This window comes from Modestobacter lacusdianchii, from assembly GCF_054177765.1.
Map to the genome: position 1 here is coordinate 1 of NZ_JBJJTJ010000008.1, position 53,877 is coordinate 53,877.

Here is a 53,877-nt window from a genome sequence, read left to right on the forward strand (position 1 = left end):
CCCCCCCCCCCCCCCCCGCCCCCCCCCCCCCCCCCCCCCCCCCCCCCCCCCCCCCCCCCCCCCCCCCCCCCCCCCCCCCCCCCCCCCCCCCCCCCCCCGGCCCTGGCCGCGGGTGGCCCGCAGGCTGGCCGCGACCGACACCCCGATGATGGTGGCGATGACGGCCAGCGAGACCGTCGTCGGCACGTAGAACAGGTCGACCTTCAGCACCATCTTGACCCCGACCCAGACGAGCACCAGCGCCAGCCCGGTCTTCAGGTACACGAACCGGGGCACCAGGTCGGCGAGCAGGAAGTACATCGCCCGCAGCCCCAGGACGGCGAAGGCGTTGGCGGTGAACACCAGGAACGGCTCGTCGGTGACCGCGAAGATCGCCGGGATGGAGTCGACGGCGAACACCACGTCGGTGACCTCGATGACCACCAGCACCGCCAGCAGCGGGGTCGCGACCAGCCGGCCGGCGACCCGGACGACCAGCCGCTGCCCGTGGTAGGCGTTGGTCATCGGCACGAACCGCCGGAACACCCGCAGCGCCTGGGACCGCTCCGGGTCCAGGTGCTCCTCGCGCTGCCGGATCATCTTCACCCCGGTGAACAGCAGGAACGCGGCGAAGAGGTAGAGCACCCAGCTGAAGCTGGCGATCAGCACCGACCCGGCGGCGATGAACACGCCGCGGAACACCAGGGCGCCCAGGACGCCGAGGAAGAGCACCCGGTGCTGCAGCTCCCGGGGGACGGCGAAGTACGTGAGCACGATCGCCCAGACGAACACGTTGTCCACGGCCAGGGACTTCTCGATCAGGTAGCCGGCGAAGTACTGCTGGCCGAAGTCGGCGCCGGCCTGCCACCAGACGAGCACGCCGAACCCGACGCCCAGGGCGACCCACACCGCCGACCAGGCGGCGGCCTCGCGCACGCCGATCACGTGCGCGCGGCGGTGGGCGAACAGGTCCAGGGCGAGCATGGCCAGGATGACCGCCAGCACGGCGAGCCAGATCCAGAGGGGGACGTTCACGGGGCACCTCCCGGTCAGCTGACGACCGGAGGTCTCCCCCGCTCCCGGTGCCCCGGGAGCCCACCACGCCGGGCCGGAGGGCCGTACTGACGACGAGGTGGTGTGGGGTACTCCCCTCCACGACGGATCGAGTGAAGCGCACTTCATGTGTTAGCCGCAAGTGCACGCTCGTCGTCGCCGGGCCGGTAGCGTGCCGCAGGTGCCGGCGACGGGGGTCCAGCGGAACCCCGCACGCCGCCAGCTGGACGCCCTGACCCTGGGCCTGTTCACCGTGGCCCTGGGCACCAACGTGCCCACGCCGCTGCTGCTGGTCTACCGGCGCACCCTGGGGCTGTCCGACGCCGACATCACCGCGGTCTTCGGCTGCTACGCCGTCGGCCTGATCGCCGCGCTCACCGTCTCCGGCGCGGCGTCGGACCGGTTCGGCCGGCGGGCGGTGGTGCTGCCCTTCGCCGTCCTGGCCGGGCTGGTCTCGCTGCTGTTCCTGCCCGCCGCCGACCACCTGCCACTGCTCTACCTGGGCCGGCTGCTGCAGGGGGCGGTCTCCGGCGTGGTCTTCTCGGTGGCCAACGCCTGGCTGCAGGACCTCGCGGGCCCGGACGGTCAGCGGTCGGCGGCCACCCGCGGGGCGGTCTCCACCTCGCTCGGCTTCGCGATCGCACCGGCGATGAGCGGGCTGCTCGCCCAGTACGGCCCGGCGCCCACCACGCTCCCCTACCTGGTGCACGTCGCTGCCCTGCTCGTCGGGCTCGCGGCGCTGGCCACCGTGCCGGAGACGGTGCAGGGCCGCCGCCCGGGTCAGGTGCTCACCCTGGGTCTGCCCGCCGAGGCGCGGCGGTCGTTCTGGGCGGTGCTGGCGCCCACCGCGTTCGGCGTCTTCGCCTTCCCCACCGTCGCGGCGACCCTGCTGCCCCTGCTCGTCGTCCCGCAGGGGGTGGGCGTCGCCTACGCCGGCCTGATCGCCGGGCTCGCCCTGGGGGCCAGCGCGGTCGCCGCGCGGCTGGGCCGGCAGGCCGAGCGGGGTGCGGGGCCGCTCGGCATGGTGCTGGCCGTGGCCGGTCACGGGATCGGAGTGGGCGCGGTCGTGGCCGGATCGGAGGCGCTGCTGCTGCCCGCGGCCGCCCTGCTCGGCGCCGCGGGCGGGCTGTGCCTGACCGCCGGGCTCACCCTCACCGCCCGGCTCGCGCCGCCGCACACCCGCGGGGCGATGAACAGCGCGTTCTACGCCTTCGCCTACGCCGGTTTCGGCACCCCGCTGCTGCTGGCCTCCCTCGGCTCCACGCTGGGCACCGTCCCGGTGCTGACCGGGTTCCTCGTGGTCCCGCTCGCCCTGGCCGGCTGGCTGGCCCAGGAGCTGCGCCGCCGCGGCTGAGCCCGGCCGGTCAGCGGTTCTCGGTCCAGACGTCCCAGCCCAGCCGCCCGATCAACACGGTGACCACGACCAGGAAGACGACCCGGATGAAGCGGCTCCCCCGGCTGGTCGCCGTCCGGGCGCCCAGGTAGGCGCCGACCGTGTTGGCGGCGCCGAGCATCAGCCCCAGCCCCCAGAACACCGACCCGTGCGGCACGAAGAACAGCAGCGCGCCCAGGTTGGTGGCGCAGTTGACGATCTTGGCCTTCGCACTGGCGGCGAGGAAGTCGTAGCCCAGCAGCGAGACCAGCGCGAAGACCAGGAACGAGCCGGTGCCCGGCCCGAGGATGCCGTCGTAGAAGCCGATGACCACCCCGACGACGGCGGCGATGCCGTGGTGCCGCCGGCCAACGTGCCGCAGCGCGGTCACCTCCCCCAGCGCCGGGCGCAGCACGGTGAACAGCCCGATGCCCACGAGCGCCACCACGATCACCGGCTTGAAGACGTCGGCCGGCAGCAGCGCCGCGATCGAGGCGCCGGCGAAGCTGCTCACCAGCGCCACCCCGGCCATCGGCAGCGCCGTGCGCAGGTCGGGGCGCACCCGGCGGTAGAAGGTGACGGCACTGGTGGTCGTGCCGAGGATGGAGCCGAGCTTGTTGGTGGCCAGCGCCTGCACCGGGCTCATGCCGGGCACCAGCAGCAGGGCGGGCAGCTGCACCAGACCGCCGCCGCCGACGACGGCGTCGATGAAGCCCGCCGTGAGCGCGGCCAGCAGGACCAGCACCAGCACGGTCGGGGTGAGCCCCTCGGGGAGCAGGTCGAGCGCGAGGACGTCGGTCATCCGGCAGAGCGGGCGGTCGACGCCGGACGGGGGCGGGAAGGCACCGGCACACGGTAGGAGGCCACCCCCCGGACCCGACGGGCGGTCAGCCGGGTGTCGGGAACGACCGGTCGCCGAAGAGCACCCGACGGGCGGCGGCCCGCCCGAGCGGCGTCCGCAGCAGCGCGTGGCCGGCGGCCGCCATCGCCGGCGTGCGCACCTGGGACAGGCCCGTGCGCATCAGCAGCCGGCCGCGGAAGGCCGCACGGAGGACGGCGCCGTCGTAGTGGTCCAGCGGATCGGGCCGCCCGGCGTCGAGCGCGTCGGAGAGGACGTCGGCGGCGTGCTCGGACAGCCGCAGGCACGGGTCCAGGCCCCCGGCGGTGAGCGGGGAGACCGCACCCGCGGCGTCACCGACCAGCAGCCCCTCCGCACAGCCGATCCTCCGCAGCAGCCCGCCGACCGGGATCGGGCCACCGCGCCGCTCCACGTCACCGACCCGGTCGACCCGGTCGAGGCCGGGGGCAGCGGCCCGGAACCTGGCCAGCGCGGCGCGCATGCCCTCGGGGAAGCGGTCCGGGTAGCCGGCCACCCCCACATGGGCGTGCTCACCGTCGTCCACCACCCAGGCCAGGTAACCGGGGGCCAGCGTGGGGTCGAGCACGCAGTGGAACGCCGGCGGCCCCGCGCCCGGCGGCACCGGGAAGACCTCCTCGGCCCCGACCAGCAGCGGCCGGTTGCGGTCCAGGCCCAGGTCGCGGGCGACGCGGGACCGGGCGCCGTCGGCGCCCACGAGGAACCGGGCCCGCACCAGCACCGGCCCGTCCGGTCCGGCCAGCCGGACGCCGTCACCGGTGCGCCCGAGGTAGCGGGTGCCCAGCGCCAGCCGCACGCCGGCGTCGGCCGCCGACCGGGCCGCGGCGAGGTAGAGCCCTGCCATGTCGCCGACCCGGTACTCGTCGCGCGCGCTGTCCAGGGTCACCGGGCTCCGCAGCGAGGGCGGGTAGAGCACCACCCGGCGGATCGGCGGCCCGAGGCAGTGCTCGGGGAGCGGGAAGTCGTCGAGGGTCTTGCGGACGAAGATCCCGGTGGTGCGGATCGCGCCGGTGAGCGTGGTGCGCCGCTCCACCACCAGCACGTCGCGGCCACGGTCGGCCAGCAGCGTGGCGGCGTGCAGGCCGGCGAGGCCGGCGCCGACCACCAGCACGTCGACGGCGTCGGGACCGGTCACTCGTCCCCCGCCGCGGCGCCGACCGCGACCTGCTGGTCACCGGCGTCGGCCACCCACTCCAGCAGGTCGCCGGGCTGGCAGTCGAGCACCCGGCACATCGCCTCCAGGGTGCTGAACCGCACCGCCTTCGCCCGGCCGTTCTTGAGCACCGCCACGTTGGCCGGGGTCAGCCCGACCCGCTCGGCGAACTCGCCCACGCTCATCTTGCGCCGGGCCAGCTGGACGTCGATCCGCACGACGATCGGCATCAGATGACGGCTTCCATGTCGGTGCGCAGCGTCGTGGCCTGCCGCAGCAGCGCCCGCAGCACGACCATCAGCAGCCCGAGCACGGTGACGCCGGACCAGGTGAGCACCAGCAGGATCGGCACCGCGGGGTCGTCGGCGCGGAGACCGGACCACAGCGTGACGCCGCTCAGCACGACCCAGGCGGCGGCGACCGCGCGCACGATCGCGTCGACCCAGGTCGAGGACGCGTCGCTGAAGATGCGGTCGTCCTCGACCAGGGTGAGCAGCTTCCAGGTCGCCACGATCACCACCTGCACGCAGAGCACCAGGAAGACGGCGACCGCGGTCAGCGGCCAGCGCAGGTGCGCGTCCTGCGGCGACTCCGCGGCCAGCTGGGCGAACTCGCCGGGAAGCGACACCGCCTGCAGCGCGACCAGCATCGCGAAGAGCACCCCGAGGAAGACCCGGAGCGGGGCCACTGCCCGTTGTTCGATCGCCATGCATCGAATGTCGTTGACTGTCTATCGAAAGTCAATCGATGCTCGCGCGTGTCGCCCGATCGGCGGACGAGCCGATCAGGCCTCGTCGGGCTCTGTGGTCGTGGGGGCGAGGGCGGCAGCGCAGGCCGCGAGGTCGGCCAGGAGCCGGGACTGCGCCGCCGGCGGCAGGGCGGTGAGCATCTGCCGCTCGACCGCCCGAACGGCGGCGCTCGCCGCCTGCAGCTGCCGGCGACCGGGGGTGGTCAGCTCGGTTGCGCCGTCGTCTTCGACACCCGGCCGGTGACCTTCGCCGTCCGGGAGCCACTGCCCGGCGTCGACCTCGACGCGGTCGCCCCCCGTCCGAGGGCCGGCGTCGCGCTGTGGCTGCACGCCGACGACGCGCAGGCGCTGCACGACAGCCTGGCCGAGGCGGGGGTGCCGCTGCCGGCGGCGCCGGTCGACGGCCCGTTCGGCCGGACGTTCACCTTCCTGGACCCGGACGGCTACGCGGTCACCGTGCACGACCGGGCCTGACCGGCCGCCGGGGTCAGCGGTAGTTGACGTGCACGTGGTCGAAGTGGTTCGCCGTCACACCGCCCCGGTCCTCCATCGGCTTCCAGGAGCCACCGGGCGAGCTGAGCATCCGCTGCTCCCAGATCACGTACGCGACGCCGAGCTCGGCCCAGTGGTCGATGTGGTACTGCGCGATGGCGTCGCCGAGGGCGGCATCGGACATGACCATGTAGTCCAGGGCCAGGCCGGACGGGTGCCCGCCGGGGTCGGCCGCGCTGGCCCGGGTGCCACCGAGCGTGATCCCTGCGGCGCCGGGCACGTTGGACACGACCTGGTCGGCGGCCCGCTGGACCTGCGGCTTGACGCTGCCGGCCGTGTTGGTGATCCGGGCGACGGCCCCGGCGATCGCGGCCGAGACGGAGCCGGCCGACGGCTTGGCGGCGGACGGGCGGCTGGCTGCCTCGGCGGCCCGCTGCTCGGCAGCCGCCTGCTCCTTCGCGGCGGCCTCGGCGGCGGCCTGGGCCGCCGCTGCGGCAGCTGCCTCCTCGGCGGCCCGGGCGGCGGCCTCGGCCTCGAGCCGCTGGCGCTCGAGCTCGGCCTGGTCGGCGGCCGCCTGGGCCTGCTGTGCGGCGGTCTGGGCGGCCTCACGCGTGCTCCGGCTGGCGGCCAGCTGCTCCAGCGGCGCCAGGTCCCGCGCCGGGTCGACCGGCGCGGACAGCGCGCTCAGGCCGAGCTCCTCGGCCACGCTCACCGGCTCGGAGACGCCGACCGCCTGCGCCGCCGGTTCGGCCCCGACCAGGACGTTGACCAGGACGGCGCCGGCCGCGGCGGCGCCCAGGAAGACCCCGGGTCGGCGGGCGGCGGCGAGCGTGCCGCGGCGCGGCTGACTGCTCCGGCGACGCGGGCCGGACAGGGTGGCGCGGGGGTGCATGAGTCGTGGTGCTCCGAGGGGTGCGAGCGCAGCTCCGACGACCCGGCGGGTGTGGGCTACGGCGGGTGTACGGGCTCCCCTGCGGGGGCGGGACGACCGACCGGACCGGGTCACGCTAACCGTCGTTGCAGTTCCGTGACAATGCGCCGGAGCCGATTACTCCGGTGACGATCGCGGCGCGCCTCCGGTCCTGCGCCGGTAGGTCGCGGGCCGCACCGACCGACACCCGGCGTGACCAGGGACTCCGCCGCCGGCCGACCCGGGCGCACGGCCACGAGGGTGCGACGAGGAGCACACCTCCCCGCCTTCCGCACCGCCGGTCGGGCCCGGTCGACCAGCCGCAGCACCGCCGGCGACCGCGTCCGGCCGGTCGGCCGGGGGGGGCGAGGTGACTGGCGTCGTCGTCCCGGGTGAGCTGCCCGGTGCGCGCACCCGCGCCGCCGGCGGCATGATCGACAGCCGGCCCGAGCCCGCGGCCCCGTGCGATCCGCCCCGGAGGAACGACCGGATGGACCAGCTCCACCTCGCCTACGCCCTGGTCGGCAGCCTCGCCGTCGCGTTGGCCGCACTGTCCAGCCGGATCCGCGACCTGCCGTTCAGCGAGCCGCTGCTGGCGATGCTGCTCGGCGTGCTCGTCGGCCCGCAGCTGCTCGGCCTGATCGAGGTGTCCGAGTCGACCCGCCCGACCCTGCTCAGCGAGATGGGCCGGGTGCTGCTGGCCGTCTCGCTGATGGGGGTGGCGCTGCGCTACCCGGTCCGCCGCCTGCGGCCGATCGTCACCCCCACCGCGGTGCTGGTGACGGTCGGCATGGTGAGCATGGCGGCGTTGTCGGCCGGGTTGGCCTGGCTGGTGCTGGGCGTGCCCCTGGCCCTGGCCCTGCTCCTCGGCGCCTGCGTCGCGCCGACCGACCCGGTGCTGGCCTCGAGCGTGGTCACCGGGAAGCCGGCCGAGGAGCACCTCCCGGCCCGCACCCGGCAGCTGCTGTCGGCCGAGTCGGGCGCCAACGACGGGCTGGCGCTGCCGCTGGTGCTGCTGGGCATCGCCCTGGTGGTCGGTGAGTCGGTCGGGCACGCCGCGCTCGACGGGCTGTACCAGGTGGCGGTGGGTGCCGCGATCGGCGCCGCCGCCGGGTTCGTCGCCGGGCGGGCCGTGACGTTCGCGCTGCGCCGGTCCGACGTCTCCGAGGGCGCCTCGCTGATCTTCACCCTGGTGCTGGCCGTCGCCGTGCTGGGGCTGGCCCGGGTGGCTGACACCGACGGCGTGCTGGCCGTCTTCGTGGCGGGGCTGGCCTACAACGCGGGGGTGGCGAACGACGAGGTCGGGCCGCAGAACACCATCGACGAGGGGGTCAACCGCTACGTCGTCCTGCCGCTGTTCCTGCTGCTGGGCATCGAGCTGCCCTGGTCGGCGTGGGCCGACCTGGGCTGGGCGGCGGTGGTGTTCCCGGTCGCGGTGCTGCTGCTGCGCCGGCTGCCGGTGCTGCTGGCCCTGACCCGGCCGCTGGGGCTGCGGCTGCGCGACGGCGTCTTCCTCGGCTGGTTCGGCCCGATCGGGGTGAGCGCGGTCTTCTACCTGACGTTCAGCGTCGAGGAGGGCGTCACCGACCCCCGGCTGTGGGCGGCCGGCACCCTGGTCGTCGCGGCGAGCACCCTGGCGCACGGGGTGAGCTCGGCCCCGGGCCGCCGGCTCTACCGGCGGGTCGCCGGCGACTGAGCCCAGGTGTTGCGGTCGCCTTGCAGCCGCGTGGCGTTCCCGCGACGTCGCGGCTGCGGCGCCGGCTGGTGGGCACCGCTCCGGTCCGGGCCACCTGACGCCCGGCGCGAGCGGCCTCCCGCGGCCAGCAGCAGCCACGCCGGGCAGCCGGCCGGACCGTGACGAGTGCGAGGAGGACGGTGCCCGAGCGATGAGCGCCGTCGACCTGGTCCCCGAGCTCGCCGTCCGCCGCACGGACCCACTGACCGTCCCTGCCGTCTGGCGGGTCGTCCGGCACGAGGGGCTGGGGGCGCTGACCGGCCCGGTCGTTCGTCCGGCTGCGGCACGGGGACGGCTTCTCCCACGCCCGGGCGACCGGGTTCCAGGTCTCCCTGGCCGTGGTGCCGCTGGTCATCGCCGAGCTGGAGCTGGCCGCCGGCGCCTCCCCCACGTCCCGCCCGCCACCCCACCAGGAGCACCGATGACCGACCTCGTCTCGTTCGACGGCACCCGACTGGCGGTGACCAGCTGGGGTGCCGAGGACGCACCGCTGGTCGTGCTCGTGCACGGGCTGGGCATGTCGACCAGCTCGTGGGGCGAGGTGCCCGACCGGCTGGCCGGCACCTGCCGGGTCGTCGCCTACGACCTGCGCGGGCACGCCCGGAGCGGGCCGGCGGGCACCGGCCGGTACCGGCTGGCCAGCCACGCCGCCGACCTGGCCGCGGTGCTCGCCCACGTCCGCCGGGACGGCGAGCAGGTGACGCTGGTCGGCCACAGCCTGGGCGGCGCGATCCTGCTGCAGCACGTGGCCGGGGCCGGCACCGAGCACGTCTCCGGCGTCGTCTTCGCCGGCTCGGGCGGCTCGGCGGTCACCGTGCCCGGCCTGCCGGCCCGCGACCTGCCCGGGCCGGTCGGCGCCGTCGTCCGCACCGCCTGGCTGGGCCTGTTGCTGCTGGGCGTGCGCCTCGGGCGCCGGCTGCGCGGCTGGGACGCCGTCACCGACCGGGTGTCGCGGCGGTGGGCGTTCGCCGGGCACGAGCCGGCCGAGCTGGTCTCCCGCGCCCGCGCCGACTTCCTGGCCACCCGGCCACGGGCGCTGGCCGGCACCGTGCTGGCCAGCATCAGCCACGACGGGCAGCAGCTCGCCCCGGCACTGCCGGTGCCGGCGGTGGTGGTGCACGGCGGCCAGGACAGCGAGGTGCCCGACGAGGACGCCCGACGGCTGCTCGACGCCCTGCCCGACGGTCAGCTGGTGCGCCTGCCGCACGCCGGGCACATGCTGCCGCTCACCGCGCCGCAGGTGGTGGCCGACCAGGTCGCCGGGCTGGTCCGGCGGACGTCGGCAGGGCAGTCCGGCTGAGCGGCCCAGGGGCCGGCGGCACCGGGGGACGTGCAGGTGGTGACCGGCGCGGCCGATGGGCAGACTGACCGGCGTGTCACGGTCCGTGCTGGTCATCGAGGACGACCCCCGCATCCGCCGCATCGTGCAGCTGACCCTGGAGCGCGAGGGCCTGCAGGTCACCGAGGCCGAGAGCGGGGAGGCCGGGCTGCAGCGGCTGGCCGAGCGCGACTTCGACGTCATCCTGCTGGACCTGATGCTGCCCGGGCAGGACGGCTTCGAGGTCTGCCGGGCGATCCGGCGGACCTCCAACACCCCGGTGATCATGGTGACCGCCCGCTCGGACAGCCACGACGTGGTCGCCGGCCTGGAGGCCGGCGCGGACGACTACGTCTCCAAGCCGTTCGTGCCGAAGGAGCTGTCCGCCCGGATCCGCGCGCTGGCCCGGCGCACCCGGGTGCCCGAGCCGCGCCGCGAGGTGGTCATCGGCGACCTGGTGCTGACCCCGTCCGACGGCACGGTCACCCGGGACGGCGACCCGCTGGACCTGACCCGCACGGAGTTCAAGCTGCTGTGCGAGCTCGCCGCCGAGCCCGGCCGGGTGCTCACCCGCGAGGAGCTGCTCGAGCGGGTGTGGGGCTACGACTACTTCGGCGACTCCCGGCTGGTGGACGTGCACGTCCGCCGGCTGCGCAAGAAGGTGGAGCGGGACCCGAGCTCCCCGGCCGTCGTGCTGACGGTGCGCGGGATGGGCTACCGCGTGCCTGCATGAGCACTGCCGCCGAGCCGGCGCCCGCTCGCCGGCGGACCCGGACGGTGCCGGTCGCGGTGCCGCGCACGCTGCGCGGCCGGGCGACGCTGGCCTTCACCGCCATCACGCTGGTGCTGTCGACGGCGCTGGCGCTCACGGTCTGGGGAGCGGTGTCGCAGTACCTGCTGCTGCAGCGGGAGCGCGCGACCCTGGCCCAGGCCAGCGCCAACGCCGCGCAGCTGCAGCGCGGCGCCTCCGCGGCGGGGCTGACCCTCCCCCAGCTGCTGGCCCAGCTGCCCCGGCAGACCGGGTCGACGTCGCTCCACGTCGACAGCGGTGAGTGGACGACGACGTCGCTGCTGGTCGGCCGGGACGACCTGCCGCGCGGCCTGCGGGACACCGTGGTCGGGGGCACCCCGGCCCGGCAGCGGATCACCGTGCAGGGCGAGACCGTGCTCGCCGTGGGCATCCCGCTGGCCGGCCTGGACGACGCCTACTTCGAGGTCTTCCCGCTCGACGAGCTCGACCGGACCTACCGGGTGCTGGGCACGGTGCTGCTCCTGGCGGTGCTGACCTCGGTCCCGGTCGCGCTGGTCGTGGGCTGGTGGAGCACCCGGCCGACCCTGCGCCCGCTGGAGCGGATCTCCACGGTGGCCGGGGCGATCGCCGGCGGCTACCTGGGGGCCCGCCTCGACCCGCAGGGCGACCCGTCGCTGGCCCCGCTGGCGGCCTCGTTCAACCAGACCGTGGCCGCGCTGGAGGAACGGGTGCGCAGCGACGCCCGCTTCGCCGCCGACGTCAGCCACGAGCTCCGGACGCCGCTGACGGCGATGCTGGGCGCGATGTCGCTGGTCGAGGAGCACGTCGAGCGGCTGCCCCCCGACGGGCAGGAGGGACTGGCGCTGCTGCGAGCCGAGGTGCAGGGGTTCGAGCGGCTGGTCGCCGACCTGCTGGAGATCTCCCGCTCCGACGCCGGCAGCACCGACGTGGCGCTGGAGGACGTCCGGGTGGCCGACCTGCTGCGGGCGGTGCTCGCCCGCCGCGCGCTGGCCGGCCGGCCGCCGGTGCCGGTCGACGCCCCGGCCGACGCCGCGGAGCTCGTCGTCCGGGCGGACAAGCGCCGGCTGGAACGGGTGCTGGGCAACCTGATGGACAACGCGGACACCCACGGCCAGGGGCTGCGCGCCGTCGTCCTGGAGCGGGCCGGGGACGGGCGGACGGTCCGGCTGCACGTGGACGACGGCGGCCCCGGGGTGCCGGCCGGGGACCGGGCCCGGGTGTTCGAGCGCTTCGCCCGCGGCGCGGGCAGCACCCGGACCCGGACCCCGGGTGCCGGGCTGGGACTGGCGCTGGTCACCCGGCACGTGCACGCCGTGCACGGCACCGTGACGGTCGGCGAGAGCCCGCAGGGCGGTGCCCGGTTCACCGTCGAGCTGCCGCTGGGGAGCACCCGGTGAGGCGGCCGTTCGCCGTCCTCGCCGCGTTCCTGGTGCTGGTCGCCGGCTGCGGGATCGGCACCCAGGACCGCCCGGAGCGGCTCACCCTGACCGAGGCACCGACCTCCCGGGCGACCGGCCCCGGCCCGGGGGCGGTCGAGCTCGAGGTGTTCTTCGTCCGCGGCGCCGAGCTGGAGCCGGTGACCCGCTCCGCACCGGCCCAGGACCCGACCACCCTGCTGGAGGTGCTCGTCGCCGGGCCGACCCGCGCGGAGGTGCTCTCCGGGCTCCGCACCGCGATCGCCCCGCAGACCGAGACCGTGCCGACCGGGCTGGTCGAGCGGCGGCTCCAGGTCGACCTGCCGGTCGAGCTGACCGACGTCAGCGGTGGCAACCAGCTGCTCACCTTCGCGCAGCTGGTCTGGACCCTCACCACGCTGCCGACCGTCGGCGAGGTGCGGTTCACCTCCGGCGGCGTGCCGGTCGAGGTGCCCACCGACGAGGGGCTCACCGGTGCGCCGGTGGACCGGGACGACTACCGCTCGGTGGCGCCGCCGGGCAGCAGCTCGCCCGCCGCACCGACCGGCTGACCGGCCGGTTGCCACGAGACCGTCATCGGGGAGCGCCGCTGCATGACGGTTAGCGGTCGAGCCCGGCGCCTCCGCCGCGGCGCCTCCTCGCGGCACCCAACCTGGGGGTGAGCAGACCACCGACACCCCGGAGCCGCCCCGCCATGGCCACCCCGCCGTCCGGACCCGGGCCCCGGGCCCGATGAGGCGCTGGGCGCTGCGGGCACTGCTCGGCCTCACGGCCGTGGTCGGCCTGCTGGTGGGCTGGGGGGTGCTGGTCGAGCCGCGCCTGGTCCTGGACGAGGAGCGGCTGGACGTCCCCCTGCCCGGGCTCAGCGGCGAGTGGACGGGCACCGAGATCGCCGTCCTCTCCGACCTGCAGGTGGGGGCCCGGTGGGCCAACACGGGGACGGTCGAGCGTGCGGTCGCCGCCGTCGTCGACGCCGAGCCGGACGCCGTGCTGCTGGCCGGCGACCTGGTGCACGGCGCCCACCGCGACGAGGTCGTGCACCGGCAGGTGGACCAGGTGCTGGAGCTGCTCGCGCCGCTGCTCGAGGCACGACTGACCGTCTACGCGGTGCTCGGCGACCACGACCACGCCGCCGGGGCGTCCGACGAGCTGACCCGCGCCCTCGGGGAGGCCGGTGCCGAGGTGCTCCGCGACGGAGCCCGGCGGCTCCCCCCGCCCACCGGGGAGTCGCCGGAGACCGACCTGTGGGTCGTGGGACTCGACGGTGCGGGCGGCCGGCGGCCCGGCCCGGCGGTCGCCTTCGCCGGCGTCCCGGACGACGCCCCGCGGGTGGTCCTGGTGCACGACCCGACCGCGTTCCCGTCCCTGCCGGCCGGCAGCGCGCCGCTGACCCTGGCCGGGCACACGCGGTGCGGCCAGATCGGGGTGCCCGGTCTGCCGCGCTGGTCGCGGCTGGGGCTCAGCGCCGAGGAGGAGCAGGTGGCCGACGGCTGGTCACCGGCCGGGTACGGGGCGCCCGGCAACCGGCTGTTCGTGACCTGCGGGCTCGGCTTCGGCGCCGTCCCGATCCGGCTGTCCGCCCCGCCGCAGGTCGTGTTCGTGAGGCTCACGCCGGCCGGCGCGGGCTGACCGGCCGCACCGGACGACGGTGCCGGGACGCGCTCACGGGGCGCGGCGAGCAGGCCTGCCGCACCCTGCTCAGCTCGCGGCCGATCCCACCGCCGGCGGGGACCGGACGGGAGGGTCAGGAGCGCGCCGCCCACCGGTGGCCGCACGCGCGGCAGCGCATCCGGGCCCACCAGCTCCGGTCCTCCGCCGCGGGGGTGGTGTCCACCAGGTCCCGGGACGAGCAGCCCGGGCAGCGCAGCAGCACCGCGAGAGCCCCGCTGCGAGCGGTGACCGGCCGGGCGACACCGCCCCGGACGGCGCCCGGACGGACGGGCGGACGGACGGCGGGCGGGGGCAGCAGGCTGGTCACGGCCGGCTCACGCGTCCGCGAACGAGGGCGACGGCGACGGCGCGACGGCGCTCGGCTGGGGCACCCCGGCGGCCGTGGCCGCAGCCGCAGCGGTGGCCGCCGTCGGCGGCGCGACCTCCCACACCTCGGCGGTGCGCGGCCGCCCCTGCGCCTCGCGGTGGGCGTACAGCTGCTCGCGCGGCGGCAGCGGGTGGCCGACCGGGCAGCGCAGGGTGCCCACCTCGCCGACGTGCACCGGGCTGCGCCGACCGGGCACGACGCACCGGCCGGCCCGCTCGATCAGCCGGCTGTCGCACTCTGGGCAGTGGAGGTTGTGCACGGACAGGATCCACACGGAGACCATGCGCACACCCTGCGTGACGGAACGGCGACGGATCCAGGGGTGGGCGGCCGTGTCCGCCGACCTTCACACGATCGCAAAGCTCACCCGCGCCGTCCGGCGGGGTCGTCGTCGGCCCCGCTGCCGCGGCTCACCCCGGCGACCCCCGCCAGCGCCGACCAGTCACCGATCGTGCTCCGCGGGACGACGCTGAGCGTCCCGTCGCTCTCCAGCACCACCGCGGCGATCTCGCCCAGGTCACCCTGACCCGACGCCCGCACCGCCTGCCGCACCTCGTCCAGCGCCACGCGCTGCCGGGTCAGCGTCTCGCTGATCGGCCGGCCGTCGCGCCACAGCAGCGTCGGCCGCGAGGTCACCACCCCGCGCGCCGCCGGCCGGTGCACGGTGACCCAGGCGACCAGCGCCTGCAGCGCCGCCAGCAGCACCAGCGCGGTCACGCCCTCGGCCCAGGAGACGTCGGAGTTCAGCAGGATGGTGGCCAGCGTCGAGCCCAGGGCCACGGTGACCACCAGGTCGAAGGCGTTGAGCTTGGCCAGCGTCCGCTTGCCCGACAGCCGCAGCACGACCACCACGCTCACGTAGGCGGCCGCGCCGACCGCCAGCACCCGGGCCACGTCCGACCACGAGTCCCACCACATGTCGCCTCCCTCTGCTGCACCCGCTCGTCCCGCGCGGCCTCCCTCGAGCACCGCGCCGGTTGCCCGACCCGGTGCAGCCTGCGGGCAGCGGCGCCGGCTCGCGAGCCGGCGGTCGGCACGGGGTGCGTCGTGTGAAGGGTCCGTGACTCTTCGGCCGGCCGCTTGTGGCGGAACCGGATCGGCTGCCATGGTCGGACGACGGCGCACCCGGTGGCGGAGCCGCTCCGACGACCGGGCGCCGCCCGACCGACCCGCCGTGCACCCACCGATCGCACCGACACACCGGAGGACGACATGCCCCCCCACGCGATCACCGCGCACCCCCACCGGCCGCACGCTGACCGAGGTGGTGGACGGCCACACCGGCAGGGTCCGGGTCAGCGGCCACCTCACCCCGGCCGGCGCCGACCTGCTCCGCGGCACCGTCGAGGGCCTGCGCCGGCAGGGCCACTCGACCGTGGTGCTCGACCTGACCGGCGTGCAGGCCGCCGACGACGTCGGCCTGCACGTCCTCTCCAGCCTGGGCAGCTCGATGGCCGACTCCGGCGACCGGCTGCTGGTGCACAACGCCCCCGAGGGGTCCGCGACCGGCGCCTGAGCCCCACCCGACGACGGCCGGGCCCAGCACGGGGTCCGGCCGTCGTCGTCTCCGCAGGCGGTCAGGCTGCCGGGGGCCAGCTCCCCGCGAGGGCCAGGTCGACCACGTGCCGCCACTCGCGGGTCTCGTCCTCGCCGACGTCGGTGGTCTCCTCCGCGACGGCCGCCACCTTCGCCGCGTGACGCCGCAGCAGCTCGTCCACCCCCCGCCCGCGCGCCCGCCAGGCCACCTCGCGCAGCAGCCCGGCGATCCGGCGCAGCACCGCCGGCTGCCCCTCGGCGAAGTGCAGCGGCTCCTCCAGCACCAGCTGCAGCAGCGCCGGCAGCTCCCAGGCGGGCACCACCACCCGCACCGCGCCCTCGTCGTCCCGCACCACCCGGAGGTCGGAGGGGCGGGTGGCCAGCACGCCGAGCAGGGCCGAGGCGTGCGAGAGCGCGTGCACCGCGGTCGTCGGGTCGTTGATCCCGGGTGAGAGCGCCCGGACGGCGATGTCGATGACCTTGCGCAGCGCGTAGGCGACGTCCCGTTCCGGCGAGCGCTCGAAGTGCAGCTGCAGCACCTCGTCCAGCGCCTCCTCCAGCCGCGCGGCGTCGACGGCCGCGCCGGGCACGTCGGGCCAGGCGTGCGCCACCGGGGTGCCCTCGACGACGGAGTCCCCGATCCGCACCGCCAGCCGCACCTGCGCCCCGGCGTCCCGGGCGGCGCGGGCGGCGGCCGCCTCGGCGACGCCGACCACGAAGCCGCTGGAGCGGGCGGTCAGCACCACCGGCGGGCCGGGCGGTGCACCCGGGTCGCCGTCCGTGCCGTCGTCCGTGCCGTCGTCCTGGGCGCTGCCCAGCTCCCGGTCGATGGTGCGGGTGCCCTCGGAGTGGACGTCGCGGAGCATCGTCTCCACCCGCAGCACCCGGGACAGGTGCTCCAGGAACACCACCAGGGCCAGCACGCTGCCCAGGGTCAGCACGTAGGCGACGGTGATCGACAGCCGCGGCACGAAGGCGGTGTCGTCCTCGGTCGCGCTCTCGGTGCGCACGGTGCGCAGCACGGTGAGGGCGTAGACGAAGGTGAGCATCAGCTGCGCCAGCGTCAGCTGGACCACCCGGTCGGTGGCGAAGGTCTGCAGCAGCCGCGGCGAGTACTGGCTGCTGCTCAGCTGCAGGGCGATGACGGTCAGCGAGAAGGTCAGACCGGTGACCGAGATCAGCGAGCCGGCGATCGCCGCCAGCAGGTCGCGGGCCGCGGAGGCGCCACCGCCGAAGGCGAAGGTGAGCGGGTGCCCGCCGGGCTCGTCGAGCCAGCCGTCGACCGCCGGGACCAGGACGCCCAGCCCGATGGCCAGCAGCACCCCCAGCACGGGGATGGGCCACAACGCTCCGCCGATCCGGCCGAGCAGGGTGCGCAGCGGTCCCCCGCGCCGGTCGTTGGCCACGCCCGAGTCTCCCCCAGGCCCGCCCGCCCGGCCGGACGTCAGCCGCGCGGCTCGGGCTGGTCCTCGACCTGCATGACCCGCCACAGGCCGGTCCGGTGCAGCAGGTCCTCGGTGCGCCGGTTCACCCCGCGCAGGACGACGGCGCCACCGCGGGCCCGGCAGGTGCGGTGGGCCCAGAGGAAGCTGGCCACCGCGGTGCTGGACAGCTGCCGGACGTCGGTGAGGTCGACGACCAGCCGGCGGGCGCCGGAGAGCAGGGCGTCGTGCAGCAGCCAGCGGAGGTCGGCCAGCCCGTCGGCCAGCAGGTCGTCGCTCAGCACGAGCACCACCTGCCCCTCGCGACCCGGACGCGCCGGGGCGACCGGCACCGCGGAACGGGTGGTCGCGGCGGTCATCGGCGCTCCCCTCGTGGCTGGTGGTCCTGCTGCGGTCTGCACCCGAGGGTCGGCGTCGCACCTTGCGATCCGCCGCTCCGTTGCTTTGCGATCGCGTGACGGCTGCGCTGCCGGCGCGGGCGCCGGCCGCCGCCGGTGGCAGCATGTCCGGCGTGTCGCCACGCCTGCTCCTGGTCGAGGACGACGACCACATCCGCATGCCGCTGCGCTGGGCGCTGGAGGACGAGGGCTACCAGGTCGCCGAGGCGGCCAGTGGTGAGGACGCCTGCCGCCAGGTCGACGAGGCCCCGCCGGACCTGATGCTGGTCGACCTGATGCTCGGTGCGATGGACGGGTTCCAGGTGATCCGCCAGGTCCGCCGCCAGCACGACCTGCCGATCGTGGTGGTCAGCGCCCGGGCGGACACCCACGACATCGTGGCGGCCCTGGAGGCCGGGGCCGACGACTACGTGACCAAGCCGTTCCAGGTCAAGGAGATCACCGCGCGGCTGCGGGCGTTGCGGCGCCGGGCCCGCGGTGCCGGCACCCCGGCCGACGGCGGCGCGGGCGAGCGCGGCACCGAGCTGGTGCTCGACCCCGACCCGGCCGCTCCCCTGGTGCTGCGGCCCGAGCGCGGAACGGTGCACCGCGGTGACGAGCAGCTGCCGCTGACGCTCACCGAGTTCCGGCTGCTGTGCGAGCTGGCCGCCTCGGCGGGCCGGGTGATGAGCCGGCAGGCGCTGCTGGAGCGGGTGTGGGAGCACGGCTTCTTCGGCGACGAGCGGCTGGTCGACGTGCACGTGCGCCGGCTGCGCACCAAGGTCGAGCGGGACCCGAGCGCACCGAGCCTGGTGGTGACCGTCCGCGGCCTGGGGTACCGGCTGGACCCGCAGTGAGGCTGGCGCTCGGGCCTCCGGGGCTGCGGGCGCGGATCGTGCTCGCCTTCGCCGTGGGCGCGCTGCTCGTCTCCGCCGTCCTGGTGACCACCACCTTCCTGCTCGCCCGCAGCTACCTGCTCGACCAGCGCGAGACCGCGGTGACCCGGCAGGCGTTCGCCGACGCGAACGTGCTGGCCAGCCGGCTGTCCACCGCCGGCGCCGAGGTGGGTGACGAGCTGGTCGACCTGGTCCCCTCCGGCGGCGCCGACGTCGTGGTGAACAGCGACGGGGCCTGGTACTCCTCCCGGCTGGACGTGGGGGCGCGGGACGTGCCCGGGGAGCTGCAGGAGCTGGTCGCCGACGGTTCGGCCGGCACCGCGCGGATCACGACGGCCGAGGGCCCGCACCTGGTGGTCGGCGTCCCGATCGTCGCTGCCGGCGTCCAGTTCTACGAGGTCGCGCCGCTGGTGGAGCTGCAGGCGGCGCTGCGCACCCTGACCGCCGTGCTCGGCGCCGGGGCGCTGGTGGCCACCGCCGCCGGCGCGCTGTTCGGTGGCTGGGCCAGCCGGCGGGTCGTGCAGCCGCTGGAGCAGGTGGCCGGTGCCGCGACCCGGATCGCCGGCGGGGAGCTGGACATCCGGTTGCCGCCCACCGAGGACCCCGACCTGCTGGCCATCGTGGCGAGCTTCAACAGCATGGTCGACGCGCTGGCTTCCCGGATCGACCGGGACGCCCGGTTCGTCGGCGACGTCAGCCACGAGCTGCGCAGCCCGCTCACCAGCCTGGTCACCAGCGTCGAGGTGCTCGGGGCCCGGCGGGGAGAGCTGTCGGCCCGAGGTCAGCAGGCGCTCACGCTGATCGAGGGCGAGCTGGGCCGGTTCCGCCGGATGCTCGACGACCTGCTGGAGCTCGCCCGGGTCGACGGCGCCCCGGCGCAGGAGTCCGCGGACCCGGTCTCGCTGGCGGCGCTGGTGCGCGAGGTCGTCTCCCGCCGCGGGCTGCCCGCCGACCTGCTGCACACCGGCTCCGACGAGGAGACGACGGTGCGCGGTGACAAGACGCGTCTGGAGCGCGCGGTGACGAACCTGCTGGACAACGCCGACCGGCACGCCGGCGGCCCGGCCGGCATCCGGGTGGAGCGGCGCGACGGTTCGGTGGTCCTGCTGGTGGACGACGCCGGTCCGGGGGTGCCGCAGGCCGAACGGGAGCGGGTGTTCGAGCGGTTCGTCCGCGGCCCGCGGGCGGCCCGCCGGTCGCTGCCGGGCGCGGGGCTCGGGCTGGCCATCGTCGAGGAGACCGCCACCGGCCACGGCGGTGCCGCCTGGGTGGCCGACAGCCCCGCCGGCGGTGCCCGGTTCACCCTGTCGCTGCCGGCGGTGGACCGGTGACCGGCGCCGGCCGGCGGGCCGCGGCGGCCACGGGGTTGGGGCTGGCGCTGACGCTCGCGGGCTGCGGCGTGCCCACGGGCGGGCCGCCGGCCACCATCGCCGCCTCCGACGTGCCCTACGACCTGGCCTCGCCCAGCGCGCCGACCTCGGGGCCGCCGCCGACCCCGGCCGGGGTCGAGCAGCCGGAGGTCTACCTGGTCACCGAGGAGGGGGTGCTGGTGCCGCGCGGGCGGTCGGTGCCCGCCGGGCAGCTGCGCGACCGGCTGGCCGACCTGCTGGAGGACCTCGCCGGTGGCCCGACGCCGGCCGAGCTCACCCAGCGGCTGTCGACCGCGCTGCGCCCGGACACCACGCTGTCGGTGACCGGCCTGAACGACTCGACCGCCACGATCGACCTGGGCGGCGAGGCGGAGGCGCCGTCGGGCCGGGAGAGCCGGCGGACGGTGGGCCAGATCGTGCTCACCGCCACCAGCCTGCCCGGCGTGCAGGCGGTGCAGCTGACCCGCGCCGGTGAGCCGGTCGACGCGCCGCTGGCCTCCGGGGAGCTGACGTCCCGGCCGGTCACCGCGCAGGACTACCTGCCGCTGCTGACCCCGGCGGCCACGCCGGTCACCCCAGAGGCCGTGCCCCTCGACCCGGAGCCGACCCCGACCTCGTGACCTGGCGGTCGGTGTCACCGTCCAGCGGGACGCGGGCGCGTCCGTGGGATCGGCCGGGCCCCGGGAGGCGGACGAGATGACGAGACCGTGACGATCCGCGCCGCGCGCCACCTCGGCCCAGTCGCGCTGCCAGCATGGTCCGTGGTCGCCGGGCGCCGTCGACGCCGCCTGGCGACCACCCGACGGGGTTCCGCCCGTCCCGGCCGGGTAGCCCCCCGGCATGCGCGAGATCGACCCCAAGGACCCGGACACCCTCTACGCCGAGGGGCCGGTCGCCGCCGAGCCCCCGGACGACGACCTGCCCGAGACCTCGCCGATGCGCGACTCCGGCGGAACGGGGCCGGGGCCCGACGACCTGGACCGGCTGCTCTGACATCGACCTCCCCGTGACTGAGCAGCGCCAGCGCTGGGCAGGGAGGCAGGGCCCGGGTGAGCCCAGCCCGGCCGGCCGGTCATCGCACCCTCGACCCGGCCCCTGTCCCGCGGACAGGACCATCCCCGTACGCCTGGGAGGCCCCCGATGAGCTCCGCACCCGAACACCGAGCACCCGACCGCCCGGCAGCCGGCCGCTCGGTCCCTGACGGGTCGGCCCCCGACCGTTCGGATCGGAACGGCTCGGCCCCCGACCGCTCGAGGGGTGCCGAGCTGCGCCAGCGGATCGCCGACGGGCGCTGGCCGCTCTTCGCGCTGGAGTTGGTCGTGCTGGCCGTCATCTTCGGCTGGCTGTTCCTCACCGTCGCCGCGACCGGGGGCGACCTGCCCTGGTGAGTCCGTTCGGTACGGCCGGTCCGTGGTCGGGCCGCATCGGGTCGGGCCGACCCGATGCGACCGGGTCGGACCGTCTGACCGACCGGGTCGGACCGGCTGGCCGACCGGGTCAGTCCGGCTGGCCGACCAGGATCATGAAGCCGAACGCGACCACGATCATCAGCACGAACACCGACACGATGAGCAGCCGAGCGCGGTTCTTCGGCAGCCGCCCCAGCCCGCTGCGGTTCTCGTGGTCGTCCGGTGCGTGCGTCATCTTTCCTCCTGCTGGCTCCGGGACCACGGCCGGTCGGCCGTGGTGTGCAGGCGCCGGTCCACGCGTCCGTGGGCGACCGCTCCACCGCAGTGCCCAACCACGGGGCACCCCACTCCTCGCCCGCCGGTGGCCGAGCGCCGCGGCCCCTCGACCGTGGGCGGCTGCGCCCTGGGGGCCGGTCAGGGTCGCCGGCCGGCGGCCGGCTCGTCCGGAACGGTGCGCAGCCCGCGGAAGGTGGTGGTGACCAGGGCGTCGGCCAGCGCGTCCGGGGTCAGCCCGCCGTCCGCGCCGCGGCCGGGCCGGTACCACTCGGTCAGCGAGTTGACCGCCCCGAACAGCAGTCGGCTGGTGACCGCCGGGTCGACGTCCGGCCGGACGTCGCCCTCGGCCGCGGCCGCGCGCACCAGCTCGGTGACGAACCGGTCGAAGGCCCGCCGGCGGAGCAGCGCCGCCCGTTCCACGGCGGAGTTGCCCCGCACCCGCAGCAGCAGGGTGACGTAGGGCAGCTGTGCGCCCAGCACCCGGACAGAGCCGCGGACGACGTGCTCGAGCCGGTCGATCGCCGGGCCGCGCGTCGCCCCCGGTTCGGTCGTGACCGCGGACAGCGCGTCCAGCGCCCGGTCCAGCGCGAGCCGGAGCAGCTCGACCTTGCTGGGCACGTGGTGGTAGATCGCCGACTTCGTGACCCCGAGCCGGGCGGCCAGCCCGTCCATGCTGGTCGCCTCGTACCCGCGCTCGTTGAACACGGCCACGGCGACGTCCAGCAGCGACTCCAGCGAGTGCCCGGGGCGGCCGCGCCGAACCGGTGCGCTCACCTGCGCTCCCGGCGGTCGGTGAGCCGCTGCAGCTGTGGGGCCCGCAGGCCGTCGACGCCCATCCGCCCGGCCGGGTCCGGCAGCGCCGGGTCCGGCGACGTCCCCGGCCGCCGCGGCGTCCGGTTCACCGTGTCGTCCGTGGTCATCGTCGTCCCCTCGTCGGCCGGCTCGGTGCTTGTGCCGGCGCGTGGCCTCGGTCACACTATTACTGACCGCTCGGTCGGTAAATGGCCGGCGGCAGGTGCTCGGAGGAGATGCGATGACCGCGCCCGCGCTCGACCGGACCGTCGACGAGGCCGCGCTGCAGGCCCGGTTCGACGCCACGATCGCCGCCGGGCACCGGATCGAGCCCCGGGACTGGATGCCCGAGGGCTACCGGAAGACGCTCGTCCGGCAGATCGCCCAGCACGCGCACTCGGAGATCATCGGCATGCAGCCCGAGGGCGACTGGCTGCTGGCCGCGCCGAGCCTGCGGCGCAAGGCGGTGCTGCTGGCCAAGGTGCAGGACGAGGCCGGGCACGGGCTCTACCTCTACTCGGCGGCCGAGACGCTCGGCGCCGACCGGGCCGACCTCACCGACAAGCTGATCGAGCGCCGGCAGAAGTACAGCTCGATCTTCAACTACCCGACGCTCACCTACGCCGACGTCGGCGTCATCGGCTGGCTGGTCGACGGTGCGGCGATCTGCAACCAGGTGCCGCTGTGCCGGTCCAGTTACGGGCCCTACGCCCGGGCGATGATCCGGGTCTGCAAGGAGGAGTCCTTCCACCAGCGGCAGGGCTACGAGCTGCTGATGACCATGATGGCCGGCACCCCCGAGCAGCAGGCGATGGTGCAGGACGCCGTCGACCGCTGGTGGTGGCCCTCGCTGATGATGTTCGGCCCGCCGGACGACGAGAGCCCCAACTCCGCGCAGTCGATGGCCTGGGGCATCAAGCGGCACAGCAACGACGAGCTGCGCCAGCGCTTCGTCGACATGACCGTGCCCCAGGCCCAGGTGCTCGGCGTGACCCTGCCCGACCCGGAGCTCGCGCTGGACGCCGACACCGGCAGGTACCGGTTCGGCCCGATCGACTGGTCGGAGCTGCAGCGGGTGATCAGCGGTCAGGGCCCGTGCAACGACGAGCGGATCGCCCGCCGCCGGGCCGCCCGCGACGACAACGCCTGGGTGACCGACGCAGCCACGGCCTACGCGGAGAAGCACGCATGACGGACCTGACGGCGGAGGGCGGTGGGAACACCCCGTCCCCCCCACCCCTCGCGAGCTCGGGGCGGGCCCCTGGACGGGGCCGCGACTGGCCGCTGTACGAGGTGTTCGTGCGTGGCAAGCGCGGCCTCAACCACGTGCACGTCGGCTCGCTGCACGCCCCGGACGACGTGATGGCGGTGCACGCCGCCCGTGACCTCTACACCCGGCGCAACGAGGGCGTGAGCATCTGGGTGGTGCGGGCCGCCGACATCACCGCCTCCAGCCCGGACGAGAAGGACCCGATGTTCGCCCCCAGCGGCGACAAGGTCTACCGCCACCCGACCTTCTACGAGCTCCCCGACGACGTCCCCCACATGTAACCGCCCGCGCTTCCGCGCGCGAGAGCCCCCGTGCTTGATCGCGCGAAACCGCGGGTGCTCGATCGCGCGAAAGCGCGGGTGCTTGATCGCGCGAAAGCGCGGGTGCTTGATCGCGCGAGAGCGCGTGTGCTCGATCGCGCGGGAGGTGGAGAGGAGAGGCATGCACGAGGAGACCGTGTACGACGCGCTGGACCACGCGCACGGCGGCGAGGGGCAGTGGGCGTTCGGCACCGGGTTCGACGAGCCGCTGGCCGGGGTGGACACCACGGTGCCCGGCGGCATCGACCCGGCCGACCTCGGCTGGTACTGCCTGATGCTCGGCGACGACGCCCTGGTGCTCGCCCAGCGGCTGACCGAGTGGATGACCGCGGCGCCGGAGCTGGAGGAGGAGGTCGCGTTCGGCAACACCGCCCTCGACCTGCTCGGCCAGGCCCGGCTGCTGCTGGCCCGCGCCGGGTCGGTCGGCGCGCTGGGCCGCAGCCGGGATCGGGCGACGCCGTCGATCCCGGACGAGGACGCGCTGGCCTACTTCCGCGACCCCGACGAGTTCCGCTGCACCGGTCTGGTCGCGGCGCCCGGCGGCGACTTCGGCCAGACGATGGTCCGGCTGCTGGTCGCGTCCACCCTGCGGCTGGCGGTGTTCGCCCGGCTGCGCGACTCGCGCGACCCGGTGCTCGCCGCGATCGCCGCCAAGGGCGTGCACGAGCTGACCTACCACCGCGACCACGCGGCCCGCTGGGTGCTGCGGCTGGGCGCCGGGACGGCGGAGTCGCACCGCCGCGCGCAGGCCGGGGTGGACGCGGTCTGGCCACTGCTGGCCGACGTCTTCTCCCCCACCGACGTCGAGCGGCGCCTGGTCACCGCCGGCGTCGCGGTCGACCCGGCGGCCACCCGCGAGGAGGTCACCGCCGTGCTCACCCAGGTGCTGGAGCAGGCGACCCTGCGGGTGCCGGAGTGGCCCGCCGACGTCCCGCCCCGCGGCCGGGCCGGCGAGCACTCCCCCGAGCTGACCGCCCTGCTGGCCACCCTCCAGGGCCTGGCCCGCCAGCACCCGGCGGCCACCTGGTGACCCCCGCCCCCGGCCGTGTTCGCCGACATGGCCGCCCGGACGTCGTCCCAGGCCATGGCGGCCAAGATGGCCGCCATGCGGCGGCGCGGGTGGTGGCGGAGGCGGTGACGGACCCGGAGCTGCCGCTGGTCACGCTGGCCGACCTGGGGGTGCTGCGGGACGTCCGGGTCGAGGACGACGTCGTGGTCGTGGAGATCACCCCGACCTGGTCCGGCTGCCCGGCGATGGGGGTGATGCGCGCCGACCTGGCGCACGCGCTGCACCGGGCCGGGTTCGCCGAGGTCGACGTGCGCACCGTGCTCTCCCCCGCCTGGAGCACCGACTGGATCACCGCCGAGGGGCGCCGCAAGCTCGCCGCCGGCGGGATCGCCCCACCCGGGCCGGCACCGGCGCGCACCACCGGCCCGGTGCCGCTCACCCTGGGCCCGAACCGACGGACGGCGGCGTGCCCGGTCTGCGGGTCGGCCGACACCGTGGAGGTCAGCGCGTTCAGCGGCACCGCCTGCAAGGCGCTGCGCCGCTGCCGCAGCTGTGCCGAGCCCTTCGAACACCTCAAGGAGCGCTGATGCCCCGGCGCAGGCCGCAGTTCCACCCGCTGACCGTGGCCGGGGTCGAACGGCTCACCGACGACGCGGTCGCGGTGACCTTCGCCGTCCCCGACGAGCTCGCCGAGGTGTACCGCTTCTCCCCCGGCCAGGCGCTCACCCTGCGCCGGGTGGACGGCGTCCGGGACGAGCGCCGCTCGTACTCCATCTGCGCCCCGGTCGGCGCGCCGCCGCGGGTGGGCGTGCGGGAGGTGCCGGGGGGCTTCTTCTCCTCCTGGCTGGTGCACGACGTGCGGCCGGGCGACCGGATCGACGTGCTGCCACCGGCCGGGACGTTCACCGCCGACCTGTCGCTGCCCGGCGACCACGTCTTCGTCGTCGCCGGGTCGGGGATCACCCCGGCGCTCTCCCTGGCCGGCTCGGTGCTCCCCGACGGCAGGTCGACGGTCACCGTCTTCTACGGCAACCGGCGGACGAACACGGTGATGTTCGCCGACGAGCTGGCCGACCTCAAGGACCGGTACGGCCCCCGGCTGCAGCTGGTGCACGTGCTGTCCCGGGAACCCCGGGACGCCGAGCTGACCAGCGGCCGCCTCGACGGGAACCGGTTGCGCCGGCTGGTCGGTGCGCTGGTCGACGCGCCCGCGGTGGACCACTGGTGGCTGTGCGGCCCGCACGGCATGGTCACCGACGCCCGGGAGCTGCTGACCGAGCTCGGGGTGCCGGGTGAGCGGGTGCACCAGGAGCTGTTCTTCGTCGACGACGTCCCCCCGGAGCCGGTGCGTGGCGACGAGCAGACGGTCGAGGGCCCCAGTGCCGAGGTGACCGTGGTGCTGGACGGCCGGACGACGACGCTCGCCCTGCCGCGCGACGTGCCGGTGCTCGACTCGGCCCAGCAGGTGCGCGGTGACCTGCCCTTCGCCTGCAAGGGCGGGGTGTGCGGCACCTGCCGGGCACGGGTGACCACCGGTGAGGTGACCATGCGCCGCAACCACGCCCTCGAGGCCGCCGAGGTCGAGGCCGGCTACGTGCTGACCTGCCAGACCCTGCCGGTCTCGGACCAGGTCACCGTGGACTTCGACGCCTGAGGCCACCGGGAGCATCGCAGGGAGCGCCAGCGACCGAGGAGCGGACCGGTGGGCTCCGGCGTCCCATGTGATCGACGCCTGAGGCCACCGGGAGCATCGCAGGGAGCGCCAGCGACCGAGGAGCGGACCGGTGGGCTCCGGCGTCCCATGTGATCGACGCCTGAGGCGCACCGGGTGCGGGCGGGGGCCACCCGCCCGCACCCGGGTGCGTCAGTTGTCCAGCTCGAACACCGTGGTGCTCTCGTACACCTCGCCCGGGCGGAGCTCGGTGGACGGGAAGCCGGGCTGGTTCGGGGAGTCGGGGAAGTGCTGGGTCTCCAGCGCCAGCCCGTCGCCCTGCCGGTAGATCGTGCCGCCGGTGCCGACGATGGTGCCGTCGAGGAAGTTGCCGGAGTAGAACTGCAGCCCCGGCTCCGTGGTCTCGATGGTCAGGGTGCGGCCGCTCTCCGGGTCGTGCAGCTCGGCGGCCTCCTCCAGCTCGTCCTCGCCGTCCGAGCCCTCCCGCGCACCGTCGTCGTCCCGGTTCAGCACCCAGTTGTGGTCGTACCCCTGGCCGTAGAGCAGCTGCTGGTCGGCGACCCGGATGCGGGCCCCGATGGCGGTGGGGTCGCGGAAGTCGAACGGGGTGCCCTCCACGGGGGCGATCTCGCCGGTCGGGATGAGCGTCTCGTCGACCGGGGTGTAGGCGTCGGCGTCGATCTCCAGCTCGTGGTCGTAGATCGTCCCCGACCCCTCACCGCCGAGGTTCCAGTAGGTGTGCTGGGTCAGGTTCACCACGGTGGGCGCGTCGGTGGTCGCCTCGTAGTGGACGGTCAGCCGCTCCTGCCGGTCCACGCTGTAGGTGACCGTCGTGGTGAGCGTGCCCGGGAAGCCCTGGTCGCCGTCCGGGCTGACCAGCTGCAGCTGCAGGGCGGCGACCCGGCGGTCGCCGACCGGGGTCGCCGTCCACACCCGGTCGTCGAAGCCCTCCGGGCCGCCGTGCAGGGTGTTCGGCCCGTCGTTGAGCGGCAACTGGTACCGCTCGCCGTCGAGCTCGAACGTGCCCCCGGCGATCCGGTTGCCGTACCGGCCGATCAGCGAGCCGAAGTACGGGTCGGCGTCGGAGGCGTACCCGGCCACGTCGGGGAAGCCGAGGACGACGTTCTCCACCTGACCGTGCCGGTCGGGCACCTCCAGGGTCTGGATCACCCCGCCGTAGGTGAGCACCCGCACCGTCATGTCGCCGTTGCGCAGCGTCCAGCGCTCGACCGGGGTGCCGTCGGGGGCGGTGCCGAAGGGCTCGACGGTCGTGCTCGCCTGCCCCCCGTGGTGGCCGCCGCCGCGATCGGGGCGGTCCTCGGTGGCGGCGGCGGGAGCCGCGGCGCTGCCGACGAGCAGGCCGGTGCTGAGCGCGGCGACCAGCGGCCAGGAGCGCCGTCGGCGGCGGCCGACCACCGTGGCGGGGTGGGAAGAGGGCAGGGGAACACGTCCAGGCATGCGGGACTCCGTCGTCCGTCGCGGTGGCAGGTGCACGTGCCCCTCGACACCGGAACGGCGAACGGGGACGTGCCCTCGGTCGGTCCTGTGGAACGCACTCGACGGTAGGGACGCCGCCGAGCCACTGTCAATGGTCGGGCGGCGTCAGTCCCGGCCGACCGCGACCGTGGTGCGCGACCGGTAGAGCAGGTCGCCGTGCTCGGCCCGGTGCCGGGCGATGTAGCCCTCGACGAAGGGGCACACGGCCAGTACCCGCAGCCCCTGGCGACGGACGTCGTCCAGCGCCTGGCGCACCAGGGCCGAGGCGACGCCCTGCCCCTCGTGCCCGGGGTAGACCTCGGTGTGGGTGAAGACGACCAGCTCCGCCGTCTTCAGGTACTCCGCGATCGCGGCCAGCTCGCCGCCGACGCGCCCCTCGTACCGGTGCTGCTCGCTCGCGTCGGTCATCTCGACCTGCATGGTCGTCCCCTCTCGCCGCCCGGGTGGTCGGCCCATCCTGGCGGGCCGGGCCGCTGCGGAGGAACCGGGGTACGGCCCCGGGCCGGTCCCCGTCGTCGCTGCCACCATGGCGGCGTGCTGCTCACCGACGTCCTGGCCGCCTCCGCCGCCGTCACCGCGACCAGGTCCCGGACGGCGAAGGCCGCGGCGATCGCGGACCTGCTCCGCCGGGCCGCCGCGGACGAGGTGGAACCGGTGACCGCGTGGCTGTCCGGTGAGGTGCGCCAGGGCCGGCTGGGCGTGGGGTGGCGCACCCTGTCCGCGCTCTCCGGGCCGGCCGCGCCAGAGCCGTCGCTGACCGTGCTCGACGTCGACCGGGCCCTCGCCGAGCTGGCCGGCGTGACCGGCCCCGGTTCGGCGGCCCGCCGGGACGCCCTGCTGCGCACGCTGCTGGGCGCCGCCACCGCCGGCGAGCAGCAGTTCCTGGTCCGGCTGCTCACCGGCGAGCTGCGCCAGGGCGCGCTGGAGGGCGTCGTGCTGGACGCGGTCGCCACGGCCGCCGCGGTGCCGGCCCCGGCCCTCCGGCGGGCGTTCATGCTCTCCGGCCGGCTGCCGGAGACCGCAGCCCTGGCGCTCACCGGCGGGGTCGACGCGCTGGCGGCGGTGCGCCTGGAGGTCGGCCGGCCGGTGCGGCCGATGCTGGCCAGCCCGGGGTCGTCGCTGGACGCCGCGCTCGCCGACCTGGGCAGCGAGGTGACCGTGGAGACCAAGCTGGACGGCGCCCGGATCCAGGTGCACCGGGACGGCGACGTCGTCCGGGTGTGGACCCGGACGCTGCGCGAGGTCACCGACGGCGTCCCCGAACTGGTCGAGCGGATCCGGGCGCTGCCGTGCACCACCGCCGTGCTGGACGGTGAGACCCTCGCGCTGGACGACGACGGTCGGCCGCGCGCCTTCCAGGACACCATGAGCCGGTTCGGCAGTGACACCGCCGACGCCGGTGTGCTGCTGAGCCCGTTCCTGTTCGACGTGCTGCACCTGGACGGCCGCGACCTGCTCGACGAGCCGCTGGCGGCCCGACTGGACGCGCTGGCCGGGCTGCTCGCCGCCGACGAGCACGCTGCGCTCCGGATGCCCGGGGTGCGCCGGCCCACCCCGGAGCAGGCGGCCGGGGTGCTCGAGGACGCGCTCGCCGCCGGGCACGAGGGCGTGGTGGTCAAGGCGCTGGACGCCCCGTACGCGGCCGGGCGTCGCGGCCGGGCGTGGCAGAAGGTCAAGCCGGTGCACACCCTGGACCTGGTGGTGCTCGGCGCCGAGTGGGGCTACGGCCGGCGCAGCGGTCGGCTGTCCAACATCCACCTGGGCGCCCGCGACCCCGACGGTGGCGAGCCGCTGATGGTCGGCAAGACCTTCAAGGGCATGACCGACGAGCTGCTGGACTGGCAGACCCGCACCTTCCCCGAGCACGCCGCGGAGCAGGCCGAGTGGGGCCTGCGGCTGCGGCCGGAGCTGGTGGTGGAGATCGCCCTGGACGGCGCCCAGCGCAGCACCCGCTACCCCGGCGGGCTGGCGCTGCGCTTCGCCCGGGTGGTCCGCTACCGGCCGGACAAGACCGCCGCCGAGGCCGACACGATCGACGCCGTCCGCGCCCTGCTCGCCGGCGGTGCAGCCGCGGCGGACTGACCCGCGCCGGTCAGCGGCGGTGCCAGCGGACGGCGCCGGCCGCGGCGAGCGAGAGCACCGTCAGCGACAGCCCGGCGCTGCGCCCGGCGACGTCGCCACCGCGCCGGCCGACCAGCACGGCGGCGGCGTCGAGCACGGTGAGCAACAGGGTGACCTCGGTGGTGCGCCGCGCCTGGGGTGCGGGGGTGACCAGCAGCGCGGCGCCCATGGCGATGTTGCGGGCGGCGATCAGCCGCACCAGCAGCGGCAGCGCCACGTCGGTGCGGGTGGCCTCCTCCCGCACGCCCAGCACCCGGGTGATCGCTCGCGGCGCGAACAGCGCACCGGTGCCCAGCCAGATCGACAACGACCCGATCGTCTTACGGGTCCCGTCCCAGTCGCTCGTCATGCTGGGCTGGTGCCCGGTGGCCGCGCCGGCCAACCGGAGGCGAGCACGACCACCACGGCCAGGAACGGCAGCGTCGCGGCGCTGGCGACCAGGTCGCTGACCGCGGCAACCGTGAACGGGCCGACCCCGGGTGAGTCCAGCGGCCCGAGCACCCGGTCCGCGCCGAGGGCGGCGACCGAGGCGGGCACGGTCAGCAGCGCCGACACCGCGCCACCGGTGACGACCCCGGCCAGCACGGTGCCCGGCGCGCGCCGCACCGCCCGGGCGGCCAGGACGACGCCGCGGCGCAGCGCACCGGCGGTCTCGGCGCCGCGGCCGGCCGGCAGCCCGGCCAGCGCACCGGTCACCCACAGCTGGGCGATCAGGCCCGTGGTGAAGCCGACGGCGTCCACGGCCAAGGCGGCACCCAGCCGGGGGTCGTCCCACACCAGCACGTGGCGCAGCACGTCGGGGACGGTGTTCACCAGGGCCGCGGCGAGGGCGGTCAGCCAGGCGGTGCGGGCGTGCCGGCGCAGCACGCCCAGCGCCGCGCGCAGCGTGCCCGCCGGTGCGGGCATCAGGCCCGGGTGGCGACGAGCGCCGTCCAGCAGCCGGCCAGCCGGGTCTCCTGGGCGGTGACGTCCAGCCCGGCGTCGCGGCAGGCCTCGGCCAGTCCGGCCGGGGTGGGGCGGTCGCCGTCGGCGGGGTGCCGGGACACCGCGCGCAGCGGCCGGCTGTCGACGAACCGGGCGGTCATCTCGCAGGAGTACAGCCGGCCACCCGGGCGCAGCACCCGCGAGGCCTCGCGCAGCACGCCCCGCCAGTCCTCGGCGTGGTGCAGCACGTGGTAGCCGAAGACGGCGTCGTAGCTGCCGTCGGCTGCGGTCAGCCGGGTGGCGTCCCCGGCCGTGACGGTCACCCGGTCGCCCAGGTCGGCCACCGCCGCGCGGCAGGCATCCACGCTGGCGGGGAAGAGCTCGACGCCGTCGGCGTGCGCGGCGCCGAAGGTGTCCAGCGCCAGCCGCAGGCCGGTGCCGCGCCGTCCGGTGCCCAGCTCCAGCACCCGGCCGCCGCGCACCGGCCCGCCCAGTCGCAGCACCCGGGGCGCCTCCACCTGGCGTTGCACGCGGGCGCGCAGTGCGGCGTCGACCCAGAGCCGGTTGGCGTCGACCAGGGTCGAGGGGACGGCGGGGCGCGGTGGTGTGTCGGGCACGGTCCCGGGGTGCCCCGACACCGGCGGGCACAACCGTCAGGCGACCGGCCGCCGCCCGCCGCGGGGTCGCCGAGCGGGTGAGCCCGGCGTGGCGACCAGCAGCACCGCCCCCAGGCCGATCAACAGCCACTGGCTGACCAGCCGGTAGACCAGCACGGCCGGCACCGCCTGGCTGGCCGGCATCCCGGCGGCAACGAGCGCGGCGACCAGCGCGGCCTCGACCACGCCGATCCCACCGGGGGTCAGCCGGGCGGAGGAGACGAGCGCCCCGGCGGCCCAGGCCAGCACGAGCCCCTGCCAGGGCACCGGTGCGCCGACGGCGACCAGCGCGAGGGCCAGGCAGCCGATGTCGAGCACCCAGTTGGCCAGCGCCGTGAGGAAGGCCCGGCCGCCGGTGGCCGGGTTGAGCCGGAACGCACCGAGGGAGGTGAACAGGTCGTCGATCCGCTGGTCGACGTGCGCGCCGCGCAGCGCCGGGACCCAGCGCGCCAGCACCCCGGCGGTGCGGCCGACCAGGCGCACGACGACGGTGCGGCTGCGTTCGTGCCGCAGCACCAGGACCACGCCGACGATCGGGACGACGCCGGCGGTGGTGGCCAGGAAGGCGCCGAGCGCACCGACCAGCGACCCGGTCAGCGCGGAGCCGACGGCGAGCACCACGGCCAGCGTGGCGGTGGAGAGGATCCCGGAGACCGCCAGCGCCCAGCCCACCAGGGCGGTGCTGTTGCCCAGCGCGTGCAGCCGCCGGTAGGTGTAGGCCGCGCTGGCCGCCGCGCCGGCGACCGGCACGGTGGCGGAGATGGTGTTGCCGGCGTAGATCGTGGTGGTGGCGTGCAGCAGCGGCACCTGCCCGCCCCCGGCCCGGAGCAGCCACCGCTGCTGCAGCACCAGGCAGTGCATGGACACCAGCGCGACGCCGGCCGCCAGCAGCACCCACGACCAGCGGACCCCGACCAGCCCGTCCCACCACTCGGCGAGCCGGTCGCGGAAGACGACGACGAGCACCACCCCGGCGACGAGCAGGCCCGCCCGCAGCAACAGCCCGGCCACGACGGCACGCCGACGGCGCACGGACGGCGGGTCGTGCCGGCCGGTGCCCTCGGTGACCGCGACCTGCTCCGCCGGCCGGCTCGCCCCTCCCCCGGTCACCGCACCGGCCCCTCGGCCGGCACCGGCAGCGGGACGGCACGTCCCCGACGGCGCCTCGGGAGGACGGCGAGGGGACGGGACATGCGCCCATCCTCCCAAGCCGCCGCCCGGGCCGGGGCCACCGCGCCCCCCACGCCGGGTCGGACGGCGGCTCAGGCCGTGGCGACCCGCGGGGCCACCTCGGTACCGAGCAGCTCGATCCCGCGCAGCAGGTCGGCGTGCGCCAGCCGCGGGTTGGTCATCTGCAACGAGATCCGGTCGACGCCGCCCAGCTGGCCGGAGATGCGCACCAGCTTCTCGGCCACGGTGTCCGGGTCGCCCATGAAGAAGGCGCCGTCCGGGCCGCTCGTGGCGTCGAACTGGGCCCGGGACGGCGGGGCGAAGCCGCGCTCCCGGGAGACCTTGGTGAACATCTCGTGCCAGCCGGGGTAGATCGTGTCGGCGGCCGCCCGGGTGCTCTCGGCGACGAAGCCGAACACGTGCAGGCCCACCTGCAGCGTCTCGGGCGCGTGCCCGGCCTGCGCCCCGGCCCGCCGGTACAGGTCGACCAGCGGGGCGAACTGCCGCGGCTCACCACCGATGATCGCGACCATCAGCGGCAGGCCGAGCAGCCCGGCCCGGGCGAAGCTCTCCGGGCTGCCACCGACGCCGACCCAGATCGGCAGGGGGTCCTGCAGCGGGCGGGGGTAGACGCCCTGGCCGGTCAGCGCCGGGCGGTGCCGGCCGGACCAGGTCACGCGCTCGGAGTCGCGGATCTGCAGCAGCAGGTCGAGCTTCTCGGTGAACAGCGTGTCGTAGTCGGCCAGGCTGAGCCCGAACAGCGGGAACGCCTCGGTGAACGAGCCGCGGCCGACGACCAGGTCGATGCGCCCCTTGGAGATCAGATCCAGGGTGGCGAACTCCTGGAACACCCGGACCGGGTCGGCGGCGCTGAGCACGTTGACCGCGCTGCCCAGCCGGATCCGCGAGGTGCGGGCGGCGGCGGCCGCGAGGATCACCGCCGGCGCCGAGTCGTAGTACTCCGGGCGGTGGTGCTCCCCGATGCCGAACGAGTACAGGCCCACCTGGTCGGCGAGCGCGATCTCCTCGAGCAGGTGCTCCATCCGCTCCTCGGGCCCTACCAGGCGCTCGGTGACGGGGTCGGTCACTGCTGCGACGAAGCTGTCGACGCCGATGTGCACGGGTCCTCCAGGTGGGTGCGCGGTGCGTTCCGAGCCGGGATGTTCAACTCTCAACCACAGTGAACCAGACGCGCGTGGCGTCAGCCGGTCACCGGCCGGGCCGGCGGTGCCAGCATGGGCACCCTCGCACCGGACCGCCGGGGGTCGTCATGCGCCTGCACTGCAGCTTCGTCACCGCCGCGACGCCCGAGCAGGTCATCGACGCCTACACCGACTTCTCCGCGCGCCGGTTGGACGTCTGGCGGGACACGCTCTCCCCGGACCGGTACGCGCTGCTGGACAGCGGTCCCGGCTGGGCCGTGGTGCGGGAGGGCAGCCCGGGATCGGCGGCGGTCCTGCGCTACGCCTGGGGCGAGCCGGGGCTGGTCACCTGGACGCTGGTCGAGAGCACCTTCTGCCGGGCCGGCGCCGGCCGGCTGGAGGTCCGGCCGGCGGGCTCCGGGTCACGGGTCGAGATCCGCATCGAGGAGCACGGTCCCGCCGGCGCGGCGGGCTGGGTGGTGCTGGCGCTCAAGGGCCTGCTCGGCCCGGCCGTGCTCCGCCGCACCGCCCGACGCACGCTGGACCGGCTGGCCACCGGCCCCGCCGCCGCGTGACGCCCGGACGCGGGACACTGAGTCGTGACCGACACGGCGGAACTGACCGCGGCCCGCAACTGGGCCGGCAACTTCACCTACGGCGCGAGTCGTCTGCACCGGCCGGCCAGCCTGGAGGAGGTGCAGGAGCTCGTCGCCGCTGCGCCCCGGGTCCGGGTGCTGGGCTCCCGGCACTCGTTCACCGGGATCGCCGACTCCACCGAGCTGCTCTCCCTGGAGGCGGTCACCGGCACGGTCGACGTCTCCGCCGACCGGCGCAAAGTCACCGTCGACGGCGGCGTCCGCTACGGCCAGCTGACCGAGGTGCTGCGCGGGCAGGGGCTGGCGCTGCACAACCTGGCCTCGCTCCCGCACATCTCGGTGGCCGGCGCGGTGGCCACCGCCACCCACGGGTCGGGCGTGGGCAACCGCAACCTCGCCGCAGCGGTGGCCGGGCTGGAGCTGGTCACCTCCACCGGGGAGGTGCTGCGCACCGCACGGGGCGACGCGGACTTCGCCGGCGTCGTCGTCGGCCTGGGCGCGCTGGGTGCGGTCACCCGGGTGACCCTCGACGTCGAGCCCGCCTACGAGGTGCGGCAGCGGGTGTTCGAGAGGCTGCCGTGGTCGACGCTGACCGACCGGTTCGACGAGGTCATGGCGGCCGGCTACAGCGTCAGCCTGTTCACCCTCCTCGGCGACGCCGTGGACATGGTCTGGGTCAAGTCGCGCACCGACGCCGGGCCGGGCCCGGAGGGCGAGCTGTTCGGCGCCCGCGAGGCCAACGGCGAGCGGCACCCCATCCCCGGCATCGACCCGGCGCCGACCACCGGGCAGCTGGGCGAGCCGGGGCTGTGGTCGGACCGGCTGCCGCACTTCCGGATGGGGTTCACCCCCAGCAATGGCGACGAGATCCAATCGGAGTTCCTGCTGCCGCGGGGCAACGCCGTCCCCGCCCTGGAGGCACTGCTCCGGCTCGGCCCGCGCATCCGGCCGCTGCTGCAGACCTGCGAGGTGCGCACCGTCGCCGCCGACGACCTCTGGATGAGCACCGCCTCCGGGCAGGACTCGGTCGCGCTGCACTTCACCTGGGTACCGGCGCAGGCCGAGGTGGAGGCGCTGCTGGTCGACCTGGAGGCCGCGCTGCTGCCGCTGGGCGCCCGCCCGCACTGGGGCAAGCTCTTCCTCGCCGACGCCGCGACGCTCGCCCCCCGGTACGCCCACCACGCCGACTTCGTCGCCCTGGTGCAGCGGCTGGACCCCCGCGGCGCCTTCCGCAACGACTGGTTCGAGCGGCACGTCCTGGGCGCCGCCTGACGGCCGGTCGCGGGAGCCCCCGTGACTCCCGCGACCGGGGCTCAGTTGCCGCTGGCGAACGCGGCGTCGAACGCCGCCGCCGGCGGGTCGAAGGCCAGCCGCCGGACGAACGCCAGCGCCTCGGGCGCACCCACCAGCCGGTCCATCCCGGCGTCCTCCCACTCCACGGAGATCGGCCCGGTGTAGCCGATGGTGTTCAGCATCCGGAAGCAGGCCTCCCACGGGACGTCGCCGTGGCCGGTGGAGACGAAGTCCCAGCCGCGCCGCGGGTCGGCCCAGGGCAGGTGCGAGCCCATCCGGCCGTTGCGGCCGTTGCCGACCTGGCGCTTCGCGTCCTTGCAGTCGACGTGGTAGATCCGGTCCTTGAAGTCCCAGAGGAAGCCGACCGGGTCGAGGTCCTGCCAGACGAAGTGGCTGGGGTCCCAGTTCAGCCCGAAGGCCTCGCGGTGGCCGATGGCCTCCAGGGTGCGCACCGTCGTCCAGTAGTCGTAGGCGATCTCGCTCGGGTGCACCTCGTGCGCGAACCGCACGCCGACCTCGTCGAAGACGTCCAGGACCGGGTTCCACCGGTCGGCGAAGTCGGCATAGCCGGCCTCGACCATCGACTCGGGCACCGGCGGGAACATCGCCACGGTCTTCCAGATGCTCGACCCGGTGAAGCCGACGACGGTGTCGACGCCCAGCGCCCGGGCGGCCCGGGCGGTCGCCTTCATCTCCTCCGCCGCCCGCTGCCGCACCCCCTCCGGGTCGCCGTCGCCCCACACCCGCGGGTGCACCATGCCGCGGTGCCGCTCGTCGATCGGGTCGTCGCAGACCGCCTGGCCGTTGAGGTGGTTGGAGATGGCGAACACCTGCAGGCCGTGCCGCTCGAGCAGGTCCAGCCGCTCCCTGACGTAGACCGGGTCGTCGGCGGCCCGGACGACGTCCAGGTGGTCGCCCCAGCAGGCGATCTCCAGGCCGTCGTAGCCCCATCCGGAGGCCAGCCGGCACACCTCCTCGAACGGCAGGTCGGCCCACTGGCCGGTGAACAGGGTGACGGGACGGGGCATCGATGGCCTCCTCAGACGAACGGACGGGGTCTCGGCAGCCTCCGCGCACTTTCGCGCGCGAAAGCGCACGCGCTTTCTCGCGCGAGAGCGCACGCACCTTCGCGCGCGAGAGCGCGCGGCAGGCCGGTTCAGGTGGGGATGTCGGTCCAGGTGGAGCGGGCGGCGGCGCTGCGCTCGACGGCGTCGAGCACCCGCTGCACCTGCAGGCCGTCGGCGAAGGACGGCGTGGGCTGCGCGCCCTCGGCCAGCGCGGTGACCAGGTCGACCACCTGGTGGGTGAAGCCGTGCTCGTAGCCCAGCCCGTGGCCGGCCGGCCACCAGGCACCGACGTAGGGGTGCTCGGGCTCGGTGACCACGATCCGGCGGAAGCCGGCGGTCGCGGCCGGGTCGGCGCCGTCGAAGAAGTGCAGGACGTTCATGTCCTCGAAGTCGAAGGCCAGGCTGCCGGCCGAGCCGTTCACCTCGATCCGGATGGCGTTCTTGCGGCCCAGGGCGAACCGGGTGGCCTCGAAGGTGGCCAGCGCGCCGCCGGTGAACCGGCCGAGGAACACCGCGGCGTCGTCCACGGTCACCTCGCCCATGCCCTCTCCCCCGACGCCGCCGAGCTTGCCGCTGCTGGCCGGCAGCGGGCGCTTGCGCACGAACGTCTCCAGGACGGCGCTGACCCCGGTGAGCCGCTGGCCGGTGATGAACTGGGTGAGGTCGACGATGTGCGCCCCGATGTCGCCCAGCGCGCCGGAGCCGGCCTTCTCCCGCTGCAGCCGCCAGGACATCGGGGCGGCCGGGTCGGCGATCCAGTCCTGCAGGTACTGGGCGCGCACGTGCCGGATCTCCCCGAGCCGCCCGTCGGCGACCAGCCGGGCGGCGAGGGCGATCGCCGGGACCCGGCGGTAGGTGAAGCCGACCATCGCGCGGACGCCGGAGGCCGCGGCGCGCTCCGCCGCCGCAGCCATCGCCTCGGCCTCGGCCACCGAGTTGGCCAGCGGCTTCTCGCAGAGCACGTGCTTGCCCGCCGCCAGGGCCGCGATCGCCATCTCGGCGTGGGTGTCGCCGGGGGTGCAGACGTCGACCAGGTCGACGTCGTCCCGCTCCAGCAGCCGGCGCCAGTCGGTCTCGGTGTCCGACCAGCCGAGCCGCTGGGCAGCGGCGGTGACCCCGGCCGGGTCCCGGCCGGCCAGCACGGTCAGCTCCGGCGTCAGCGGCAGGTCGAAGAACCGCGGCGCGGTGCGCCAGGCGTGCGAGTGCGCTGCGCCCATGAAGGCGTAGCCGATCTGGCCGATGCGCAGCGCCGGCCGGGCAGGGTGGGTCATCTCAGTGGCTCCAGGGCAGGGACCGCGTGCCGCCGGAGGCCGGTGCGGGCCACCGGCGGCACGCGGTCGGGGAGGTCAGGACTCGAACGCGTCGTCGATGTACTGGTCGACGTTCTCCGCGGTGACCACCGGTGCGTTGAGCACGATCTCCCGCGGCACCTCCTGGGACACCAGGTCGGACAGGCTCTTGCCCTGGGCGACCAGGCGGGCCAGCGCGATGCCGTCGGCGGCCTGGGTCGCCGGGTAGATGACCGTCGCCTCCAGCACCGACTCACCGGACTGGATGTCCCGCATGGCGTTGGCCGAACCGGCACCGCCGACCATGAAGAACTCATCGCGGCCGGCGTTGTTGATCGCGGCGAGGACGCCGACGCCCTGGTCGTCGTCGTGGTTCCACAGCGCGTCGATCTGCGGGGCGGCCTGCAGCAGGTTCGCCGCCGCCTCCTCGCCGGACTCCACGGTGAACTCCGCGGCCACCCGGTTGTCGACGTCCAGGCCGCAGTCGGCCAGGGCGTCGGCGAAGCCCTGGCTGCGCTCCTGGGTGAGCGGCAGCGAGTCGATGCCGGCGATCTCGGCGACGACGGCGTCGGGCTGGTCGCCCAGCCGCGAGCAGATGTAGGTGCCGGCGGAGACGCCCATCCCGTAGTTGTCGCCCAGGATGGTGGCCCGCGCGGCGAACGGGCTGGAGAACTCGCGGTCGACGTTGATCACCGGGATGCCGGCCTCCATCGCCCGCAGCGCCACCGGGGTGAGCGCGGCGCCGTCGAAGGGCAGCAGCACGATCGCGTCGACGCCGTCGTTGATGAAGGTCTCGACCTGCGCGATCTGGGTGCTGACGTCGTTGGTGCCCTCGGCGATGACCAGCTCGACGTCCTCGTGCCGGTCGGCCTCGGCCTGGGCGGCGTTGCTGATGCCGGCCATCCAGCCGTGGTCGGCGGCCGGTGCGGAGAACCCGATCCGGACGGTCTCGCCGGTCTCGTCGTTGGAGCTGGCGACGTTGCTGCCGCCGTCGTCGGAGCCGGAGCTCTCCGGGGTGTTGCTGGTGCAGCCGGCGACCAGGGCACCGGCACCGACCAGGCAGACGGCGGTGGACAGCAGGCGACCGTACGGACGCTGCCTCGTTGCAGACATGTTCTCTCCTCGTGGACAGCCGCCCTGGCTGCACTGCCAGGGGTCGGGGGTGGGCCGGGTGGTGCGCCGGGGCCGGGCGGGCCGGCCGACGGGGTACTGGTCCCGCGGAACGGCTCGGGGCCGCCGCAGGCTCAGGTCGGAGGGGCTCAGGTCGGAGGGGCTCAGCTCGGGGGGCGGCCGCCGGAGTCACCGGGGCGGGCGCCGGCGGGGCCGCCGGGGGTGGCCGACCCGCCGGACAGCGCGCCGGCCGGGGTGCCGGTGGTCGCGGCCCCGCCGCGGGCCCTCCTGCGCGGACGACCCGCGCCACCGGCGGCCAGCCGCTGCTGCAGCAGGACGGCGAGCACGATGATCACGCCCCGGGCGACGGCCTGCGCCGAGCTGGACAGGTTGTTCAGCGTGAACACGTTGCCGAGCGTGGTGAAGATGAGCACGCCCAGGACGGTGCCGACGATGGTGCCGCGGCCACCGATCAGCAGCGTCCCGCCGATGACCACGGCGGCGATCGCGTCCAGCTCCAGCAGCGTGCCGTGGGTGGAGCTGCCGGTCGTCGTCCGGGCCATCAGCATCACCGCGGCGATGCCGCAGGTGACCCCGGACAGCACGTACAGCCAGACGGTGTGCCGCTGCACCCGGATGCCGGCCAACCGGGCGGCCTCGGCGTTGCCGCCGACGGCGAAGGTGCGGCGGCCGAAGGTGGTGCGGTTGAGCAGCACCCAGCCGGCCGCGGCGACCAGGGCGAAGATGATCACCAGGGTGGGGATGCCGAGGACGTCGCCGCCGAAGAACTCGATGAACGCGCGGTCCTGGACGATCTGGGTGCGCCGGTTGGCGATGATCTCCGCCAGGCCCCGGGCCGCGGCGAGCATCGCCAGGGTCGCGATGAAGGCGACGAGCTTGCCGTAGGCGATGACGATCCCGTTGACCAGCCCGGCCCCGGCGCCCACCGCGATCGCGGTGAACACCATGACGATCCAGTGGAAGTCCGCCGCCATCTGCTGGGTGGCCAGGGTGGTCGCCCAGACCGAGGAGAGCGCGACCAGCGCACCCACCGACAGGTCGATGCCGCCGCCGATGATCACGAAGGTCATCCCGACGCTGACCACGCCGACGACGGCGGCCAGCCGCAGGATCGTCAGCACGTTGTCGACGTCGACGAAGCGGCCGGGCGCGGTGATCGCGCCGACGACGCACAGCACCAGCAGGGCCACGACCAGCCCGAGGTTGCGGCCCAGCGGGCCGGCCAGCAGGCCCGGGCCCCGGCCGCCCCCGCCGGGAGCCCCGGTCGTGCTGCCCGCCGGCGGTGTCGCAGTGGTGGTCTCGCTCATCACGCCACGTCCCCTTCGCGTGCGGCGCCGTCGGTGGCGGCCGCTCCCTCCATGACCAGGTCGAGCACCCGGTGCTCGTCGAGCTCGTCTGCGCGGCCGCGGGCGACGACGGCCCCGTCGGCCACCACCAGCACCTGGTCGGCCAGGCCGAGCACCTCCGGGATCTCGCTGGAGACGACCAGCACGGCGACGCCGCGGTCGGCCAGCGCCCGGATCAGCGCGTAGATCTCCGAGCGGGCCCCGACGTCGACTCCCCGGGTGGGCTCGTCGAGCAGCAGCACCGTGCAGTCGCGCAGCAACCAGCGGGCCAGCACGACCTTCTGCTGGTTGCCGCCGGACAGCGTCCGGACCTCGCGGTCGACGTCCACGGGGCGCAGGTCGAGCGCCTCGGCCTGCTCCCGGGCGGCCTGCTTCTCCGCTCCCCCGGACAGCACGCCGCCGCGGGCGAACCGGGCCAGGCTGGCGAGGGTGATGTTGCGGTAGATCGGCTCACCCAGCAGCAGGCCCTGGCTCTTGCGCTCCTCGGGCGCCAGCCCGACGCCCGCGCCGACGGCCGCCGCGACGTCCCCGGACCGCAGGGTGCGGCCGGCGATGCGCACCGTGCCGGTGGTGGCACGGCGGGCTCCGTAGACCGTCTCCAGGATCTCCGACCGGCCCGAGCCGACGAGCCCGGCGAGGCCGAGCACCTCCCCCGGCCGCACGGCGAAGGAGACGTCGTGGAACCGGCCGGCCAGCGACAGGCCGTGCACCTCGAGCACCGGCTCGGCGTCCTCGCCGGGGGCCTCCCGACGGGGCGGGAAGACGTACTCGATCGTCCGGCCGGTCATCAGCGTGATGACCTCGCCGGTGGAGGTCTCCCGCGCCGGGAGCCCGGTGGCCACCGTCCGGCCGTCCTTGAGCACGGTGATCCGGTCGCCGACCTCGCGGATCTCCTCCAGCCGGTGGGAGATGTAGACGACCGCGACGCCGTCGGCGGTGAGGTCGCGGACGACCTGGAAGAGGTGGTCGACCTCCTCGCCGTCCAGGACGGCGGAGGGCTCGTCCATCACGATCAGGCGGGCGTCCTGGGACAGCGCCCGGGCCATGCTGACCATCTGCTGGGCCGCCGCCGACAGCGAGCCGACCTCCGCGGTGGGCCGGATCTCCGGGTGGCCGAGCCGGGCGAGCAGCTCACCGGCGGCCCGGTTGGCCGCCGCGGGCCGGGTGATGCCGAGGCGGGAGCGCTCCCGGCCGAGGAACACGTTGTCGGCGACGGTGAGGCCGGCGACCAGGTCGAGCTCCTGGTAGATCGTGGCGATGCCCCGGGACATCGCCGCCTGCGGGTCGCCCAGGGTGATCGGCTCGCCCGCCCAGCGGATCTCGCCCTCGTCGGGCTGGTGCGCGCCGGCGAGGACCTTGATCAGGGTGGACTTGCCGGCGCCGTTCTGGCCGAGCAGGCAGTGCACCTCGCCGGCGCGGACGTCGAGGTCGACGCCGTCCAGGGCGCGGACGCCGGGGAACTGCTTGACGATGCCGCGCATCTCCAGCAAGGGCGTCGACAGCAGCGGCGGTCCGCCGGACGGCGACGCGACGGACGTGCTCACGCGCGCTCTCCGCGGTCGGTACCGGGTGCGCCGGACATCGGGACCATCTCCAGACTTTTGCTCAACACTGAACAGAAGTACGTTGCGGGCAGACCATATGACCGCGCTCACAGAAGGGTCAAGGAGCTCGCACGGCGTTACCGAACCGCAATCAGCGGGCGCGGTGAGGCCGGCCGCCCGGGGCCGGCGGGCCGGCACTGCGCGGGCAGGGGCCGGTGCCGCCCGGCGGCAGGCCGTCGTGCGTGGGGGCCGGGGGCGGTCTGCTCGGGGGTCAGCCGGTGGGTGAGGTGCCGCGCACCGCGGCGCGGGCCGGGCCGGGCTCGTCGGCGGGCAGCAGCCGGGTGACCGACTCCTCGTCCAGGAAGCCCTCGATCGCCATCAGCGCCGCACCGAGCCGGCCGGACAGGTCGGGCGCGTCGCTGACCGTGATGTCCAGCGCCCGGGCGGCCAGCGGCAGCGAGCGGCCGTAGACGGCCTCGCGGATGCCGGCCAGCAGCGGGGCGCCGGCCTGCGCCACCCCGCCGGTCATCACGATGCGGTGCGGGTTGAAGAAGTTGACCAGGCTGGCCAGCACCGTGCCGATGGTCCGGCCGGCGTCACGGACCAGCTCCAGGGTGGGCCCGTCACCCCGCGCCGCCAGCTCCAGCAGCTCGCGGGTCGTGCCGACCGGCAGCCCGGCGGCCTGGGCGTCGCGCAGCAGCGCACCGCCCCCCGCGATCGCCTCCAGGCAGTTCTCGTTGCCGCACCGGCAGACCACCGGCCGGCCACCGGGCGGCGGCACCGAGATGTGCCCGATGTCGCCGGCGCTGCCCTGCGCCCCGCGGTACACCCGGCCGTCGACGACGATCCCGCAGCCGATGCCGGTGCCCACCTTCACGACCAGCACGTCCTCGACCGAGCCGGCCACGCCCATCTCGCCCAGCGCCATCACGTTGACGTCGTTGTCGGCGTAGACCGGGCAGTCGTAGCGGGCGAAGGCGCTGGGGATCGGGAAGTCGTGCCAGCCGGGCATGATCGGCGGGTGCACCGGCCGCCCGGTCGAGAACTCCACCGGGCCGGGCACGCCCACGCCCACGGCGCAGACGTCGGCCGGGGTGCGACCGGCCTCGGCCAGCACCAGCTGGGCCAGCCGGTCGACCTCGGCGAGCACCGGGCCCGGGCCCTCCGCGATGTCGATCGGGTGCCCGACCGTGGCCAGCACCTGCGCGGACAGGTCGGTGACCGCCACGTCGACGCTGGTGACGCCCAGGTCGACGGCGAGCACGCAGCCGGCGCGCGCGTTGAACTGCAGCAGGGTGGGTGGCCGCCCGCCGGTGCTCCAGCCGCGCCCGCCCTCCTCGAGCAGGCCGGCGGCGATCAGCTGGTCGACGCGCGCGCTGACCGTGTTCCGCGAGGCCCCGGTGAGCGCCACCAGCTCTGCCCGGCTGTGCGCCCGGCCGGTGCGCACGTGGTGCAGCAGCGCGCTGGCCGAGGCAGAGGGGTGGACCACGCCGCCATGGTGGCACGCGCGCCGGTGACCGGCGGCACACGCGGCGTGCGGACCGGCCGGGAGGAGCGGCTCAGCCGGTGAGGTCGGCCGGGTCGGCGTTGGCGCCGCAGACGACCACGCCGACCCGCTCCCCCGCCGCCGGTGCGTACGCCCCGGCCAGCAGCCCCGCCAGCGCCGTCGCGCCACCGGGCTCGGCGGCGACGTGCAGCTCCTGCCAGAGCAGCCGGCGTGCGGCCCGGACGGCGTCCTCGTCGACCAGCACCGCCTGCACGCCGGTGGCCACCGCGGTGCTGAACCCGTGGCCACCGACCCGGCGGGCTCCCAGCGCGTCCGAGGCCAGCCCGCCGACCTCGACGTCCACCGGCCGGCCGGCGGCCAGCGCGGCGGACATCGCCGCGGTGCCGTGCGTCTCCACCGAGACGACCCGGGCGGCGTCGCCGTACCAGGCGGCGATGCCGCCGATCAGCCCACCACCGCCGGTGGCGACCAGCACGGTGTCCAGGCCCGGCGCCTGCTCGTCCAGCTCCGCGGCGACGGTGCCCTGCCCGGCGACGACGTCCCGGTCGTCGTAGGCGTGCACCGCCAGCGCGCCGGGTGCCTGCGAGCGCTCCCGGCTGGCGGCGGCCGCCTCGGCGTAGGAGGAACCGGCGAGCACCGCCGTCGCGCCCAGCGCGCGGATGCCGGCGACCTTGACCGCCGGCGCCGTCTCGGGCACGTAGACCTCGGCCGGGAGCCCGAGCTGCCGGGCGGCGTGCGCCACCGCCAGGCCGTGGTTGCCCCCGGAGGCGGTCACCACCAGGTCGGGCAGCCGAGGCGCGGCCAGCAGCCGGTTGAGCGCACCGCGGGCCTTGAACGATCCGGTGTGCTGCAGGAACTCCAGCTTGAGCACCACCGGCACCGGCCCACCGGGCAGCGGCACCGACCACTCCAGGGTCGGCGTCCGCCGCACCCGGCCGGCGATCCGGTGGCCGGCCGCCGCCACCTCCTCGCGGGTGACCGGCGCCGGCAGCGCCCCGTCCTGGTCCTCCTGTGCCGTCACCCGGCCGAGGTTAAGCGCGCGCAAGCGCACGGGGAGAGCCGAGGTCGAGCGCGCGCGAGCGCGCGGGAAGAAGAGCGGGGCCGGCCGGCTTGTGGCTCCCGGACGTGACCGGTGGCCGCACCGGCCCTGACCAGCGGGAGGACCGGATGGGCTGGCTGCTCGACGCGCACGTGCACGTCCTGGGCGCGGACGTCCTGTGGCGGGAGGTCATCGGCAACGGGATCGGCCTGGCCAGCGCGGTGCTCGGCATGAGCCGGCGGACGGCGGCCTGGCCGGTGGGGATGATCGCCAACGTCCTGCTGTTCACCGTCTTCCTCGGCGGGGTGTTCGCCACGCCGCAGGACACCGACCTCTACGGGCAGGCCGGCCGCCAGGTGCTGTTCTTCACCGTCAGCGCCTACGGCTGGTGGCGCTGGCACCGCAACCGGGGCACCGAGGCGGTGGCGGTCAGCCCCCGCTGGGCCACCGGCCGGGAACGGCTGACCCTCGCGCTGGCCACCGCGGCCGGGGTGCTGGTGGCCTGGTGGGCGCTGACCCGGCTGGGCAGCTTCGGGCCGCTGGCCGACGCCTGGATCTTCGTGGGCAGCATGCTGGCCACCTACGGCATGGCCCGCGGCTACCTGGAGTTCTGGCTGGTCTGGGTGGCGGTGGACGCGGTCGGGGTGCCCCTGCTGCTGCGCGCCGGCTACTACCCCTCGGCGCTGCTCTACCTCGTCTACGGCGCCTTCTGCGTGTGGGGCTTCCTGACCTGGCTGCGGGTGCACCGGTCGGCGGTGCGCGGCCCCGCCGACCCGTCACTGGAGGCGGTCGGCTGAGCCCGGTCGGCCGACCTCAGGGCACCAGGACCTGCCGGCGGCCACCGCCGGCGGTCGCCGCCCACGCCGCGCCGATCTCGGCCAGCGGCAGCACCTCGGCATCGACCGAGACCGCGCCGGCGGCAGCGTGCCGCAGGACGTCGGTCAACGCCGCGGCCCGCTGGTCGGGCGTCAGCGCGTTGTTGGTGTACCCGAGCACGTCGATGCTGCGGCTGCGCAGCACCGCGGAGGAGAACTCGGCGGCGTCCCCGGCGGCGCCGCCCAGGTTGACCAGCCGCCCGCCGTAGCCCAGAGCACGTGCGGCCGCCGTCGCGACCGGCCCGAACACCGGGTCCAGGACGACGTCGACCGGGCCACCGGCGGCCGCGGCGATCGCGGCGGTCAGTGCGTCGCCGTCCGGGCCGCTCACCACCACCTCGTCGGCGCCCGCCCGGCGGGCGCGCTCGGCGGCCGCCGCCGAGCGGCAGACCCCGACGACCCGCGCGGCGCCCAGCACCCGGGCCGTCCCCAGCCCGGCCTGGCCGACCGCACCGCCGGCGCCGAGCACGACGACCCGCTCACCCGCCTGCAGGCGCGCCCGCCAGGCGAGCGACATCCACGCCGCGACCGCCGAGAGCCCCAGCGCCGCCACCGCGGTGTCCGGCAGTTCCGCGGTCACCGGGACGGCGTCGTCGTCGGTCACCGCACAGCGCTCGGCCAGGCCGCCGTCCCCGGCCGCCATCCCGGCCGACGTGGCGAACCAGACCCGGGTGCCGGCGGCGAGCCGCCCCGAGGACTCGACCACCCCCACCCCCTGGACGCCGGGGACGTAGGGCACCGCGGGCCGGCCGAAGTAGGACGTGCCCGAGGCGCAGAGCAGGTCCAGGGGCACCACCGGGGCGGCGGTGACCCGCACCAGCGTGCGGCCCGGAGGGGCCGCCGGGTCGGGGTGGTCGGTGTACCGCGGCGGCTCGCCGGGGGCGGTCAGGACGGCGGCGTGCACGGCTCAGGTCGCGATGTCGGGGTAGGGCATGGCGATGTGCGCCATCGCCCTGCCGTAGGCCTTCTGGTATTCCAGCGGCCCGTGGTCGCGTTCGAACATCGCGATGAACAGGGTGAGCGTCAGGAACGGGTGGGCGCCGAGCTGGAACAGGGCGACGTGGTCGTGCGCGACGAGCGCGGCGCGCTCGTCCTCGGTGAAGGCCAGCCAGGTGGTCTTCTCGTCGAGGGTGCAGTTGAGCAGCTGGTTCGCCACCTCCGCCTCCCACCAGGTGACCGTGCCGGCCGGGTCGTCGCGGTAGCGCTCGACCAGTCCGGGGTCGCGGTCGACGGTGTAGAGGAACTTGTCCAGCAGGTACTTGCTCACGCCGGCACCCCCGCCCCTGTCGTCACGGCCCCGGTCGTCCCGGCGTCCGTCGTCGTGGCCTCCGTCGCCGTGGCCTCCGTCGTCGTAGCCCCGGCCCGTGGCGCCGGCGTCCCGTTGGGGTACCAGGTGAAGTAGGCCTCCATGGTGTGGAAGAGGTCGAGGGTGTCGACGTGGTCGGCCTTCGCCCCCTCGCCGGCGGCGCCCATCATGAGCATGAAGTCCATGAACCCGTGGGTGGCGTTGCCCGGGGTGTGCAGGCTGTCCAGGGTGACCTCGGCGAGACAGCCCTCGATGTCACCGCTGGCGATCCACTCGACGGCCTTGCGGTCGAACTCGGGGTCGGGCCCGTGCTCGCCGAACTGGCGCGGGCCGCCCAGCTCCAGCGACAGGTGCCCGGTGCCGATGATCGCCACCCGCAGGTTGCTCTCCCACGACTCGACCATCTCCCGCAGCGCCTTGCCCAGCTGCACGAACCGCTTCGGCTGCGGCATCGGCGGGGCGAAGATGTTCGTGTAGACCGGCACGATCGGCAGGTCGGCCTGGGGTCGCAGCGTGATGATCGGGCAGGTGATGCTGTGGTCGATCCGCAGCTCGTTGCTGAACGCCAGGTCGAAGTCCCGGTCCAGGCCGTCGCGCAGGATGTGCGCGGCCAGGTCCTCCTGACCGCGCAGGGTCATCCGCGGCAGCCCGAACTCGCGCTCCTCGTTGTAGAAGTTGGCGTCGAAGAACGGCGCCTTGCCCACCAGGAACTGCGGCATGTTGTCCAGCCACAGCTGGTGGAAGTGGTCGCTGCCGACCATCACCAGCACGTCGGGCTCGGCCCGGGTGAGCGTCTCCCGGAACGCCTCGATCTTGGCCACCCACTCGTCGGCGAACGGCGGCCGGTCGGCGCCGGTGGCGGTGCTGGCGCGGTAGTAGAAGGGGTGGTGGGTGGACGCGATCACCGCGGCCAGTTCAGCCATGACGGTCTCCGTTGAGGTCAGGGGCCTGGGAGTGGGCGGGACGTTCGGGTCAGGGGCGTTCGAGGTCGGCCACGTAGGGGTCGGGGTCGACGGACCTGTTGTTCAGGTCGACCGAGAGGAAGACGTCGTTGGCCACCGGGTGCCGCAGCTCCTCGGCCAGCTGCCCGATGAGACCGGCGGTGCGGGCCAGCAGCGCGAAGCCGCGCAGCAGCTCCAGCGGCAGGCCGATGTCGGCGAGCGCGGCGCCGCAGACGCCGGCGCCGTTGAGCGGCAGCGTCTTGCCGAGCACCGTGGGGTGCACCCGGCCGATCGCGGCGAACAGCGACAGGTGCGGGCCGAACAGCTGCTCCTCGGCGGCGATCTGGAACAGCCGCGGGGTGCGCGGGTCGCCGTCCTTGTGCACGTGGTGGCCCAGCCCGGGCACGAAGCGGCGGGCGGCGCGCTGGGCGGTGACCGTCTCCAGCGCGAGGGCGTCCCAGCCGGCGTCGTCGGTGGGCAGCGCGCCGTCGACCCCGGTCAGCACGTCATGGAGGAACCGGCCGCAGTCCTCGGTGACGCCGAGGAACCGCGAGCCGCCACCGAGCAGACCGGCGGCCAGCGCCCCCTGCACCGAGTCCGGTGCCGAGAGATGGGTCAGCCGGGTGACGATGGCGGTCGGGGTGAAGCCGTGGTCGGCCAGCGCGGCCAGCACCGCCTCGAACACCCGGGTCTCCCCCGGGGTGGGACGGCGTTGGGTGGCCAGCCAGAAGGCGAGCTCGCCGAAGCCGACGCTGCCCATCACGTCGCGGGCCAGGTCGGTGCCGAGCAGGGTGATCGAGTCGCGGCTGGAGGCGCCCAGCGCAGTGGGGTAGTCCGGGGTGGTCACGACTGCTCCTCGGTGGTCAGCCAGCGGCGCAGCTCGGCGCCGTGCTCGTCCAGGCCCGGCGGCGGCAGCCGGTAGTCGGCCGGGGTCGCGGAGAAGGTGATCGGGTGCCGCACGGACGGAACACCGGCCGCGCCCTCCCCCACCGTGACGACCGGGTCCAGGCCGATCGACTCGGCGAAGGCGACCCCCTGGTCGACGGTGTTGATCGGCCCGCAGGGCACGCCCGCGGCGATGATCGCGTCGAACCACTCCCGCTTGGACCGGGTGCGCAGCCGCTCGACCAGCAGGGGGCGCAGTTGGTCGCGGTTGGCCGTGCGGTCCTCGTTCCGGGCGAAGCGCGGGTCGTCGGCGAGCTCGGGCACCCCGAGCACCTCGACCAGCTTGCGGAACTGCCCGTTGTTGCCGGCGGTGACGATCAGGTCGCCGTCGGCGCACTCCAGCGGTTCGTAGGGGAAGAGGCTCGGGTGGCTGTTGCCCATCCGGAACGGGACGACGCCGCCGGCCACGAAGGCGCTGGCGTGGTTGACCAGCCCGGACAGGGCGGAGGACAGCAGGTTGACCTCGACGTGCTGGCCCCGGCCGGTCTCGTGCCGCAGGTTCAGCGCCGACAGCACGCCGATGGTGGCGTGCAGTCCGGCCATCACGTCGAACACCGAGATCCCGGCGCGGTAGGGCTCGCCGTCCGGGTGGCCGGTGAGGCTCATCAGCCCGGAGATGGCCTGCACGATGAGGTCGTAGCCCGGCAGCTCCGCGCCACCGGGCTGGGCACCGAAGCCGGTGATCGAGGCGTAGACCACCCGCGGGTTCGTGGCGCTCACCGTCTCGTAGTCCAGGCCGAAGCGGGCCAGCCCGCCGGTCCTGAAGTTCTCGATCACCACGTCAGCGCGCCGGGCGAGCTCCTGGGCCACCGCGGCGTCCCCGGCGTCCTTGAGGTCCAGGGCGATGGACCGCTTGTTCCGGTTCACGCCCAGGTAGTAGGTGGCCACGTCGCCGCGCACCGGCGGCTGCCAGCTGCGGGTGTCGTCCCCGGCCGGGCCCTCGACCTTGACCACCTCGGCGCCCATGTCGGCGAGCAGCATGGTGGCGTAGGGGCCGGCCAGGACCCGGGAGAAGTCGGCCACCAGCAGGCCGGCGAGCGGCCCCCGGCCCGGTCGTGCACCGGGGAGCGCTGAGTGATCGGTCATCAGGTGCGGCACCTCGTGCGAGTTGAGCGCCGTCAAGCGGACGGGCGTCCGGTGGTGGCACGCAGTCTCGACACCTCGTCCGACGGCTGTCAACCACTCGCGACCTCGCATGCGAACGCCTTGACATGTGGTCGCCGTCACCCCCAGAGTGACCGGCGTCGCTTGGGCTGACCGCTATGCGGACGATCGTCCGCCACAGCTCCGGGCGCGCCTCAGGAGGAGACGATGTCCCACCCCGACAACGGTGTCGCGGGGCAGGAGCCCGGCCGGCCCGTGGTCCTGCGCAACGGCACGGTCCTGACCATGGACGACGCCCGCACCGTCCTCCCCGAGGCCGACGTGCTGGTCGTCGACGGTCGGGTCGCCGCGGTGGGGCCGGCGCTTGAGGTGCCACCGGGCACCCGGGAGATCGACGCCTCGGGCGGCATCGTCATGCCCGGCATGGTCGACACCCACCGGCACATGTGGCAGACCGCGATGCGCGGCTACGGCGCCGACTGGACGCTCACCCAGTACTTCGTCTGGTACTACCTCGAGCACGGGAAGGCCTTCCGCCCCGAGGACGTGCACGCCGGCAACCTGCTCTCGGCGTGGGACGCCCTCGAGGCCGGGGTCACCACCACCGTCGACTGGTCGCACGGGCTGCAGACCGTCGACCACGCCGAGGCCGCCGCCGACGCGCTGCTCGCCGTCCCCGGCCGGTTCGTGCTGGCCTACGGCAACATCCAGGCCGGCCCCTGGGAGTGGGCCACCGACCCGGCCGTGCAGGCCTTCCTGACCCGCCGCCGCGACGAGGGCCGGCTGGGGCTGCAGCTGGCCTTCGACGTCACCGGTGACCCGGCGTTCCCGGAGAGGCCCGCCTTCGAGGCCGCGCGCGAGCTGGGCCTGCCGGTGACCACGCACGCCGGCGTCTGGGGGGCGACCAACGACGATGGCATCCGGCTGATGCACGAGCACGGCTTCATGACGCCCGAGACGGTGTACGTGCACGCCGCCACGCTGACCACCGACTCCTACCACCGGATCGCCGCCACCGGTGGCTCGATCTCGGTGTCGACGGAGTCCGAGCAGAGCGCCGGGCAGGGCTACCCACCCACCTGGCAGGTGCGCCGGCACGGCATCCCCGTCTCCCTGTCGATGGACACCAGCGTCTGGTGGAGCAGCGACCTGTTCTCCGCCATGCGCACCACGCTGGGGGCCGACCGGTCCCGGGAGCACCTGGAGGCCCACACCAAGGGCGAGACGGTCACCCAGGTGCACCTGCGCGCCGAGCAGGTCGTCGACTGGGCCACCCGCGGTGGCGCGCGGGCACTGGGCCGGGACGACCTGGGCAGCCTCGAGCCGGGCAAGCAGGGCGACGTGGTGCTGATCAAGAACGACCGCTCTCCGGTCTCGTTCCCGCTGCTCAACCCCTACGGGCACGTGGCCTTCCAGGCCCAGCGCGGCGACGTGCACACCGTGCTGGTCGGTGGCCGGGTGGTGAAGCACGAGCACCAGCTGGTCGGCGCCGACCTGGCCGCGGTGCGGCGCACCGTCGACGCCACGGTGGAACACCTGCAGTCGACACTGGGCCCGGAGGCCTGGGCCGCCGGGATGGACCCCGAGCTGCCCGACGACGACCTGCTCGACAACCCGTACACCTACACCGAGTACAGGTCGCACGCCACGCACGGGGCGCGCGGCAACGTGTTCGGGGAGCCCTCGGACCAGACGCATCGCGCACACTGAGGCCCGGGGGGGGGGGGGGGGGGGGGGGGGGGGGGGGGGGGGCGGGGGGGGGGGCGGGGGGGGGGGGGGGGCGGGGGGGGGGGGGGGGGGGGGGGGGGGGGGCGGCCGGTGCGGGGTGCGGCCGCCCCCCCCCCCCACCCCCCCCCCCCCCCCCCCCCCCCCCCCCCCCCCCCCCCCCCCCCCCCCCCCCCCCCCCCCCACCGCGGGACACACAGGGAGGACCGACAGTGGCAGGTCGCGGCACCGGACCGGACTTCGTGGAGGCACTGGCCCGCGGGCTGGACGTGCTGGCCTGCTTCGACGCCGGGCACCCGGTGATGACGTTGAGCGACGTGGCCACCGCCGCGGGCCTGGCCCGGCCGACCGCCCGCCGGCTGCTGCTCACCCTGGAGGAGCTGGGCTTCGTCCGCTCCACCGCGGCCGGGTTCCAGCTGACGCCGAAGGTGCTCTCGCTCGGGATGGCCTACGTCGGGTCGCTGGGGCTCTGGGAGATCGCCCGCCCGCACCTGGCGGCCCTCGTCGCCCGGACCGGCGAGTCCTCCTCGATGGCCCAGCTGGACGGCTCCGACATCGTCTACGTCGCCCGGGTGGCGGTGCCCAAGCTGATCGCGCTGCGCGTCGAGATCGGCACCCGCTTCCCCGCCGTGCAGACCTCCCAGGGCAAGGTGCTGCTCGCCGCGCTCTCCCCCGCCGAGCTGGCGGCCACCCTGGAGCAGCCCAGCCGGGCCGGGCTGCCGGCCTACATCGGCCGGTCGGCCGAGCAGCTGTCCACCGAGCTCACCGAGGTGCGGGCGCGCGGCTGGGCGCTGGCCGACGAGGAGCTGGCGCCCGGCGTCCGCTCGGTCGCCGTGCCGGTCCGGGACGGCGCCGGGGTGGTGCGCGCGGCGATGAACGTGACCGTGCACGCCGCCGAGACCTCCGTCGACCGGCTGCTCACCGAGCACCTGCCGCTGCTGCTGCGCACCGCCGGCGACGTCAGCGCCGAGTGGGCGCTGTGGCAGAGCCGGCCGCACGTCGAGGTCGCCCCCCGCCCGGCCGACGGCACCGCCACCGCCTGACCGGTCACGAGCCCCGGCTCAGCCGCGGGCGGCGGTGGCCCGGTCGGCGAGCACCCGCAGCAGCGGCGGGACGTCGTCTCGGCCCAGCCGCGCGTGCACGAACACCAGCTCGTCGCGGTGCTCGGTGGCCTCGGCCAGCGCCGCGCCGAGCTCGTCGGTCGTGGCTGCCGAGCGGTACGAGCTCCGGCCGCCGGTGAGGCCGGAGACGACCGCCTGCCAGTCCCAGGCGGGCACGTCGTTGTAGGCGGCGTCCGGGCTCTGCAGCGCGCGCTCGATGGTGTAGCCGCGGTTGTCCAGCAACACGACCACCGGCGCGAGGCCGGCCGCGGCGATGGTGCCCAGCTCCTGGACGGTCATCTGCGCGGCGCCGTCGCCGATGAGCAGCACCGGACGGCGCCCGGGGTCGGCCAGGCCCTGGCCGAGCAGCGCGGGCAGCGCGTAGCCGATGGAGTTCCAGATCGGCTGGCCGCCCCAGACGGTGTCGGTGGGCAGCCGCAGGCTCAGCGCACCCCAGAACGCGGTGCCGGTGTCGGCCAGCAGCGCGGTGTGCGGCGGCAGCCAGGCCTGCACGACCTGCCAGAACGAGCGCTGGGTGAGCGCGCCGGCCCCGGCCGGGTCGTCGGTCCAGCCGCGCGCCGGGACGCCGGGCGCGACGGGCTCCCACGACGAGCCGGCGACCGCCCGCCGAGCGCGCCGAGGGCGTCGGGGAAGAGCACGTCGCCCAGCCGCTCGGCGCCCAGGGTGACCTCGGTGGCGTGCAGGGCGACCGTCCGCTCGTCGGGCCGGCGGGCGGTGCCGAAGCCGGTGAGCTCGGCGGTGAGCACCGTGCCGACGTGCAGCACCACGTCGGCCCGGTCGACCAGCGCGGTGGTCGCGGGGTCGAGCATGTCCCCGCAGCTGTCCCCGGCGAACGGCGCGTCGGTGCCGACCACCCCGCGGGCGGAGATCTGGGTGACCACCGGGATGCCCGAGCGCCGGCAGATCCGGGCCAGCTCCGCGCCGAGGCCGAACCGGTCCACCAGGTGACCGGCGACCACGACCGGACGGCGGGCCTCGGCCAGCAGCTCCCGGACCAGCCGCTCGAACCGGCACACGGCCGCGGCGTCGGAGTGCGCGCGCAGCGGCACCTCCAGCGGGGTGGCGTCGACCCGGGCGGTGGCGAGGTCCTGCGGGACGCTGAGGTAGGCGGGCCTGCGGTGGGTCATCGCCGCCAGCACGACCGCGTCGATCTGCTCGGCGGCCCGGTGCCGGGTGAGCACCTCGGTGCGCACGCTGACCTCGGCCGCGGCGCGGGCGAAGTGGCCGAAGTCGCCGTCGGCCAGCGTGTGGTGCACCAGCGCACCCGCGGCCACGCTCGTCGTCCGGGGCGAGCCGACCACGTGCA

59 protein-coding genes (1 of these 59 only partly in view) are annotated in these 53,877 nt (G+C 75.5%); 25 read left to right on the forward strand and 34 right to left on the reverse strand.

Annotated features, from left to right (window positions below; all coding sequences use genetic code 11):
• Positions 1–1,014 (reverse strand): TerC family protein (locus ACJTNH_RS07540; protein WP_458174190.1); only part of this gene is annotated, 1,014 nt, incomplete at its 3' end.
• 199 nt (positions 1,015–1,213) lie between these two features.
• On the opposite strand from ACJTNH_RS07540, the gene ACJTNH_RS07545 reads away from it, so the two are divergent.
• Positions 1,214–2,386 carry an MFS transporter gene (locus ACJTNH_RS07545; RefSeq protein ID WP_458174192.1) on the forward strand — a complete coding sequence of 391 codons (1,173 nt, stop codon included), beginning with the start codon at positions 1,214–1,216 and terminating at the stop codon, positions 2,384–2,386.
• Positions 2,387–2,396: 10 nt separating this feature from the next.
• Here ACJTNH_RS07545 and ACJTNH_RS07550 read toward each other — a convergent pair whose 3' ends face one another.
• The 4 genes from ACJTNH_RS07550 to ACJTNH_RS07565 form a co-directional block, all read right to left on the reverse strand.
• The gene (locus tag ACJTNH_RS07550; protein WP_458174194.1) at positions 2,397–3,206 is read right to left on the reverse strand and encodes a TSUP family transporter; all 810 of its coding nucleotides are present in this window, start codon (positions 3,204–3,206) and stop codon (positions 2,397–2,399) included.
• Positions 3,207–3,291: 85 nt separating this feature from the next.
• The gene (locus ACJTNH_RS07555) at positions 3,292–4,416 is read right to left on the reverse strand and encodes an NAD(P)/FAD-dependent oxidoreductase (RefSeq protein WP_458174196.1); all 1,125 of its coding nucleotides are present in this window, start codon (positions 4,414–4,416) and stop codon (positions 3,292–3,294) included.
• Positions 4,413–4,664, reverse strand: coding sequence for a helix-turn-helix domain-containing protein (locus tag ACJTNH_RS07560; RefSeq protein WP_458174198.1), 252 nt, complete (start codon positions 4,662–4,664; stop codon positions 4,413–4,415). Before ACJTNH_RS07560 ends, ACJTNH_RS07555 begins: the two co-directional genes overlap by 4 nt.
• Entirely contained in the window at positions 4,664–5,143 is a 480-nt protein-coding gene (locus ACJTNH_RS07565; protein ID WP_458174200.1) for a DUF2975 domain-containing protein, read from the reverse strand. Before ACJTNH_RS07565 ends, ACJTNH_RS07560 begins: the two co-directional genes overlap by 1 nt.
• A 279-nt stretch (positions 5,144–5,422) precedes the next feature.
• Here ACJTNH_RS07565 and ACJTNH_RS07570 point away from each other — a divergent pair, with 279 nt between their 5' ends.
• Positions 5,423–5,656, forward strand: a complete 234-nt coding sequence (locus tag ACJTNH_RS07570) for a VOC family protein (RefSeq protein WP_458174202.1) — start codon at positions 5,423–5,425, stop codon at positions 5,654–5,656.
• Positions 5,657–5,669: 13 nt separating this feature from the next.
• On the opposite strand, the gene ACJTNH_RS07575 is transcribed toward ACJTNH_RS07570, so the two are convergent.
• Positions 5,670–6,566 (reverse strand): hypothetical protein, encoded by an 897-nt coding sequence (locus ACJTNH_RS07575; protein WP_458174204.1) that lies wholly within the window; start codon positions 6,564–6,566, stop codon positions 5,670–5,672.
• A 508-nt stretch (positions 6,567–7,074) separates the two neighbouring features.
• Between ACJTNH_RS07575 and ACJTNH_RS07580 the strand changes: the two genes are divergently transcribed.
• The 6 genes from ACJTNH_RS07580 (at position 7,075) to ACJTNH_RS07605 (ending at position 13,453) form a co-directional block, all read left to right on the forward strand.
• Positions 7,075–8,280 (forward strand): cation:proton antiporter domain-containing protein, encoded by a 1,206-nt coding sequence (locus ACJTNH_RS07580; protein ID WP_458174206.1) that lies wholly within the window; start codon positions 7,075–7,077, stop codon positions 8,278–8,280.
• A gap of 460 nt (positions 8,281–8,740) precedes the next feature.
• Complete coding sequence (locus tag ACJTNH_RS07585; protein WP_458174207.1) at positions 8,741–9,619, forward strand: alpha/beta fold hydrolase; 879 nt, start codon at positions 8,741–8,743, stop codon at positions 9,617–9,619.
• Positions 9,620–9,692: 73 nt separating this feature from the next.
• Positions 9,693–10,370 (forward strand): response regulator, encoded by a 678-nt coding sequence (locus ACJTNH_RS07590; protein WP_458174209.1) that lies wholly within the window; start codon positions 9,693–9,695, stop codon positions 10,368–10,370.
• Positions 10,367–11,806 carry an ATP-binding protein gene (locus tag ACJTNH_RS07595; RefSeq protein WP_458174211.1) on the forward strand — a complete coding sequence of 480 codons (1,440 nt, stop codon included), beginning with the start codon at positions 10,367–10,369 and terminating at the stop codon, positions 11,804–11,806. The genes ACJTNH_RS07590 and ACJTNH_RS07595 overlap by 4 nt, the downstream gene beginning before the upstream one ends.
• A complete protein-coding gene (locus ACJTNH_RS07600; protein ID WP_458174213.1) occupies positions 11,803–12,375 on the forward strand; it encodes a GerMN domain-containing protein in 573 nt (190 codons plus the stop codon). The genes ACJTNH_RS07595 and ACJTNH_RS07600 overlap by 4 nt, the downstream gene beginning before the upstream one ends.
• Before the next feature lie 181 nt (positions 12,376–12,556).
• Entirely contained in the window at positions 12,557–13,453 is an 897-nt protein-coding gene (locus ACJTNH_RS07605) for a metallophosphoesterase (protein WP_458174215.1), read from the forward strand.
• 356 nt (positions 13,454–13,809) lie between these two features.
• Here ACJTNH_RS07605 and ACJTNH_RS07610 read toward each other — a convergent pair whose 3' ends face one another.
• Positions 13,810–14,145 (reverse strand): hypothetical protein, encoded by a 336-nt coding sequence (locus ACJTNH_RS07610; protein WP_458174217.1) that lies wholly within the window; start codon positions 14,143–14,145, stop codon positions 13,810–13,812.
• A gap of 80 nt (positions 14,146–14,225) precedes the next feature.
• On the reverse strand, positions 14,226–14,780 hold the full coding sequence (locus ACJTNH_RS07615) for a DUF421 domain-containing protein (RefSeq protein WP_458174219.1): 555 nt from the start codon (positions 14,778–14,780) through the stop codon (positions 14,226–14,228).
• Positions 14,781–15,126: 346 nt separating this feature from the next.
• On the opposite strand from ACJTNH_RS07615, the gene ACJTNH_RS07620 reads away from it, so the two are divergent.
• Positions 15,127–15,378 carry an STAS domain-containing protein gene (locus ACJTNH_RS07620; RefSeq protein WP_458174221.1) on the forward strand — a complete coding sequence of 84 codons (252 nt, stop codon included), beginning with the start codon at positions 15,127–15,129 and terminating at the stop codon, positions 15,376–15,378.
• A gap of 61 nt (positions 15,379–15,439) precedes the next feature.
• Here ACJTNH_RS07620 and ACJTNH_RS07625 read toward each other — a convergent pair whose 3' ends face one another.
• Both ACJTNH_RS07625 and ACJTNH_RS07630 read right to left on the reverse strand, forming a co-directional pair.
• Complete coding sequence (locus ACJTNH_RS07625; protein WP_458174223.1) at positions 15,440–16,804, reverse strand: DUF2254 domain-containing protein; 1,365 nt, start codon at positions 16,802–16,804, stop codon at positions 15,440–15,442.
• 38 nt (positions 16,805–16,842) lie between these two features.
• Positions 16,843–17,199 (reverse strand): STAS domain-containing protein, encoded by a 357-nt coding sequence (locus tag ACJTNH_RS07630; RefSeq protein WP_458174225.1) that lies wholly within the window; start codon positions 17,197–17,199, stop codon positions 16,843–16,845.
• A gap of 143 nt (positions 17,200–17,342) precedes the next feature.
• Here ACJTNH_RS07630 and ACJTNH_RS07635 point away from each other — a divergent pair, with 143 nt between their 5' ends.
• From ACJTNH_RS07635 to ACJTNH_RS07655, 5 genes are all read left to right on the forward strand, one after another.
• Entirely contained in the window at positions 17,343–18,074 is a 732-nt protein-coding gene (locus tag ACJTNH_RS07635) for a response regulator (RefSeq protein WP_458174536.1), read from the forward strand.
• Positions 18,071–19,444, forward strand: a complete 1,374-nt coding sequence (locus ACJTNH_RS07640; RefSeq protein WP_458174227.1) for a sensor histidine kinase — start codon at positions 18,071–18,073, stop codon at positions 19,442–19,444. The genes ACJTNH_RS07635 and ACJTNH_RS07640 overlap by 4 nt, the downstream gene beginning before the upstream one ends.
• The gene (locus ACJTNH_RS07645) at positions 19,441–20,103 is read left to right on the forward strand and encodes a GerMN domain-containing protein (protein ID WP_458174229.1); all 663 of its coding nucleotides are present in this window, start codon (positions 19,441–19,443) and stop codon (positions 20,101–20,103) included. The genes ACJTNH_RS07640 and ACJTNH_RS07645 overlap by 4 nt, the downstream gene beginning before the upstream one ends.
• Positions 20,104–20,323: 220 nt before the next feature.
• The gene (locus ACJTNH_RS07650) at positions 20,324–20,476 is read left to right on the forward strand and encodes a hypothetical protein (RefSeq protein WP_222195038.1); all 153 of its coding nucleotides are present in this window, start codon (positions 20,324–20,326) and stop codon (positions 20,474–20,476) included.
• Between the two features lie 147 nt (positions 20,477–20,623).
• Entirely contained in the window at positions 20,624–20,872 is a 249-nt protein-coding gene (locus ACJTNH_RS07655) for a hypothetical protein (protein ID WP_458174231.1), read from the forward strand.
• Between the two features lie 109 nt (positions 20,873–20,981).
• Here ACJTNH_RS07655 and ACJTNH_RS07660 read toward each other — a convergent pair whose 3' ends face one another.
• The 3 genes from ACJTNH_RS07660 to ACJTNH_RS07670 form a co-directional block, all read right to left on the reverse strand.
• Positions 20,982–21,128: a hypothetical protein gene (locus ACJTNH_RS07660; protein WP_458174233.1), complete on the reverse strand. Its 147-nt coding sequence runs from the start codon at positions 21,126–21,128 to the stop codon at positions 20,982–20,984.
• Between the two features lie 179 nt (positions 21,129–21,307).
• Entirely contained in the window at positions 21,308–21,943 is a 636-nt protein-coding gene (locus ACJTNH_RS07665) for a TetR/AcrR family transcriptional regulator (protein ID WP_458174235.1), read from the reverse strand.
• On the reverse strand, positions 21,940–22,089 hold the full coding sequence (locus tag ACJTNH_RS07670; RefSeq protein WP_458174237.1) for a hypothetical protein: 150 nt from the start codon (positions 22,087–22,089) through the stop codon (positions 21,940–21,942). Before ACJTNH_RS07670 ends, ACJTNH_RS07665 begins: the two co-directional genes overlap by 4 nt.
• 113 nt (positions 22,090–22,202) lie before the next feature.
• Between ACJTNH_RS07670 and paaA the strand changes: the two genes are divergently transcribed.
• The 5 genes from paaA (at position 22,203) to paaE (ending at position 26,214) form a co-directional block, all read left to right on the forward strand.
• On the forward strand, positions 22,203–23,153 hold the full coding sequence (gene paaA, locus ACJTNH_RS07675) for a 1,2-phenylacetyl-CoA epoxidase subunit PaaA (protein ID WP_458174239.1): 951 nt from the start codon (positions 22,203–22,205) through the stop codon (positions 23,151–23,153).
• Entirely contained in the window at positions 23,150–23,512 is a 363-nt protein-coding gene (gene paaB / locus ACJTNH_RS07680; RefSeq protein WP_458174241.1) for a 1,2-phenylacetyl-CoA epoxidase subunit PaaB, read from the forward strand. The genes paaA and paaB overlap by 4 nt, the downstream gene beginning before the upstream one ends.
• Positions 23,513–23,672: 160 nt before the next feature.
• Positions 23,673–24,581, forward strand: a complete 909-nt coding sequence (gene paaC, locus ACJTNH_RS07685) for a 1,2-phenylacetyl-CoA epoxidase subunit PaaC (RefSeq protein WP_458174243.1) — start codon at positions 23,673–23,675, stop codon at positions 24,579–24,581.
• A 104-nt stretch (positions 24,582–24,685) separates the two neighbouring features.
• Positions 24,686–25,147, forward strand: a complete 462-nt coding sequence (gene paaD, locus ACJTNH_RS07690) for a 1,2-phenylacetyl-CoA epoxidase subunit PaaD (protein WP_458174246.1) — start codon at positions 24,686–24,688, stop codon at positions 25,145–25,147.
• The gene (gene paaE / locus ACJTNH_RS07695) at positions 25,147–26,214 is read left to right on the forward strand and encodes a 1,2-phenylacetyl-CoA epoxidase subunit PaaE (protein ID WP_458174248.1); all 1,068 of its coding nucleotides are present in this window, start codon (positions 25,147–25,149) and stop codon (positions 26,212–26,214) included. The genes paaD and paaE overlap by 1 nt, the downstream gene beginning before the upstream one ends.
• Before the next feature lie 210 nt (positions 26,215–26,424).
• Here the strand turns inward: paaE and ACJTNH_RS07700 are convergent, their stop codons facing one another.
• Both ACJTNH_RS07700 and ACJTNH_RS07705 read right to left on the reverse strand, forming a co-directional pair.
• Entirely contained in the window at positions 26,425–27,690 is a 1,266-nt protein-coding gene (locus tag ACJTNH_RS07700) for an aldose epimerase family protein (RefSeq protein ID WP_458174250.1), read from the reverse strand.
• Between the two features lie 144 nt (positions 27,691–27,834).
• Complete coding sequence (locus ACJTNH_RS07705; protein ID WP_458174252.1) at positions 27,835–28,137, reverse strand: GNAT family N-acetyltransferase; 303 nt, start codon at positions 28,135–28,137, stop codon at positions 27,835–27,837.
• 126 nt (positions 28,138–28,263) lie between these two features.
• Here ACJTNH_RS07705 and ACJTNH_RS07710 point away from each other — a divergent pair, with 126 nt between their 5' ends.
• Positions 28,264–29,811, forward strand: coding sequence for an ATP-dependent DNA ligase (locus tag ACJTNH_RS07710; RefSeq protein WP_458174254.1), 1,548 nt, complete (start codon positions 28,264–28,266; stop codon positions 29,809–29,811).
• Positions 29,812–29,821: 10 nt separating this feature from the next.
• Here the strand turns inward: ACJTNH_RS07710 and ACJTNH_RS07715 are convergent, their stop codons facing one another.
• The 5 genes from ACJTNH_RS07715 to ACJTNH_RS07735 all read right to left on the reverse strand — a co-directional run bounded on the left by ACJTNH_RS07715 (position 29,822) and on the right by ACJTNH_RS07735 (position 33,721).
• A complete protein-coding gene (locus ACJTNH_RS07715) occupies positions 29,822–30,199 on the reverse strand; it encodes a DUF4267 domain-containing protein (RefSeq protein ID WP_458174256.1) in 378 nt (125 codons plus the stop codon).
• Positions 30,196–30,756, reverse strand: a complete 561-nt coding sequence (locus ACJTNH_RS07720) for a hypothetical protein (protein WP_458174258.1) — start codon at positions 30,754–30,756, stop codon at positions 30,196–30,198. Before ACJTNH_RS07720 ends, ACJTNH_RS07715 begins: the two co-directional genes overlap by 4 nt.
• Positions 30,756–31,391 (reverse strand): class I SAM-dependent methyltransferase, encoded by a 636-nt coding sequence (locus ACJTNH_RS07725; RefSeq protein ID WP_458174261.1) that lies wholly within the window; start codon positions 31,389–31,391, stop codon positions 30,756–30,758. Before ACJTNH_RS07725 ends, ACJTNH_RS07720 begins: the two co-directional genes overlap by 1 nt.
• A 36-nt stretch (positions 31,392–31,427) precedes the next feature.
• Complete coding sequence (locus tag ACJTNH_RS07730; RefSeq protein WP_458174263.1) at positions 31,428–32,540, reverse strand: lysylphosphatidylglycerol synthase transmembrane domain-containing protein; 1,113 nt, start codon at positions 32,538–32,540, stop codon at positions 31,428–31,430.
• 152 nt (positions 32,541–32,692) lie between these two features.
• On the reverse strand, positions 32,693–33,721 hold the full coding sequence (locus ACJTNH_RS07735) for an Atu2307/SP_0267 family LLM class monooxygenase (protein WP_458174265.1): 1,029 nt from the start codon (positions 33,719–33,721) through the stop codon (positions 32,693–32,695).
• Between the two features lie 149 nt (positions 33,722–33,870).
• Between ACJTNH_RS07735 and ACJTNH_RS07740 the strand changes: the two genes are divergently transcribed.
• Complete coding sequence (locus ACJTNH_RS07740) at positions 33,871–34,317, forward strand: SRPBCC family protein (RefSeq protein WP_458174267.1); 447 nt, start codon at positions 33,871–33,873, stop codon at positions 34,315–34,317.
• Positions 34,318–34,341: 24 nt separating this feature from the next.
• Positions 34,342–35,610, forward strand: coding sequence for an FAD-binding protein (locus ACJTNH_RS07745; protein WP_458174269.1), 1,269 nt, complete (start codon positions 34,342–34,344; stop codon positions 35,608–35,610).
• A 41-nt stretch (positions 35,611–35,651) separates the two neighbouring features.
• Here the strand turns inward: ACJTNH_RS07745 and ACJTNH_RS07750 are convergent, their stop codons facing one another.
• The 7 genes from ACJTNH_RS07750 to ACJTNH_RS07780 form a co-directional block, all read right to left on the reverse strand.
• Positions 35,652–36,659 carry a sugar phosphate isomerase/epimerase family protein gene (locus tag ACJTNH_RS07750; RefSeq protein WP_458174271.1) on the reverse strand — a complete coding sequence of 336 codons (1,008 nt, stop codon included), beginning with the start codon at positions 36,657–36,659 and terminating at the stop codon, positions 35,652–35,654.
• Positions 36,660–36,787: 128 nt separating this feature from the next.
• Positions 36,788–37,969, reverse strand: coding sequence for a Gfo/Idh/MocA family protein (locus ACJTNH_RS07755; RefSeq protein ID WP_458174273.1), 1,182 nt, complete (start codon positions 37,967–37,969; stop codon positions 36,788–36,790).
• A gap of 75 nt (positions 37,970–38,044) precedes the next feature.
• Positions 38,045–39,100 (reverse strand): substrate-binding domain-containing protein, encoded by a 1,056-nt coding sequence (locus tag ACJTNH_RS07760; protein ID WP_458174275.1) that lies wholly within the window; start codon positions 39,098–39,100, stop codon positions 38,045–38,047.
• 161 nt (positions 39,101–39,261) lie between these two features.
• Positions 39,262–40,425 carry an ABC transporter permease gene (locus tag ACJTNH_RS07765; protein ID WP_458174277.1) on the reverse strand — a complete coding sequence of 388 codons (1,164 nt, stop codon included), beginning with the start codon at positions 40,423–40,425 and terminating at the stop codon, positions 39,262–39,264.
• On the reverse strand, positions 40,425–42,008 hold the full coding sequence (locus ACJTNH_RS07770) for a sugar ABC transporter ATP-binding protein (protein WP_458174279.1): 1,584 nt from the start codon (positions 42,006–42,008) through the stop codon (positions 40,425–40,427). Before ACJTNH_RS07770 ends, ACJTNH_RS07765 begins: the two co-directional genes overlap by 1 nt.
• Positions 42,009–42,279: 271 nt before the next feature.
• Complete coding sequence (locus ACJTNH_RS07775; RefSeq protein WP_458174281.1) at positions 42,280–43,497, reverse strand: ROK family transcriptional regulator; 1,218 nt, start codon at positions 43,495–43,497, stop codon at positions 42,280–42,282.
• A 70-nt stretch (positions 43,498–43,567) separates the two neighbouring features.
• Complete coding sequence (locus tag ACJTNH_RS07780; RefSeq protein ID WP_458174283.1) at positions 43,568–44,536, reverse strand: serine/threonine dehydratase; 969 nt, start codon at positions 44,534–44,536, stop codon at positions 43,568–43,570.
• A gap of 89 nt (positions 44,537–44,625) precedes the next feature.
• Between ACJTNH_RS07780 and pnuC the strand changes: the two genes are divergently transcribed.
• Entirely contained in the window at positions 44,626–45,351 is a 726-nt protein-coding gene (pnuC, locus tag ACJTNH_RS07785; protein ID WP_458174285.1) for a nicotinamide riboside transporter PnuC, read from the forward strand.
• 16 nt (positions 45,352–45,367) lie between these two features.
• On the opposite strand, the gene ACJTNH_RS07790 is transcribed toward pnuC, so the two are convergent.
• Genes ACJTNH_RS07790 through ACJTNH_RS07810 form a run of 5 tightly spaced genes read right to left on the reverse strand, consistent with a single transcriptional unit; the run spans position 45,368 to position 49,707 of the window.
• Positions 45,368–46,333 (reverse strand): zinc-binding dehydrogenase, encoded by a 966-nt coding sequence (locus ACJTNH_RS07790; protein WP_458174287.1) that lies wholly within the window; start codon positions 46,331–46,333, stop codon positions 45,368–45,370.
• 3 nt (positions 46,334–46,336) lie between these two features.
• On the reverse strand, positions 46,337–46,696 hold the full coding sequence (locus ACJTNH_RS07795) for a hypothetical protein (protein ID WP_458174289.1): 360 nt from the start codon (positions 46,694–46,696) through the stop codon (positions 46,337–46,339).
• Entirely contained in the window at positions 46,693–47,658 is a 966-nt protein-coding gene (locus tag ACJTNH_RS07800) for a DODA-type extradiol aromatic ring-opening family dioxygenase (protein WP_458174291.1), read from the reverse strand. The genes ACJTNH_RS07795 and ACJTNH_RS07800 overlap by 4 nt, the downstream gene beginning before the upstream one ends.
• Positions 47,659–47,707: 49 nt before the next feature.
• Positions 47,708–48,523, reverse strand: coding sequence for a citryl-CoA lyase (locus ACJTNH_RS07805; protein WP_458174293.1), 816 nt, complete (start codon positions 48,521–48,523; stop codon positions 47,708–47,710).
• The gene (locus tag ACJTNH_RS07810; protein WP_458174295.1) at positions 48,520–49,707 is read right to left on the reverse strand and encodes a CaiB/BaiF CoA transferase family protein; all 1,188 of its coding nucleotides are present in this window, start codon (positions 49,705–49,707) and stop codon (positions 48,520–48,522) included. Before ACJTNH_RS07810 ends, ACJTNH_RS07805 begins: the two co-directional genes overlap by 4 nt.
• Before the next feature lie 225 nt (positions 49,708–49,932).
• On the opposite strand from ACJTNH_RS07810, the gene ACJTNH_RS07815 reads away from it, so the two are divergent.
• Positions 49,933–51,435 (forward strand): amidohydrolase family protein, encoded by a 1,503-nt coding sequence (locus ACJTNH_RS07815; protein ID WP_458174297.1) that lies wholly within the window; start codon positions 49,933–49,935, stop codon positions 51,433–51,435.
• Positions 51,436–51,662: 227 nt separating this feature from the next.
• Complete coding sequence (locus tag ACJTNH_RS07820) at positions 51,663–52,493, forward strand: IclR family transcriptional regulator domain-containing protein (protein WP_458174299.1); 831 nt, start codon at positions 51,663–51,665, stop codon at positions 52,491–52,493.
• An 18-nt stretch (positions 52,494–52,511) separates the two neighbouring features.
• Here ACJTNH_RS07820 and ACJTNH_RS07825 read toward each other — a convergent pair whose 3' ends face one another.
• Positions 52,512–53,063, reverse strand: coding sequence for a thiamine pyrophosphate-dependent enzyme (locus tag ACJTNH_RS07825; RefSeq protein WP_458174301.1), 552 nt, complete (start codon positions 53,061–53,063; stop codon positions 52,512–52,514).
• A protein-coding gene (locus ACJTNH_RS07830; RefSeq protein ID WP_458174303.1) for a thiamine pyrophosphate-binding protein crosses the window boundary here: on the reverse strand, positions 52,994–53,877 show its 3' portion. Its footprint extends 328 nt past the window's final position; the window shows 884 of its 1,212 coding nt (coding positions 329–1,212); its start codon lies beyond the right edge, outside the window; its stop codon occupies positions 52,994–52,996. Before ACJTNH_RS07830 ends, ACJTNH_RS07825 begins: the two co-directional genes overlap by 70 nt.

What these genes read in the sequence shown, in the direction of transcription:
- ACJTNH_RS07550 (WP_458174194.1), bottom strand. Translation starts at nt 3,206, where the DNA reads ATGACCGACGTCCTCGCGCTCGACCTGCTCCCCGAGGGGCTCACCCCG.
- ACJTNH_RS07560 (WP_458174198.1), bottom strand. Translation starts at nt 4,664, where the DNA reads ATGCCGATCGTCGTGCGGATCGACGTCCAGCTGGCCCGGCGCAAGATG.
- ACJTNH_RS07565 (WP_458174200.1), bottom strand. Translation starts at nt 5,143, where the DNA reads ATGGCGATCGAACAACGGGCAGTGGCCCCGCTCCGGGTCTTCCTCGGG.
- ACJTNH_RS07575 (WP_458174204.1), bottom strand. Translation starts at nt 6,566, where the DNA reads ATGCACCCCCGCGCCACCCTGTCCGGCCCGCGTCGCCGGAGCAGTCAG.
- ACJTNH_RS07580 (WP_458174206.1), top strand. Translation starts at nt 7,075, where the DNA reads ATGGACCAGCTCCACCTCGCCTACGCCCTGGTCGGCAGCCTCGCCGTC.
- ACJTNH_RS07585 (WP_458174207.1), top strand. Translation starts at nt 8,741, where the DNA reads ATGACCGACCTCGTCTCGTTCGACGGCACCCGACTGGCGGTGACCAGC.
- ACJTNH_RS07595 (WP_458174211.1), top strand. Translation starts at nt 10,367, where the DNA reads ATGAGCACTGCCGCCGAGCCGGCGCCCGCTCGCCGGCGGACCCGGACG.
- ACJTNH_RS07605 (WP_458174215.1), top strand. Translation starts at nt 12,557, where the DNA reads ATGAGGCGCTGGGCGCTGCGGGCACTGCTCGGCCTCACGGCCGTGGTC.
- ACJTNH_RS07610 (WP_458174217.1), bottom strand. Translation starts at nt 14,145, where the DNA reads ATGGTCTCCGTGTGGATCCTGTCCGTGCACAACCTCCACTGCCCAGAG.
- ACJTNH_RS07615 (WP_458174219.1), bottom strand. Translation starts at nt 14,780, where the DNA reads ATGTGGTGGGACTCGTGGTCGGACGTGGCCCGGGTGCTGGCGGTCGGC.
- ACJTNH_RS07630 (WP_458174225.1), bottom strand. Translation starts at nt 17,199, where the DNA reads ATGACCGCCGCGACCACCCGTTCCGCGGTGCCGGTCGCCCCGGCGCGT.
- ACJTNH_RS07635 (WP_458174536.1), top strand. Translation starts at nt 17,343, where the DNA reads ATGTCCGGCGTGTCGCCACGCCTGCTCCTGGTCGAGGACGACGACCAC.
- ACJTNH_RS07650 (WP_222195038.1), top strand. Translation starts at nt 20,324, where the DNA reads ATGCGCGAGATCGACCCCAAGGACCCGGACACCCTCTACGCCGAGGGG.
- ACJTNH_RS07655 (WP_458174231.1), top strand. Translation starts at nt 20,624, where the DNA reads ATGAGCTCCGCACCCGAACACCGAGCACCCGACCGCCCGGCAGCCGGC.
- ACJTNH_RS07660 (WP_458174233.1), bottom strand. Translation starts at nt 21,128, where the DNA reads ATGACGCACGCACCGGACGACCACGAGAACCGCAGCGGGCTGGGGCGG.
- ACJTNH_RS07670 (WP_458174237.1), bottom strand. Translation starts at nt 22,089, where the DNA reads ATGACCACGGACGACACGGTGAACCGGACGCCGCGGCGGCCGGGGACG.
- paaA (WP_458174239.1), top strand. Translation starts at nt 22,203, where the DNA reads ATGACCGCGCCCGCGCTCGACCGGACCGTCGACGAGGCCGCGCTGCAG.
- paaB (WP_458174241.1), top strand. Translation starts at nt 23,150, where the DNA reads ATGACGGACCTGACGGCGGAGGGCGGTGGGAACACCCCGTCCCCCCCA.
- paaC (WP_458174243.1), top strand. Translation starts at nt 23,673, where the DNA reads ATGCACGAGGAGACCGTGTACGACGCGCTGGACCACGCGCACGGCGGC.
- paaE (WP_458174248.1), top strand. Translation starts at nt 25,147, where the DNA reads ATGCCCCGGCGCAGGCCGCAGTTCCACCCGCTGACCGTGGCCGGGGTC.
- ACJTNH_RS07700 (WP_458174250.1), bottom strand. Translation starts at nt 27,690, where the DNA reads ATGCCTGGACGTGTTCCCCTGCCCTCTTCCCACCCCGCCACGGTGGTC.
- ACJTNH_RS07705 (WP_458174252.1), bottom strand. Translation starts at nt 28,137, where the DNA reads ATGACCGACGCGAGCGAGCAGCACCGGTACGAGGGGCGCGTCGGCGGC.
- ACJTNH_RS07715 (WP_458174256.1), bottom strand. Translation starts at nt 30,199, where the DNA reads ATGACGAGCGACTGGGACGGGACCCGTAAGACGATCGGGTCGTTGTCG.
- ACJTNH_RS07720 (WP_458174258.1), bottom strand. Translation starts at nt 30,756, where the DNA reads ATGCCCGCACCGGCGGGCACGCTGCGCGCGGCGCTGGGCGTGCTGCGC.
- ACJTNH_RS07740 (WP_458174267.1), top strand. Translation starts at nt 33,871, where the DNA reads ATGCGCCTGCACTGCAGCTTCGTCACCGCCGCGACGCCCGAGCAGGTC.
- ACJTNH_RS07750 (WP_458174271.1), bottom strand. Translation starts at nt 36,659, where the DNA reads ATGCCCCGTCCCGTCACCCTGTTCACCGGCCAGTGGGCCGACCTGCCG.
- ACJTNH_RS07755 (WP_458174273.1), bottom strand. Translation starts at nt 37,969, where the DNA reads ATGACCCACCCTGCCCGGCCGGCGCTGCGCATCGGCCAGATCGGCTAC.
- ACJTNH_RS07760 (WP_458174275.1), bottom strand. Translation starts at nt 39,100, where the DNA reads ATGTCTGCAACGAGGCAGCGTCCGTACGGTCGCCTGCTGTCCACCGCC.
- ACJTNH_RS07765 (WP_458174277.1), bottom strand. Translation starts at nt 40,425, where the DNA reads ATGAGCGAGACCACCACTGCGACACCGCCGGCGGGCAGCACGACCGGG.
- ACJTNH_RS07800 (WP_458174291.1), bottom strand. Translation starts at nt 47,658, where the DNA reads ATGGCTGAACTGGCCGCGGTGATCGCGTCCACCCACCACCCCTTCTAC.
- ACJTNH_RS07810 (WP_458174295.1), bottom strand. Translation starts at nt 49,707, where the DNA reads ATGACCGATCACTCAGCGCTCCCCGGTGCACGACCGGGCCGGGGGCCG.
- ACJTNH_RS07815 (WP_458174297.1), top strand. Translation starts at nt 49,933, where the DNA reads ATGTCCCACCCCGACAACGGTGTCGCGGGGCAGGAGCCCGGCCGGCCC.